Here is a 57,671-nt window from a genome sequence, read left to right as displayed (position 1 = left end):
GTCGACCTGGGCGGCCAGGGTCGGCATGTCCTGGGTGTTCGGGTAGACCGGCAGGTCCAGCGCGGTTTCGTGGGTGGTGGTGCCGGAGAAGGCCTTGAGCAGCTCGTAGCCTTCCAGGTGGACGTGGCCGATGCCGGCGTACAGGCGCGAGGCCACGGTCTGGGTCTGCGAATGGGTGTGCAGGACGCAGCCGATCTGCGGGTAGCGCTTGTACAGCTGGGTGTGCAGCAGGGTCTCGGCCGAGGGCCGATGGCTGGTCGCGACCGGCTGGCCGTCGAGGTCGACCACCATGATGTCGCCTTCGGTCAGGCGGCCCTTGTCGCGGCCGGAGACGGTGATGGCGACGTGCCCGGCGTCGATGCGGCTGGAGAAGTTGCTGCTCGTGGCCGGAGTCCAGCCGCGCAGCGCCAGTTCGCGCACGTTGACGATGATCTCGCCGGCACAGTGCGACAGGCGTTGGGGGTCGTAGGGCAGAGAGCTGTTCATGCCCGCAGTTTACAAACAAACGGCGACCGGATCGCTCCGGTCGCCGCGTCATTGACCGCCCTGGCGGCAACACAGCGTTGCCGCGGGCCGTCGGGCCGGGCTCTGGCCTAGGCCGTCAAGCCAGCCTTGGGTCCATCAGGCCATTAAGCCCGTCGGCAGGCCCGTTCAGCGCTTGCGCATCCGGCTGTGGCGGAAGCTGTAAGCGAAGTAGATGACGAAACCGACGGCGGTCCAGACCCCCATCAGCATCCAGTTGTGCGCGGTCATGGTCGACAGCAGCACCAGGCAGCTGACGATGCCGGCCAGGCAAATGCCCCAGGCGAACGGGATCCGGAACGGGCGCGGCAGGTCCGGCTGGGTGCGGCGCAGGATCAGCACGCCGGCGCAGACCGCGGCGAAGGCGATCAGGGTGCCCATCGAGGTCATGTCGCCGAGGATGTCGAGCGGGAACAGCGCGGCGAGCAGGGCGATGCCGATGCCGGTGATCACCGTGTTCACGTGCGGGGTGCGGTACTTCGGGTGGATCTTGGTGAACACCGGCGGCAGCAGGCCGTCGCGGGCCATGATCATGAAGATGCGCGGCTGGCCGATGATCATCACCAGCACCACCGAGGACAGGCCGACCAGGGCGCCGATCTCGACCACCAGGCGCAGCCAGTTCAGCTCCGGATGGCCGGCGATGGCGGTCACCACCGGCTCGTCGGTGCCGAGCAGGTTGTACGGCGCCAGGCCGGTCATGACCGCGGCCATGCCGATGTAGAGCACGGTGCAGATCGCCAGCGAGGCCAGCATGCCGATCGGCATGTCCTTCTGCGGCTGGTGCGATTCCTGCGCCGCCACCGACACCGCCTCGAAGCCGATGTAGGCGAAGAAGACCATCGAGGCGCCGCGCAGCACGCCTTCCCAGCCGTATTTGCCAGGCCCCTGCGATTCGGGAATGAAGGGGTGCCACAGGGTCGGGTCGACGTATTTCCAGCCGACCACGATCACCAGGACGATCAGGCCCGACTTCAGCAATACCATCGCCATGTTCATGGCCGAGGATTTGCGGATGCCCACATAACAAAGCCAGGTCAGCAGCAGCACGATCGCCGCGGCCGGCAGGTTGGCGATCGCGCCGGTCGGACGCAGCTTGGCGTCGAGCGGCGCCTGCACCAGCGCCGCAGGCAGGGTGATGTTGAAGTGTTCCAATAAACTGAGGAAATAGCCGGTCCAACTGACCGCCACCGCCGAGGCCGAGACGCCGTACTCCAATATCAGCATCCAGCCGATGAACCAGGCGGCGAGTTCGCCGAGGGTGGCGTAGGTGTAGGTGTAGGCGCTGCCCGAGACCGGCACCATCGCCGCGAATTCGGCATAGGCCAGGGCACAGAAGGTGCAGCAGATCGCCGCGAGCACGAACGACAGCATGATCGCCGGGCCGGCGTGCTCGGCCGCGGCCTTGCCGGTGATGACGAAGATGCCGCCGCCGATCACCGCGCCGATGCCGAGCGCGGTCAGTCCCCACGGCCCGAGCGTGCGGTGCAGGCTCAGCCCCTCGGCGTCGGTGTGGGCGGCGTGCGGGTGTTTGGTCGCCCAGAGTTGTCCCAGCATGTGTTTCTTCCTGGTGCTGCTTGCGGCTGTGCAGCGACCTTCCGCTCGTCATTCCCGCGAACGCGGGAATCCAGGGCCTTACGGGCGAGAACCTTTGAAGTCGCTGGACCCCCGCCTGCGCGGGGATGACGATCAAACGCTGTCGGGCCTGGTGACTCGAATCCGATCGCTGGTGCGATGCGCGTTGCGTGAAAAGGAAAAAGGCCGGCGGAAGTTCCGCCGGCCTTGCTGACTGCGTGCCGGTCAGGCGCCGTTGGCGGCCTTGCGCAGCTTGCTGTTGCGGTAGCCGTAGCCGAAGTAGATCAGCATGCCGATCGCGGTCCAGCCGGTCATCAGGTGCCAATGCTCGGAGAACGGCTTCCAGAACAGGTACAGGCAGGCCATCGCGCCGAGCGGGCAGATCACCACGGCCAGCGGCACGCGGAACGGGCGCGGCAGGTCCGGTCGGGTGCGGCGCAGGATCAGCACGCCGATGCAGACGGTTGCGAAGGCCAGCAGGGTACCCATCGAGACTAGCTCGCCGAGCAGGCCGATCGGCAGGAAGCCGGCCAACAGCGCGGCGAAGATACCGACGATGATGGTGCCGACGTAGGGCGTCTGGAACTTCGGATGCACTTTGGCGAAGAACTTCGGCAGCAGGCCGTCCTTCGACATCGAGTAGAAGATGCGCGGCTGGCCCATCAGCATGACCAGGATCACCGAGCTCAGGCCGGCGATGGCGCCGATCTCGACGGCTATCTTGAGCCAGCCCAGCGCCGGATAGGCTTCCAGCGCGGTCGCGACCGGCTTGGGCGTGCTCAGCATGTGGTAGGGCAGCAGGCCGGTCAGCACGCCGGAGACGATGATGTAGATGATGGTGCAGATGACCAGCGAGCCGAGGATGCCGATCGGCATGTCGCGTTGCGGGTTCTTGGCCTCGCCGGCCGCGGTCGAGACCGCGTCGAAACCGATGTAGGCGAAGAACACAACCGAGGCGCCGCGGATGATGCCGTCGAAACCGTACTTGCCGGGGCCCTGGTTTTCCGGGATGAACGGCACCCAGTTGTCCGGGTTGATGTACTTGGTGGCGAAGGCCACGAACAGGGTGATCACGATCACCTTGATCGCAACGATGATGGTGTTGATGAAGGCCGACTGGGTGATGCCGACGTAGCACAGGCCGCTCAGTGCCGCGACGATCGCCACCGCCGGCAGATTGATCAGGCCGCCGGTGTAGACGATGCTGCCGTCGACGACGTTGAGCGGGGCGGCCGCCAGCGAGGCCGGCAGGCCCATGCCGAAGGTGCTCAGGAAACTGTTGAGGTAGCCCGACCAGCCGACCGCGACGGTCGAGGCCGCGAACAGGTACTCGAGGACCAGGTTCCAGCCGATGAACCAGGCGACGAATTCGCCCAGGGTGGCGTAGGAATACGAATAGGCGCTGCCGGAGACCGGCATCATCGCCGAGAACTCGGCGTAGCACAGGCCGGCGAAGGCACAGGTAATGCCCGCGACGATGAAGCTGAGTACGATCGCCGGGCCGGCGTGTTCGGCCGCGGCGTGACCGGAGAGGACGAAGATGCCGGCGCCGATCACGGCGCCGATGCCTAGCATCACCAGTTGGGTGGCGGTCAACGATCGCTTCAGCGTCGCCTCGCCTTCAAGGCTGCCCTCTACGGGCTCGCCGGCATCCACGTGGCCGGACGGCGCCACCGGTTTGGTGATGAACAGGCCTCTCGACATCGAACTCCCCTCTCTCTCGTAAGAAGTGATCTCTACCCGTCGTTCTGGCGACGACGATGACCGCCTCCCTCAGTGGAGCGGCGGGCCACCTTAACCCAGGGTGGAAATGGGCGGCAAGCGCACACCGTCACGGGCTTTGCCCGCATAATCGCGCCCCCGGTCGCGCGCCAGTGTTCACTCCGCATGCCTGCGAAACATTCCGACGTCATCGAAGTTCTGCGTTCCAATCTCATCGAATATGGCCGACGTTGGCCGCAGGAAGCCGAACATACGCTGGCGTTTCTAGACCTGCTCGACGAGGCGCAGGGCCGCGGCACCGCCCCGGACGGCGCCCTGGCGCCTGGCGACCCCTTCCTGCGCGAGCGCCTGGCCGGCCATTTCACCGGCGGTGCGTGGCTGATCGACCAGGCCGGGCGCCGGGTCCTGCTGACCCACCACCGCAAACTGGAGCGCTGGCTGCAGCTCGGCGGCCATGCCGACGGCGACCGCGACCTGGCCCAGGTGGCCCTGCGCGAAGCCGAGGAGGAGTCCGGCCTGACCGGGCTTAGCGTCGAGCCCGAACTGTTCGACCTCGACCGCCACTGGATCCCGGAGCGCCGCGACGTTCCCGGCCATTGGCATTACGACCTGCGCTACGTCGTGCGCGCGAGCGATAACGAGGACTACGTGATCAGCGAGGAATCGCTGGACCTGGCCTGGCGCGAGATCGCCGGATTGCTCGACGACCCCGGCTCCGACGAGTCGATGCGGCGCATGGCGCGCAAGTGGTTGGAGCGTGGTTGAGACGGCTGCCGCGATGACGACGCTTGCGGTGCCGGGCGATACCGGACTGGGCGGCCGCATCCTGAAGGTCAATCACGCCGGCGAGCACGGAGCGGTCCACATCTACGCCGGGCAGATCGCCATGGCGCGTTTCTTCGCACCGCGGATGTTGAGCGAACTGGCCCATTTCAAGGCCGATGAAGAACGCCATCGGGCCTTGTTCTGGGCCGAACTGCAACGCCGCGGCCGCCCGCGTTGCCGCAGCTATTGGCTGTGCGGCATCGGCGGCTATGTCCTGGGCTTGGCGACCGGCTTGTGCGGCGAACGCGCGATCGCCGCGACCACGGTGGCCGTCGAACGCGTGGTGTTGCGTCACCTGGTGCATCAACTGCACAGCCTGGCGGCCTCCGACCCCGCGGCGAGCACGGCGATCTCGACCATCGTCGAGGAAGAACAGCAACATCACGATGCCTCGGCCGATCATTTGGCGAGCGATCGTTTCTGGTCGAGGTTGTTGTCGCCGGTGGTGTCGGCCTCGACCGAAACGGTGATCTGGCTGGGCATGCGGTTGTAGAGGGCGGTCGCGCCGCCCGGGTGGTGCCCCCCAGGGGGCGCGACGTCCCACAGGGATGTCCTGCGGTCGCAAGCCGCGACCGCTCTGCCTAACTTTCGCGTCGCCGCTGCATGTAACCCCGGGTAGGAGCGACGCGAGTCGCGACCACGTCGTGACCCGTTGCTGCGTTTATAACCGCAGAGCGGTGAAGCCACGGCAAGAGCAAAGCTTCCGTCCGCTGACGCGGCCGGGTTACTTTCTTTTGCTGGCCCAAAAGAAAGCTAACCAAAGGGAGGCCTTCCTTGACGAAGCTCCCCTGCGAGTACGCAGCTGTCGCCGGGATTTTTCGATAGGACATCCTTGTCCTATCGAAAAACGGCGCACGTCCTGTGCGCCGCCCTCCGGGTCTACGGGTGTTCTCGCGAGCTCGGGGCTGCGCCAAGCTTTCACGGCAACATCAACATCAACATCAACATCAACATCAACATCAACGCCTCGCGCCTGCTCTTGGGTAGGAGCGACGCAAGTCGCGACCACGCAACCCCGATCGCCCGCGCCGGCAGCCGCAGATTCGCGGTCGCGGCTTGCGCCGCTCCTACCCCGGCGAGAGTATGCCGCTTCGATGGATGATGTAGGCGTTGTTGCTTCCGCGCGTCTCGTGGCCGCGGCTCACGCCGCTCCCACAGGGGATGGCGTCGCCACACGCGGACGCCCTCGGTGGCTTTGGCTGTGCGTCGCCGAGCACTAGCGAAGGCAATGGAAGACCCGAAGGGCGGCGCGCAAGGATGCGCGCCGTTTTTCATCGGGACAGGGATGTCCCGTATGAAAAATACCCGCGCATGCACCGCTCGTGCGGGCTGGTGATGCAAGAAAAAGCAACTTCTTTGGTTACCTTTCTTTTGTTGCTTTAGACAAAAGAAAGTAACCCGCCGCTTTAGTGGCGGAAGCTTTGGGCGTTTGATCTTGATCTTGCTAGATAGATGCGCCGCAAGAATGTCGCAGCGCGGTCGCGACTTGCGTCGCTCCTACCCCAAAGCGGTGCCGCTCCATCGGGTAGGAGCGGCGCGAGCCGCGACCGTTATGTTCGGGGCGACGCCGCAACTGCAAGGTCTTGATCGGCCTTAACGCCGCCCTCTAGCGAGAGCGGCGTCAAAGCATGTGGCGCAGGCTCAGGCCCCGATCGCCGGATCGCTCACGCTCGCCGTGCCGTTTTCGGCATGGCCGGCGATGCGGCGCAGCCAACCGGCATCCGAATCGGAGGTGATGCTGAAGTCGTACCAGCGCTTGCTCGTGGCGAGCGGCCAGTGGTCGCGCAGGGTCGCGCCCGGCGCCAAGTCGTAGTGGCGCGCCGGCGCATCGCTGTAGCGGTTCGCGCGCAGGCTCAGACGGCAGGCGGCGCGACCGCGGTTGACGAATTCGAGCACCAGCATCTCGCCGATCGCATCGTGGCGGACCGAGACTTCCGGGTCCGCGCCCTGGGCTGCGGTCGCCTTGAGCAGGTCGCCGCGGAACACGCGCAAAAAGCCGTTCGGGCCATAGGCCGACAGGTCGTAGATGCCCTTGGTGTACTGCTTCGCACTCCAGTAATCCGACAACTGGGTGCCCGGATCGAGCGTGTAATACCACGGGCCGTCGCTGCGATTGCCGGCGTATACGTTGTAGCAAGCGCCGGCGACGCCGTCGTTGCCGAAATCCAGCCAATAGCGGCCGCTGGAGGCTTCGATGCGGCCGTCGACGCGTAGTTCGTACGGCAACGCGCGCGCCGGCCTCTGGCCGCGTTCCTGGCGAGGCATCCGCGCTTGCGCGGGCGGCTTCGGCGTGGCCAGTTTGCAACTCGCGTCGGCGCCGGACATCGCGCCGTCGGTGTCGGGCAGGGCCGGCCATTGGCTATTCGGATTGGCGAAATCGAGGGCGGTGCTGAGGTCGCCGGCGACCGTGCGCCGCCAGGCGCTGATATTCGGCTCGGCGATGCCGAAGCGCGCTTCCAGGAAGCGCAGCACCGAGGTATGGTCGAACACCTGCGAATTGACCCAGCCGCCCTTGCTCCACGGCGAGATCACGAACATCGGCACGCGCACGCCGAGGCCGACCGGCACGCCGTTGTAGTTCTCGGTCGCGGTATCGACCGTGCTCTTGCCGAGGCTGGCGGAGATCGCCGGCAGCGGCGGCGGCACGTGGTCGAAGAAACCGCCGTTCTCGTCGTAGTTGATGATGAAGACGGTCTTGGACCAGACCTCGGGATTGGCGACCAGGGCTTCGAGCAGGCGCGCGGTCAGCGACTCGCCGTAAGCCGGCGTGGCTTGCGGATGCTCGCTCATGATGTACGGCGGCACGATCCACGACACCGCCGGCAAGGTGCCTTCGCGCACGTCCTTGGCGAAGTCGGCGATCAGGTACTCGCCGCGCGAAGCCTTGGCGTTCTCCGCGGTCGAACCCGGCGCCCAGGCGCGGCCGCGCTTGTACAGTTCGGACTGACGGTCGAGCTTGCGGAAATTGGCGAAGTAGGGGAGCGAGTTGTCGCCGTAATTGTCGTGTTCCTGATACACGCGCCAGGCGATGCCGGCGTTCTGCAGGCGCTCGGCATAGGTGGTCCAGCGATGACCGACGAAGGTCGGCTTGTCCAGCGCCATGTCGGCGGTCCAGTTGCCGTCGTCGGCGTTGTTGACCGCTTGCGCGCCGAAATCGCCCACGGTCATGCCGCTGGTGCCGGCGAACAGATGCATGCGGTTCGGGTTGGTCGGGCCGTGGTGCGAGCAGTAATAGGCGTCGCACACGGTAAACGCGTCGGCCAGCGCGTAATAGAAGGGTAAGTCCTCGCGGGTGAAGTGGCCCATGCACATCGGGCCCTTGGTCGCGATCCAGGCGTTGTAGTCCTTCCAGCGCGTGTGCGAACCCTTCCAGCTGTGGTCGATGTCGGCCATGCAATGCGCGGCGGTGTTGCGGGTGTCGAGATGGAACGGCAGCACCGCTTGCGCGTTGGTCGTCGACTTCGGCTGCTGCCAGACCGTCTTGCCGCCAGGCAGTGGAATCGGGCGCGGATCGTCGAAACCGCGCACCCCGCGCAACGCGCCGAGGTAATGATCGAAGGAGCGGTTTTCCTGCATCAGGATCACCACGTGCTGCACGTCCTGGATCGTGCCGGTGACGCGCGCGGCCGGTGTGGCCAGGGCGGCGCGGATCGAGGGAGGCAGCAGGCCCAGCGCGGCAGAGGCGCCGGCGAGTTTGAGGAAGTCGCGACGGGTGGACGTAGTCAAGGCCTGGCTCCGAAACTGGCGGGGCATTGCGCGCGCGACCGAACGGCCGCGTCGAGCAGAGCATAGAGCGTGACCGAGTGAGGTTGCAGCGGCATTGCAGGCCTAAGGAGGACTGGGTGCCTCGCGGGTTGTGACCGGCTTCTAGAGTCGGAAGATCCGCACTCGATGCAGCGAACAGGTTGCATCGTGGCCGTCGTTCAAGCGAAAGCGGGTGTCGGATTTTCTTTCGTTTTTTGCGCGGAAAAGCGCAAGAACCCGTGGCGGCTTGCTTGCGCTTGACAGTGAGTTCGTTGGATCTCGAAACGCTGACTGATCGGGCTGCTCAGTCGCGTAACCATTTGGTCATCAATCGGCGCGGATGCGCGGTATAGCCCGCGCGTTCATAGATGCCGCGCGCATGCGCGTTGTCGTCGTTGACCTCGAGCCGCAATGCGTCCAGGCCCTCGGCGCGGCACAGCGCTTCGATTTCGGCCAGAGCGCGTTTGGCCAGGCCGCCGCCGCGATGCGCCGGCAGTACGAACAATTCGTCGAGCAGGCCGTAACGGCCGCCGAACTCCAGGCTGAAGCAGAAACCGAGGACGAAATAGCCGGCGAGCTCGTCATCGCGTTCGATCAAACGCAGGCGGCCGGCAGTGGGGTCGGCCACCAGCGTCGTCAGTGCGCGACGCAGGGCGGCCTCGTTCCAGGGCAGATGCTCGACTTCGTAGAACTCGCGCAACACCGGCAACAGACGCGGAAGATCCGCGTCGGTCGCCGCTGCGAAGCGATAATCGGACGCCAGGGGCACGATCAGTCGGCGCGGCCGGCGAATTCGCCGGTGGCGGTGTTGACCAGCACGCGCTCGCCGGTGCCGATGTACTCCGGCACCATGATCTCGATGCCGGTCGACAGCTTGGCCGGCTTCGGACGCTTGGTCGCGGTGCCGCCCTTGAGCTCCGGCGGGGTCTCGATGACTTCCAGGGCCACGCTGGCGGGCAACTGCAGCGCCACCGGCTGATCGTCGATGATCTGCACGTAGCAACCGCTGAGGTCGTCGACGATGTAGCCGGCGTCGTCGCCGACCACGTCGGCATCGAGCGTGTAAGGCGTGTAGTCCTCGTCGTCGAGGAACACGAAGGCATCGCCGTCCTTGTACGAATAGGTGACCTGGCGACGGGTCAGTTCGACTTCCTTGAGGTCGTCGTCGCCGCCGACGCTCAGGTCGAACTTGGTGCCGCCGGGCACCGAGTACATGGTGAAGCGGAACTTGACGTTGCCGCCGCGGCCTTGCGGCGAGCTGCGTTCGATGTCGCGCACCTGGTACACGGTGTTGTTGTGCTCGATTACGTTACCTTTCTTTACGTCGTAGGCTTTCATGGTTTGAGGCCGGGAATAGGGAGTGGGAATAGGGGATCGTTGGAGCGCAAGCCGGCGAACGGGACTGGAGAGGGAACCGCTTTACGATTCCCGAGTCTCCATTCCCGATGCCCGGCTTACTTAGGCGCCAATCGCGTCGCGCCGTCGAGGCGGATGGTCTCGCCGTTGAGGTAGCGGTTGCCGAGGATGTAGGCGACCAGGTCGGCGAATTCTTCCGGACGGCCCAGGCGCGAGGGGAACGGGATCGAAGCGCTGAGCGACTGCTGCACCGAGTCCGGCATGCCGTCGACCATCGGCGTCCAGAAGATGCCGGGGGCGATCGTCATCACGCGGATGCCGAAGCGCGAGAACTCGCGCGCCATCGGCAGGGTCATGCCGACCACACCGGCCTTCGAGGCCGAATACGCGGCCTGGCCGATCTGGCCTTCGTAGGCCGCGACCGAGGCGGTGTTGACGATCACGCCGCGCTCGCCGTCTTCGCCGGCCTCGTTGTGCTGCATCAGGTTGGCCGCGGCCTTGGCGACGTTGAAGCTGCCGACCAGGTTGACCATGACCGTGGTCTGGAACTGCGACAGCGCCATCGGCGCGTCCTTGCCGAGCACGCGGCCGGCGCCGAGGATGCCGGCGCAGTTGATCGTCGCGTTGAGGCCGCCGAGGAATTCCTTGGCGGCGCCGAGGTTGGCGGCCACGCCGGCTTCGTCGGTGACGTCGGTGCGGAAATAGCCGGCCTTGTCGGCGCCGAGTTCGGCGACGGCCTGCGCGCCCTTGTCGTCGTTGACGTCGAACAGGGCGACCTTGCCGCCGCGGGCGACCAGGTGCTGGGCCAAGGCCAGGCCAAGGCCGGAAACGCCGCCGGTGATCACGGCGCGGACGTTGTCGAGTTGCATGAGCGGTCCTGAAGGCGGAAAGGCCGCCATTCTAAAGGACGAGCCGGGTGGGCGTCGGGGCAGGGGGGCTGCAGTCTGTATGCCCTGCCTTTGGGCGGGGGCGGTTGGAAGAGCTGCTGAGCTACCCGCCTACCGTTGTTCCCGTGAAGGCGGGCTCTGTTTTACTTCGACGGGGCTGAATACCCAGGGCTTCATCCAGATACGGCTTCGGAGTCTCCGCCGATCTGACGCTGTAGCTACCAAGAAGCTCGGCCTGCAGCGCTGCCGACCTAAACCGAGCGCAGATACCAGGTATGGCTGCCGGGCAGTTCCCCGTAGCCCATCGGCGCTTCCAGCAGCTGGAAACTGTTGCCCTGCAGCAAACGCTGGGCCTCGCTCATCCGGTCCAGCATCTCGGCATAGCACTGGCCGAAGCCGTAGCCGCGCGCCGTCAGCAGGCATTTGTCGAGCAGCGCCTGGCCCAGCCCGAGCCCGCGCACCGACGGTAGCAGGTAGAACTTGCGCAGCTCGCAGACCCCGTCGTCGCCGCCGAGCAAGGGGGCGATGCCGGCGCCGCCGCCGAGCTTGCCGTCGCGCTCGACCACGAAGTAGGCGCTGCGCGGCCGGCTATAGAAGCGCTGCATGGCATCGACTTCCGGGTCGCTGACCGAGCCGGCGCCGAATTCCGCCTGCACCTGCCGGGCGATGGCCGCCAGCGCGGCATCGTCGCGGGGCAGGATCGGACGCACTACGACACCGGGCGGCAAGGTCATGCGGGCGGAACTCTTCGAAGGGATCGGGCTACATCCTCGCTCAGGTCGGGGCGCTTGCGAAGATGTCGGCGCAAAGACAGCGAAGCCGTGCGCTATGGGAGGGTCATCGTCCGTGCATCGTGCGTAGCTTCTGTCCGCATCGACGCGGGGATCGCGTTTATGCGCGTTGCCAACTGCGAAGCGGCTCGCGGAGGCGAGGCCCTGAGCATCGCTCGCGCCTCAACCCCGCATCCGGCCGAGGCAGTAATCGCGCAGGTCGTTGGGGGCCAGCCCCGGCGCAAACAGGAAGCCCTGGCCGATGAGGACCCCGAGTTCGCGCAGGAAGGCGCGCTGGCGTTCGGTTTCGATGCCTTCGGCGACCAGGCCGAGGCCGAGGCTGCGAGCGATGCCGGTGACTGCCTGGCAGACGGCCACGTCGGATTGGTTGTCGGGTACGCCCTGGACGAATAACTGGCTGAGCTTGAGGCCGTGGATCGGCAGCCGGCGCAGGTAGTTCAGTGCGCTGTAGCCCTCGCCGAAATCGTCGATCGACAGGCTGACGCCGAGTTCGCGCAGGCGGGCGAAGGTGCGCACCGTGTCGGGCGCATCCTCGATCAGCACGCGCTCGGTGAATTCCAGCTCCAGCGCGCTGCCGGACAGGCCGTACTCGGACAAGGCCTCGGCGACGCTGTTGGCGAGGTCGTCGCCGAGGAACTGGCGATACGACACGTTGACCGCGACTCGCTCGATGTGCAGGCCCTGGTCGCGCCATTCGCGCAATTGCCGGCAGGCTTCGTGCAAGACCCAGCCGCCGATGCCGACGATGTCGCCGGTGGTTTCGGCGTGGCCGATGAAACGGTCCGGGCGCATCTCGCCGAGCGAGCGGTTGCGCCAGCGGATCAGGGCTTCGACCGCGACCACGCTGCCGTCGCCGAGATCGACCTGCGGTTGGTAGACCAGATGCAGTTCGTCGTTGTGCACCGCGCGCCGCAAGTGGGTTTCCAGTTGCAGGCGGTGCAGTTGCTGCTCGGCCAGTTCGGGCGTGAACGCCTGCCAGCTGTTGCGGCCGCGGCGCTTGCTGTCGTACATGGCGACGTCGGCGCTCTGGATCAGTTGCTGGGCGGTGCGGCCGTCGAGCGGCGACTGGGCGATGCCGATGCTCGCGGTGATGCTGAATTCTTCGCCGTCGACGCGGAAGCTGTCGCCGAAGGTTTCCAGGATGGAATCGGCGATGCGTTCGGCGCGCTGCGGTTCGCCGTCGAGCGAACAGACCACCAGGAACTCATCGCCGCCGAAACGGGCGATCTGCGCGCGTTCGCCGACCGCCTGGCGGATGCGGCGCGCCGCCGAAGCGAGCAGGCGGTCGCCGGCGGCATGGCCGAGCACGTCGTTGACGACCTTGAAGCGGTCGAGGTCGATGTAGAGCACTGCGAGCGGCGACTGCGGAAAGGTATCGAGGCGCTGCTCGAGCTCGGCCTGCACGGCGTCGCGGTTGAGCAGGCCGGTCAGCGGATCGCTGCGCGCCTGGATACGCAGGTGCTCTTCTTCGAGCTTGCGTTCGGTGATGTCCTGCAGGGTGCCGGTGATGACCTGGCCGATCGGCTCGCCGGTGCCGGCGTCGCCGATCACGCGCACCCAGAAGCTGCTGCCGTCCGGGCGCAGGCCCTGCACCTCCAGGTCCAGGCCGCGGCCGTTGCCGAGGCTGCGTTCGAGGCCGTTGCGCAGGCGGTGGCGGTCGAGCGGGCGCAGGCAGTTGAGCAGTTCCTCGATCGAGATCAGCGGCGTGTCGTAACCGAGGATGTGGGTGGCTTCGTCGGTCAGGTACAGACGGTCGCGGCCCGAGTCCCATTCCCAGCCGCCGATGTGCGCCAGCGCCTGGGCGCGGTCGAACAGGGCGCGGTCGAACAGGGCGCTGTCGCGCTTGAGCGCGGTGACGTTGGAGAACAGCGCGAACACCTGGTGCGGGCGGTCGCCGCCGGCCGGGAAGCGAGGCACTGCGGTCACCGACAGCCAGATCAGTTCGCGGCGGTCGCGGTGGTACAGGCCGAGCACGGTGCTCTCGACGATTCGGCCGGTCGACAGGGCGACGGTGGACGGGTATTGCTCGCGGCTCAGTTCGTGGCCGCGCTCGTCGATCACCATCCACTGCCCGGAGCGCAGCTCGTCGGCGATGCTTTCGCCGCTGTGCAGCGACAGCAGGCGCATCGCCGCGCTGTTGGCATAGACGATGCGCAGGTTGTCGTCCTGCACGATCACGCCGCGATCGATCAGCTCGACCAGCTCGCGGAAACGCAGCTCGGCTTCCTGGCGATTGCTGAGGTCGCGGGCGATGGCGATGATGCGGCGCTGGCCGTGATGGATGAAGCCGGCCGAATGCACCTCGACCGGAAAGCGGGTGCCGTCGCCGCGCTTGTTGGTGACTTCGATAATGTAGCTCTGGCCGCGGTTGAGCGTTTCCCAGACCGGGATCAGGTGATCGCGCGGCAGTTCCGGATTGAGGATGTGAATCGGCTGGCCGAGGATCTCCTCGCGGATGCGCCGATGCTCCTGGGTGCCGTGGCGATTGATCTCGACCACGGTGCCGTCTTCGTCGAGCACGGTGACCAGGTCGGGAATCGCATCGAAGGCGGCGCGGTACAGGCACGCGTGATCGGCCCCGGTGGCTTCGTGTCCGTTGCCGTTGCCGTTGCCGCCACGGCGCAAGGCCTCGGCGGCATCGTTGAGTACGCGGCGCAAGCCCTCGTCGAGGGCAGGGTCGTCCAATGCGCGTTCGAGCGCCGCCAGCGTATCCGCCACCGAGGCTTGCGCCGATGGCAGCGGAGCGTCCGCGGGCGCGCCGGGCTTCACGCGGCGAGGGCCTTGCCGACCTTGCTGCCGGTTTCGCGGCCGAGCAGGCCGGCCAGCCAGCGCCCGGTCTCGGCCAGCGCGTCGAGATCGACGCCGGTCTCGATGCCGAGCCCATGCAGCATGTAGACCACGTCTTCGCTGGCGACGTTGCCGCTGGCGCCCTTGGCGTAGGGGCAGCCGCCGGTGCCGGAGACGGCCGAATCGACCACGGCCACGCCTTCTTCCAGGCAGGCCAGGATGTTCGACAGGGCCTGGCCGTAGGTGTCGTGGAAATGCACGGCCAGGGCCGCGGTCGGCACTTCCGAGGCCACCGCCTTGAACATCGCCCGCGCCTTGCCTGGCGTGCCGACGCCGATGGTGTCGCCCAGCGAAATCTCGTAACAGCCCATCGCATGCAGTGCGCGCGCCACGCGGACCACGTCGGCGACCGGCACCGCGCCCTGGTAGGGGCAGCCGAGGACGGTCGAGACATAGCCGCGCACCGCGACGCCGTCGGCTTTGGCGCGCGCCATCACCGGTTCGAAGCGGGCCAGCGACTCGTCGATGCTGGCGTTGATGTTGGTGCGGTTGAACGCTTCCGAGGCCGCGGTGAACACCGCGATCTCTTCCACGCCGACTGCGCGTGCGCGTTCGTAGCCTTGTTCGTTCGGCACCAGCACCGGGTAATGCACGCCGGCCTTGCGCTGGATGCCGGCGAAGACCTCGGCGGCGTCGGCGAGTTGCGGCACCCATTTCGGGCTGACGAAACTGGTCGCTTCGATGCTGCGCAGGCCGGTCGCCGACAAGCGATCGATCAGGGCGATCTTGTCGGTGGTGGCGATCTGGGTTTTCTCGTTCTGCAGTCCGTCGCGCGGACCGACTTCGACGATACGTACGGAAGCGGGCTGGGTCATCGGGTGTCCTTGGCGGTGGCGCGTTGCAGCACCATTGCTTTCTTGTCGGTGTCGTAGAGCAGGCCGGAGTGCTCTTCGAGAGTGTCGCGCAATTGTTGCGACGTACCCTCGACCAGGGCGAACCGGTCTTCGAGTTTGCGCCCGCGCAGGCTGCCGGCGGCGATCGCCGTCAGCGCGCGTTGCGAGTCGGGCAGCCAGGCCGTGGCCTGGCCGTCTTCGATGCGGTACAGGACCAGGAACACCGCGCCGGCCGGCGTGGTCTTGCTGAGTTGTTTCTGCTCGGCGCCGATCGCGCGTTCGGCATCGGCCGGGGTCAGGACGATGTAGCGGTCGCGCCCGACGACGAAGCCGGTCAAGTCGAGTGCGACCGGCTGCTCGCGAAGGCCCGGCCAGTCCTCGGTATGGCAGCGCGCGTCGATGCGGATGCGTTTGGCGATGCCGTCGGCGCGCAGGTTCCATTCGCCGGGCAGTTCCGGGTCGCAACTGCGTTCGGCCACCGGCGAGCGCTCGAAGGCGACGCAACCGCCGAGCAAGGGCAGCACCACCGCCAGGACGCAGAACAACGCTTCGCGCCGGCGCGGCATGGCCGCGGACGAGGGCTGGGCGTGCTCGGGCGGGGTCGCTTTCATCGAAGGCCGTCGGGCATGGGGCGGTAGGACCGAATGATCGGGCGTAAGAGCGCCGCTGCGAAAGCCATCATGAGCCCGGAAAGCGGCAAAGCTCAAGCGAAATAGCCTTGGGTTGCGTTATTGCAACGGAGGGTTTCAGGTTGCGGCCGCGGGCTGCGCCTCGACGTTGGTCCGCTGCTTGCTGTGCCGGTGCGGTTGCCCGTCATGCCGTGTCGTCCCGCCCCTTCGAAAAGCCGGTGCAGTTCCCCCTTTATAGAGGGGGCAGGGGGATTTGCTTTTGCTCTTTCGGCCGAAGCGCCTCGCTCACGCAAAGCAAATCCCCCGCGCGATGGGGTTCACAGCGGCATCGGACTTGCGTTGTGCGCTGCCCCCTTTGTCAAAGGAGGCGATTTCACGTGGGCACACCATTCTTCCCGCATCGGTTCCCCGCTGTGCCCGCGCAGTTCCCCCCTTTGAAAAAGGGGGGCGGGGGGGATTTGCTTTTGCTCTTCCCCATCGAAGCGCCCCACGCACGCAGAGCAAATCCCCCGCGCAATAAGGTTTACAGCGACATCGGACTTGCGTTGCGCGCAGCCCCCTTTTCCAAAGGGGGCGATTTCACGCCGATCCGCCATTCTTCGGCTGCAACGTGCTTCCCCGTGCAGTTCCCCCCTTTGCAAAAGGGGGGCAGGGGGGATTTGCTCTTGTTCGCCACTCAGCCCTGGCCAGCGCAGCACGAAAGGGCCGGAACTCCCAACCTCAAACCGTCTCCAGCGTCGCCAGCACCGCGTCGGCTTCGACGAAATCGCCGGCCACTGCGCGCACTTCGGCGAGGATGCCGGCGCGCGGGGACTTCAGGCTCAGCTCCATCTTCATCGCTTCGATCACCATCACTTCCTGGCCGGCCTCGACCGCGTCGCCGGCGGCGAGCTTGACCACCACCACGCGGCCCGGCATCGGCGCGGTGACGTTGTTGCCGGAACCGGACGCGGCGCTGTGTTCATGGCGGTACATCGGCACCGATTCCAGGCGCAGGCGGCGCTGGCCGTCGTGCATCACCACGCGGCCGCCGTTCTCGGTCAGGCCGTCGCCGAAGGCGGTCAGGCGACGGGCGCGGCCGTCGATGCGCAGGCTCAGCTCGGCGCCGTCGAGGCGCGCGCCCTGGACCTGGTGTTGGACATCGTCGAGCGCGGGAATCTCGACCCGGTAATCGCCGCCGCTGCCGTGCGCCTGCAGTTCCATGCGCTCGTCGCGCTGGACGAAGGCCAGGCTGCGGCGGCCGCCGTGGCCGAGGCGCCAGCCATCGGCGATCGCCCACGGCGAGTCCGGGTCGTTGGAGGCGGCGGCGTTATCGCGGCTGCGGCGTTCCTGCGCCAGCAACTGGACCACGGTCGCGCCGATCAGCAGGTCGCGGTCGCCGGCGGCGTCTACCTGCGCCGAGGGCATGAATTCTTCGAGATGACGATCCAGATAACCGGTGTCGATGCGGCCTTCGACCACCGCCGGATGGCGGACCAGGCGTTCGAGGAATTCGATGTTCGACTTCGGCCCGGCGATCTCGCATTGGGCGAGCGCGCCGCGCAGCCGTGCGAGCGCGCGCGGACGGTCTTGGTCGTACACGATCAGCTTGGCGATCATCGGGTCGTAGAAGATCGTCACCGTGTCGCCTTCGATCACGCCCGAATCCAGGCGCACATGGGCGTCGGCGGACGGCAGGCGCAAGCGTTCCAGCTTGCCGGAGCCGGGCAGGAAGCCGGCTTCGGGGTCTTCGGCGTACAAGCGCACTTCGATCGCGTGGCCGCGTTGGCCGATGCGGTCCTGCGCGCGCGGCAGGGCTTCACCGGCGGCGACGCGCAACTGCCATTCGACCAGGTCCAGGCCGGTGACGAGCTCGGTGACCGGGTGTTCGACCTGCAGGCGGGTGTTGATTTCCATGAAATAGAAACCGCCCGGCTGTCCATCAGCATCTTGTCCGACGATGAACTCGACGGTGCCGGCGTTGACGTAATCGATCGCCCGGCCGGCCAGCACCGCCGCCGCGCCCATCGTCGCGCGCAGCTCGGCGCTGAGGAACGGCGACGGCGATTCTTCCAGCACCTTCTGGTAACGGCGCTGGGCCGAGCACTCGCGCTCGTTGAGGTGGATCACCTGGCCGTGGCGGTCGCCGAAAATCTGGATCTCGATGTGGCGCGGGCGTTCGACATAGCGTTCGAGCAATACCCGGTCGCGGCCGAAAGCGTTGCGCGCCTCGCGCTGGCAGCTTTCCAGCAGGGCCGGGAACTCCTCGCTGGCGCGCACGATGCGCATGCCCTTGCCGCCGCCGCCGTGGGCGGCCTTGATCATCAGCGGATAACCGATGCGGTCGGCTTCGCCATGCAGCAGGGCCGGGTCCTGGTTCTCGCCGGTATAGCCCGGCACCACCGGCACGCCGGCGGCCTGCATCAGCTCCTTGGCGCCGGCCTTGCTGCCCATCTTGCGCATCGAGGCGGCCTTGGGGCCGATGAAGGCGATGCCCGCGGCTTCGACCGCATCGGCGAAGTCGGCGTTCTCGCTGAGGAAGCCGTAGCCGGGGTGGATCGCCTGGGCGCCGCAGCGCAGCGCCACCTCGATGATGGCGTCGCCGCGCAGATAGCTGTCGGCCGGGCGCGGGCCGCCGATCGGATAGGCCTCGTCGGCCTGGCGCACGTGCTGGGCGTCGGCGTCGGCCTCGGAATACACCGCGACGGTGCGGATGCCGAGGGTGCGGCAGGTGCGGATGACGCGACAGGCGATCTCGCCGCGGTTGGCGATCAGGATTTTTTCAAACATGAAGGAGCACGCCGATCGGGCGCCGCAGCGCAGGGTGGAAGGAGGCCGCGCTGCGAACGGGTCGCGCGCAGCCTGGGTATTTTCGCCTATGCATCGGCGCGATGGGGCGGGTCGGAAATCCGTGCCAACGCGCCGCTCGCGGCACGCCGTCGCAATACCGCGATGTGACGGTGCAGCGCCGCCATCAGGCGGCCGGTGCGTGGCACACGGCCTCGACATTGTTGCCGTCGGGGTCGATCACGTAGGCGCCGTAGTAGTTGGGATGGTAGTGAGCGCGCACCCCCGGTGCGCCGTTGTCGGTCGCGCCGGCGGCGAGGGCTTCAGCGTAGAAGGCGTCGACCTGAGCGCGGCTGCCGGCGCTGAAGGCCACGTGGGTATCGCCGGAGGGCTTGCTGCCCTTGCTGATCCAGAACCCGGGACGCTGCGGCGGGCCGAAACCGAAGACTTCGTCGCCGCCGGTGATTTCCTTGCCGATCGTGGTCACCAGGCCGTAGCCCAGCGGTGCCAGCACCCGCAGGTAGAAGTCGCGGCTGCGCAGATGGTCGGCGGCGGACAAACCGAGATGGTCGAGCATGGGGCGCTCCTTGGCAGGTGGGCCCTTACGGGCACCAGTGGGCTTTGCGCTTGTCGAGGAAGGCCGACAGGCCTTCCTGGCCCTCGGACGATACGCGCAGCGCCGCGATGAGCGCGGCATTGTCGGCGTCCAGGCGGGCGCCGTCGCGTTCGCCGGCGACGCGGCGCACCAGCGCCTTGGCCTGGGCGGCGGCGTGCGGACCGGCCTTGAGCAACAGTGCGACCTGCTGCGCGACTGCGGCGTCGAGGGCGTCCTCGGCGACCACCTCGTGGAGCAGGCCGATGCGCAGGGCGGTGGCGGCATCGAAGATTTCCGCGGTCGCGAACCAGCGCCGCGACTCGCGCGCGCCGATCGCCTCGATCACGTATGGCGAGATCACCGCCGGTAGCAGGCCCAGCTTGCTTTCGGTCAGGCCGAACTTGGCCGCCGGGGCGGCCAGGGCGATGTCGCAGCAGGCGACCAGGCCGACGCCGCCACCGAAGGCGGCGCCATGGACCCGGGCGATGGTCGGCTTGGGCAATTCGTTGAGGGTGCGCATCAAGCGCGCCAGGGCCAGGGCGTCCTCGCGGTTGGCCGCTTCGCTGGCCGCGGCCATGCCGCGCATCCAGTTGAGGTCGGCGCCGGCCGAGAACGAGGCGCCTTCGCCCTCGATCACCACCACCCGCACCTCGTCGTCGCCGGCGACGGCTTCCAGCGCACCGGTCAGCGCCGCGATCAGGATGGCGTCGAAGGCGTTGTGCAGCTCCGGACGATTCAGGCGCAGGCGGGCGACAGGGCCCTCGCGCAGGCTCAGCAGCGGATGCGACATGGGGATGAGGAGTTTGTAGGAGTTGGCGAATGATACCGTTCAGCTTGCCGCGTCCGCTCCTGTACGGTCGGCGGTGCTAGAATGAGAACAATTCCCATTTGGGACGCCACCGTTCGTGGAAGCCACCCTTTGAAGCTGTCCGAACTGCCGCGCCGCACCGCGGCCACGGTCGAGTCCGTCGATGACCAGATTGCCAACGACACCATCGCAAGACGCCTGCGCGAACTCGGTTTCGTCAGCGGCGAGCGGGTCGAAGTAGTGGCCGCCGGCCCGCTCTCGGCCGAGCCGCTGCTGGTCCAGGTCGGCTACACGCGCTTCGCCCTGCGCCGCAGCGAGGCCGCGCGCGTGCAGGTGAAGTTGCTGGACGCGGAGCCGCGCTCATGAACGCCGCCGCCGCCGAACCCCTGCGCGTGGCCCTGGTCGGCAACCCGAATTGCGGCAAGACCGCGCTGTTCAACCTGCTGACCGGCAGCCGCCAGAAAGTCGCCAACTACGCCGGCGTCACCGTCGAGCGCAAGGAAGGCCGTTTGCGCGCGCCTTCGGGCCGCAGCTACGCCGTGCTCGATCTGCCGGGCGCCTACAGCCTGCAGGCGGCGAGCCTGGACGAAGCGGTCACCCGCGACCTGGTGCGCGGTTTCTATCCCGGTGAACGCGCGCCCGACGTGCTGCTGTGCGTGATCGATGCGACCAACCTGCGCCTGCACCTGCGGTTCGCCCTGGAACTGCGCGAACTCGGCCGGCCGATGGTGGTGGCCATCAACATGATGGATGCGGCCAAGCGCCGCGGCATCGAGATCGACCTGGCCGCGCTGGAGCGCGAGCTCGGCGTGCCGGTGGTGCCGACGGTCGCGGTCAGGCGCGACGGCGCCCACGCGCTGGTCGCCATGCTCGATCGCATCGCGGTCGAGCCGCGCGAACCGCACGAGCCGCGGGTGCGCCTCGGCGAAGGCGCCGACCTGCACGCCGAAACCCGCCGCCTGCTCGCCTTGACCGTGACCATGCCCACCCGCACCGCCAAGGTCGACGACGTGCTCGACCGCTGGCTGCTGCACCCGGTGCTGGGCCTGCTCACCTTGGCGGTGGTGATGTTCCTGATCTTCCAGGCGGTGTATGCCTGGGCGACGCCGTTGATGGACGGCATCGAGGCGGGCACCGCATTCGTCGGCGAGTGGGTTGGCGCGACTTTGCCGGACGGGCCGCTGCGCAGCCTGTTGGTCGACGGCATCATCGCCGGGCTCGGCGGGGTGATCGTGTTCCTGCCGCAGATCCTGATCCTGTTCGCCTTCATCCTGGCGCTGGAGGAGTCGGGCTATCTGCCGCGCGCGGCGTTCCTGCTCGACCGCATGATGGCCAGCGCCGGTCTGTCCGGGCGTTCGTTCATCCCCTTGCTGTCGAGCTTCGCCTGCGCCATCCCCGGGATCATGGCGACGCGGTCGATCCAGGACCCGCGCGACCGTCTGGCGACGATCCTGGTCGCGCCGTTGATGACGTGCTCGGCGCGGTTGCCGGTGTACGCCTTGCTGATCGGTGCGTTCATCCCGCAGCGCGAGGTCTGGGGCGTGTTGAACCTGCAGGGGCTGGTGCTGTTCGGTCTGTATATGGCCGGCATCCTCAGCGCGCTGATGGTGTCGTGGGTGATGAAGAAGTGGCGCCGCGACAAGAGCGAGCACGCCCTGTTGCTGGAGCTGCCCTCGTACCGCATCCCGCATCCGCGCGATCTGCTGATCGGCCTGTGGGAGCGCGCCTGGATCTTCCTGCGCCGGGTCGGCGGCATCATCCTGTCTCTGACCATCCTGCTGTGGTTCCTGCTGTCGTTCCCGGGCGCGCCCGAAGGCGCGACCATGCCGGCCATCGACTACAGCTTCGCCGGCCGCATCGGCCACGCCATGACCGCGGTGTTCGCACCGATCGGCTTCAACTGGCAGATCTGCATCGCCCTGATCCCGGGTATGGCCGCGCGCGAAGTGGCGGTGGCCTCGCTGGCGACGGTGTACGCCTTGTCCGCCGCCAACGATGAAGCCGCGGCGCAGGCCTTGAGCCCGATCATCACCGACACCTGGTCGCTGGCGACCGCGTTGTCGCTGCTGGTCTGGTTCATCTATGCGCCGCAATGCCTGTCGACCCTGGCGACGATCCGCCGCGAGACCAATTCGTGGAAGCAGGTGGCGATCAGCGCCGGTTATCTGTTCGCGCTGGCCTACCTAGCTTCGTTGTTGACCTACCAGGTCGCCGTTGCCTTGGGAGCGGGCTGAACCATGGACGCCGGGCTGTTCGCGCAGTACCTGGTGATCGCGATCGCGGTGCTTGCCAGTGCCGTGGTGGTGGCGCGCAAACAGTTCCCCGGCGGCGTGCGCCGCTTGCGCGTGGCTTGCGCCTTGCCGCTGGTGCGCGACGGCCGGCCGCCGTGGCTGCGCCGGCTCGGCAAGGCGATCGCGCCGGCGCCGCGCGCGAGCGGGCCGAATTGCTCGGGTTGCGACAACTGCGGGCCGTCCGACCAGACGTAGGCGCCGCGCCCGATCGCGGCGCCGCGTTTGCGCTGCGGTCTTACACAACGAAGCCCCGCGATGCGGGGCTTCGTTTTTCTCGCCCGATGGAATGAGCGGGGAGTCAGAGCCTGGAGCGGGGCAGCTGCGGCATCTCCTGCCCGGGAACGGCTTGCTGCTGTTGCTGCTGCTGGCCCTGCGCCTGGGTGGCTTCCAACGCCACCGGCGGATGCTTGCCGTCGGCGCCGAACTTGTAGGAGACGTTGATCTCCGGCCGCGCGACGTCCCCCATGGACTTGGTGAAATCGATCGCGGGCGTCAGCGAGCGATCGTGCATGACGTAGTTCGGGCCGGAGACGTGCTGCAGCACGTGCTGCGACGTTATCAGGGCGACCCGGCCGCGATATTCGTGGCCGCCGCTGATGTCGGCGGGGCGCACCACGGCATCGGGCACATGTGGCCTGAGTCCCTTGTCGAGGTCGGAGCGCGAAGTGTCGCGCGCTTCCAGCGGCTGCTGCAGGCGTTCCTTGACCCAGTCAGGCGTGCGTTCGCCGAGCGGGTATTCCATCTTGCCGTTCTCGAGCTTCCTGGCGACCACGATCGGCTCTTTGCCGGTATTGTCGTAGATGGTCGCGGTATTGGATTTCTCCACCGCCGCGGGCAGCAGGTCCATGGCCCGCTCGTAGCGCTCGGCGATCTTCTCCGGAGCGACGCCATGGCCGCCGGTGGCCACGCGGTTGGCCACGCGCTGCACGTTGACCAAGGAGCTCTCGGTGGTGACGAACACCAGGTCGACGCTGTAGTTCTTGTTGTGGGCTTCGTCGAACTGCGCCAGCTTGCCCGGCGTCGACATCACCGTCTCGAACGCGAACGGCTTGCCGCTCTCAAGCGCGAGCTTGCGCAATTCATCGGCGATGTTGGCGGCGCGGACATTGCGCTCGTCATAATTCGGGTACTGCTTTTCCATGCCCTTGGCGATTTCGTCGGAGTTGATGTAGCCCTCTTTCGGGAACCCGGGCTGCTCGCTCAACGCGTTGGTCACCGTGCTCTTGCCGGAACCGTTCGGTCCGGCGAACACGATCATGCGGGGCAGATCGTTTTCACCGGGCATGTCAGCGTCCTCCTTCGACCGGCTCGACCCTTCCGTCCGGGTATTGGCGGCACCACACGCCGTCGATCTTCACCACCTGCGGCAAGCCGAGCGCATCGGCTTCGGCGATCGCTTCGGCGACGGCCTCCTTGACCAAGGTTTGGGCGCGTTCGGCGCCGATCTCGTCGATGAACGATTTGGTCATGGCTACTTCTCCAGGGTTCGGTGAGCGTGCTCGGCCGCAAAGCGGTCCGAGGTTCCATCGGCGAGAAGCCGCCGAGGCTGCAAGCCTTCAATGCTATCGCCGGGCAATATGCACAACAAACGCGCAATGGCCGCGGGGGCGGCCGTCAGGTTGTCGCGGTCGGTGCAATTGTGCGGTCTGTCGCGGAATGCGATGGCGCGCGACCGGGTCTTGAGCGGGCCCGGCCGCGGTATCGACGGTCTTCCGGTCCGGCGACGGTGCCGGGCTGCGCTCGCCGCCGCTGTCGCGGCAGCCTCGGAGGACCGGACCCAAGGCGGCGATCAGTTGCTGCGGTTGCGCAGATACGCCTGCACTTCCTGCAGATAGGTCTCGGCTTCCTCGCGGTGCGCCGGCGCCAGTTCGCTGCCGAAGCGGCTCTTGCCGTCGCGCAGTTGCAGGTAGGCGGCGACGCTGCCGTCGTCGCGCAGGAAGTCGAAGATCGCGATGAAGTCGTTGGCCGCGGGCTCGTTGAAGGCGCCGGCGGCGCGCAAGGGGCTGAGGATGCGCAGCCGCTCGGTGAGGTTTTCCGATACCCGCAGCATTGCGACGTGCAGGGTGCGGTTGATCTCGTCGTATTCGACCGGCGGGGTGCCGGTCCATTCGTCCTGGCGCCAGGCCTTGATCAAGTCGGCGACCGTGGCCGCGTCCAGGTCGGCGAGCATCTCGGCGGCGGCTTTTCCGACGCCGCGTACTGCGTGGCGGTCGAACCAGGATTGCCAATCGTCGAACGATACCGGTCGCGCCGGCGTGGAATTCATGAAAGCTTCGTACTGCTCGTGGCTCAGGGTGAATCGCGCGTACAGCGAAGCGGGTTGCGACATCGAAAGGGGTCCTTTCCTGTTACCGACGCGCAGACGCCTCAGCGTCGCAGGCGCCCTTTGTTCGCGGCCTTGTAGCCGACCGCTTCGAAGGCTTCGACCGCCAGGGTGAAGGTGCGTTCCTCGCCCGGGTGCAGGGCGCCGACGCCGACCACCTGGCGGGTGATTTCCTCGCCGCGGTCGTTGCGGATCGACAGCACCATGGAGTACTCCCAGGCGCCGTCGGTCGGCGGATGCCGGATCGTGCCCTCGACATGCAGCGGCGAGAATCTCGCCGCCGTCTGTTGCGATGCGTCCGAATCGAAGCGCAAGTGATGCCGGCACGCCGGACAGACGCTGGCGCTTTCGAGGATCGTCGCCTTGCAATGCGGACAAATGCGCGTCGCCCCGGGCAGGCCCTGGCGGACGGCGCTCATGAGTCGGCGCCGGTCTCCGTCTTGGCGCCGTTCTTGTCGCTCTTGCCGCCTTCGCCGCGCCCGCTTTCATTACGCGCGCTGTCGTTGCGGGCGACGGGCTTGGCCGCGTCCTTGTCGTCCCAGCCGAACTCGACCTGGCCGCGCATGCGCGAACCGGCCGCGACGGTCATCACCGCGGCCTTGACGTCGCCGATCATCGCGCCGCTGTCGAGCAGCTCGACGCGCTGCGCCGATTCGATGTTGCCTTCGAGTTCGCCCGCGATCACGACCTTGCGCGCGCGCACGCCGCCGTTGAGTTTGGCGCCGAGTTCGACGGTGAGGTCGCCGTCGACCTGCACGTCGCCCTTGAAGCGGCCGGCGATGCGGATGTGGCCGGAGCCCTGGATCTTGCCTTCGATCGACAGGTCGGAAGCGATCAAGGATTCCTTGACCGCTTCGCGTTCGACCGCGCGCGCGGCCGGAGCGGGCGCCGGCGTCGGTGCGGCGGCGTACGGAGCCGGCGTGGGCGAAGCTTGTCCAAACGAGAATTCGGTGGCCGCGTCGGGTTCTTTCTTGAGCGCGGTTTCCGGCTGCAACGGCGGTACCGGATTGTCGCGCTTGGGCGGAGCAGGCTGATTGAAGATGGCCATGACGCGGTGTTCCTCAGGTCGGGGGATCAGGTGATGACACGCGTGAACTTCGGAGCCTAACACGCTGATACGACGCGCCCACTGTGATGAATCTCACCAATCGGAGTTGCTGAAAGTGGCGACTCCGATTCAGTTTTCGCAAGCATTTGCGCAAATGCAAAACGCCTCGGAAGCACCCGCATTCAGCGAATGAGGCCCCGATGCCTGATGGCAAAAATAGTTCAGAAATCTTTCAGGCCGATGAACAGGCGGTTGCCTGTTGACCTCGGTCGACTGCACGGCACCACCGAAGCAATCAGGCCGACAACACACCGCGCACGATCAGCAGCAACACTGCCACCACCAGCAAGGTGCGCAACCAGGTCGCGTGCTCGCGTGCGGTCTGCAGATCGGTGCGGTGCAGTCTGGCGTAGTGCAGGTCCTGCAGGATCGGCGTCGCCACGCCGGCGGCCAAGTACAGCGGCAGCCACGCGTCGGGCGTGGCGCGCAGTTGCTCGGCCGGCGTGCCGAGCAGGATCGCGAAACAATCCGGCAGGCACACCGCGACGATGAGCCCGGCGAACATCGTCCATACCGTGCGATAGATGCGGCCGACGCCACGCGCGACCATCCAGGTCACCGCCATGCCGACGACGCTCAAGGCCGACAGGTCGGCCGAGACCGGCGCCAGGCCCAGCGCGACGACGGCGAGGGCGACGGCCAGCAACAAGGGACGGTCGCGGTACGACAGCACGCCGGGGTCGCCATGCTTGGGCAACAGGGGCTGCAGCATGCGGATGCTGGCGAGCGAGAGCCAGAGCGCAGCGCCGATGAACCAGACCCTCGGCAGATCGCCGAGCAGGGAACTGCGCGGGCCGAAAGCCGCGAAAAAACCGAGCAGCAACAGCGGATACAGCACGATGCGCGCCGCCGCGAGCAGCGCGCGCCGCACATCGATGCGATGGCGGTCGGTGGTCCGGTACCAGAAGTCGACGCTGTCCGGGTCGAGCCGGGTCGCCGCCAGTTGCGGGTCGATCTGCTGCAGGCTCGACCACAGGCTCATCAAGCGCGTCGGGAGCATCGCGACCAGCGCGATCAGCGCGCGGCGCCAGGGCACCAGGGGGCCGAGCAGCTCGCGCATCAGCAGGCGATCCACCGGCCGGACCCGCGGCGACAGCATCGCGGCGACAGTCTGCTCGAATTCGTTGGCGGCCTCGGCGCGCCGGCGCGCCCGATGCACTTGCTCCTGCAACCAGTCTTCCTGCGGGTTGACGCTGTCGAGGGCGAAGACGGCGGCGATCGTGCGCACCGATTCGGACGACAGCGGCGGATCGGCCAGGGCCAGCGCATGCGCCACCGGCGCGCGCAGGGCGTGCTTGAGGTCGAGCGAGTACAGCGGCTCCAGTTCCAGCAGCCAGCGCTCCAAGGCGGCCGGGCTGTGCGCGCTCGCGCGCTCCAGCAACTCGTCGAGGAAAGCGCGGCCGTCGAAGGCGTCGTGTCGGGCCTCGTCGTCGTCGCAGTGCGTCGACGAAGACGTGCGCTGGCGATCGTCTACCGACGCGTTCGGGCGGTCCGACTCCGGGTCGGACGGATTCGTGCGGCCTGTCGCGAGCGGCTCATCGGCGCGGCCGCTTTCGTCGCGCTCGTACTCGTACTCCGGCTCGAACCCCGCCTGGTCTTCGTCTTCGTCGAGCGAGCGCCGATGCTCGGCATGGGCCAGGCAGTGCTGATAGGCATCGTGCAAATCCTGGAACCCGACCGGGTCCTCGTCGGGGCGGGTGCGGCGCAGCTCGCGCGCATAGGCGCGCTTGATCTCGCGCTCGTCGGCGGTGGCGGCGATGCCCAGGCGCTCGAACGGATTCATGCGCGGTTCGCCGCCTCGATCACGCGCGCGATCGCTACCAGCAACATCAACAGGAAGAACAACACGCCCGGCGGCAGGGCGAGCGGATGCCGGCCGCGTTTGCCCGGACGAGGGTCGGCGTCGAACTGCAGCCCGCGGAAATCCGCACCGCGCGCCTGCGAATAGGCGCGCAGGTCGGCGACCGCCGGTTGCAGCGAGGCGGTGCGCGGATGCACGGTGTCGAGATCGAAGAACGCCAGCACGATGTCGAGCGGGGCGATGTACAGCGAGGGCTCGTCTTGCAAGCGCGCGACCAGGGCCGGGGCGAGTGCCTGCTTGCGCTGGACCGAATACAGGTCCGGGTGTTCGCGCAGCCAGCGTTGGAGCTGTTGCGACGTGCTCTCCCGCGCGATCCGCAACAACTCGTCGAGGAAGACGGCGCTGTCGAAGCTGCTGCTATGGACGGTCCTGCCATCGGCGGTTGTGCTGTCGAAGGTCGTGCCGTCGAAGGCCGTGCCGTCGGTGGGCGCCATTGCAGGCGAGGCATCGTCGGCGGGCAGCGCGGTCGCCGTCGCGGCGTCGGTATCCAACCGCAGCGAGGGCAGGGGCGCGGCATTGTCGAGCAATGCGTCCAGGTCCTCGAGCACCGCCGTCGCTGCTTCGTCCCGCGGACGGCGCGCCCATTCCAGGCACTGCGCATAGGCCTCGTGCAGCTGCTGGAACGCGACCGGGTCTTCGTCCGGCCGGGTCTTGCGCAGTTCGCGCGCATAGGCGCGCTTGACCTGGTTTTCGTCCGCGTCGTGGCTCAAGCCCAGGCGGGCGAACGGACTCATGCTCGGGACATGCTCAGGATTGAGCTTCGATCGCGTCGAGGTAGCGCGCGAACTCGCCCCGGTGGTGGGCGATGAGCTCGGGGTCCTGCAGGTCGAGCGCGCCGCGGAACTGCACCAGCGCGTCCTGCAATTGCTCGCGCGCCCACAGCAGTTCTTCGTACAGGCGTTCGGCGCGCGCGATCAGCGCGATGTTCTCCTGCTGCTCGCGCGGATGCACCTTGATCGCGGCCAAGGCGGCCAGGCGCTCGCGGATCTCGTCCTGGCTGAGCACGCCGGGGTTCTTTTCCAGCACCACTTCGCGCTTGAGCCCGGTCGACAAGGCCACCGCCTCGACTTGCAGCAGGCCGTTGATGTCGTAGGTGAAGCGCACGTCGATCGGGTTTTCGTCGCGGCGCTTGGGCGGCAGCTCGATCGAGACCATGCCGAGGCGGACGTTGTGCTCGACCCGCGGGCTCTCGCCCTGGTAGATCTCGATCTCGACCGCGCGTTGCTCGTCGTAGCTCGGGAAATAGCGCTCGACCCGGCTCACCGGCACGGTGCTGTTGCGGTGGATGATCGGCGAGAAGATGCCGGTGGTGTAGCGGCCGTGGGTTTCGCGGCTGGTGCTGACGCCGAGCGTGTGCGGGCACACGTCGGTGAGGATGATCTCTTCCAGCGATTCGTCGCGCGCCTTCATGCCGGCGGCGACGCAGGCGCCCAGGCCGATGGCTTCGTCCGGGTTGACGTGGCGCAGCGGCAGGCGGCCGAACATGCGCGAGACCAGGCGCGCGCTCAGCGGCATGCGCGAGGCGCCGCCGACCAGGACGATTTCGTCGAGCTGGCCGGGGCTGAGTTTGGCGTCGCGCATCGCCCGTTCAAGCGGCGCGCGCAGGCGCTGCACCAGCGGCTCGCAGATGCGTGCGAAGGCGGCCTCGTCGACCCGCCAGGCGCGCGGTTGGCCGGCCAGGCTCAGTTCGAACCCGACTTCGGTGCCGCGGGTCAGGTCGTGCTTGAGCGCTTCGATGCGGCGTTCCAGGATCGCCAGCTCGGTCAGCGCCAACTGGCTCGCGGCCAGGCCGTGTTCGCCGAGGAAGGCGTCGAGCAGGGCCTGGGAGAAGTCCTCGCCGCCGAGGAAGTTGTCGCCGGCGCTGGCGTGCACTTCCATGATCCCGTCGAACAGCTCCAGGATCGACACGTCGAAGGTGCCGCCGCCGAGGTCGAACACCAGATAGCGGCCGCCTCCGTCGCGCTGCTGCAGGCCGTAGGCCAGGGCCGCCGCGGTGGGTTCGTTGATCAGGCGCTCGACCTTGATCCCGGCCAGTTCGCCGGCGATGCGCGTGGCCTTGCGCTGGCTGTCGGAGAAATAGGCCGGGACGCTGATCACCGCCTCTTCGACGCGATGACCGAGGTCGGCCTCGGCGTCGGCGATCAGCGACTTCAGGATCAGCGCCGACAGCTCCTCGGGACGAAAGCGATGCTTGCCGAGCGCGGTGACGCGGTCGGTGCCCATCCAGCGCTTGAACGCGGCGACGCTGCGCTGCGGATGCGAGACCAGCCGTTCGCGCGCGGCGCGGCCGACGATGACTTCGTTGTGGTCGCCGACGCTGACCACCGAAGGCGTCAGCAGCGAGCCCAATGCGTTCGCGATCAGGCGCGGGCCGTCGGGGCCGTGGACGCCGATCAGCGAATGGGTGGTGCCGAGGTCGATGCCGACGATCATGTCTAGCAGTCCTTTGCTGCGGGATTACATGCGGAACACGCCGAAGCGGGTGCGGTCCTCGATCGGCGCGTTGAGGCTGGCCGACAGCGCGAGGCCCAGCACCCGGCGAGTATCGGCCGGATCGATGATGCCGTCGTCCCACAGCCGCGCGCTGGCGTAGTAGGGGTTGCCCTGGCTTTCGTACTGGTCGCGGATCGGCGCCTTGAAGGCTTCCTCTTCGTCCGGCGTCCACACCTTGCCGGCGGCTTCGATGCCGTCGCGGCGCACCGTCGCCAGCACCGAGGCGGCCTGTTCGCCGCCCATCACGCTGATGCGCGCGTTCGGCCACATCCACAGGAAGCGGGCGCCGTAGGCGCGGCCGCACATGGCGTAGTTGCCGGCGCCGAAGCTGCCGCCGATCACCACGGTGAACTTGGGCACGTGCGAGCAGGCCACCGCGGTGACCATCTTGGCGCCGTCCTTGGCGATGCCGGCGTTCTCGTATTTCTTGCCGACCATGAAGCCGGTGATGTTCTGCAGGAACACCAGCGGGATGCCGCGCTGGTTGCACAGCTCGATGAAGTGCGCGCCCTTGAGCGCGCTCTCTGCGAACAGGATGCCGTTGTTGGCGACGATGCCGACCGGGTAACCGTGGACGTGGGCGAAACCGGTGATCAGGGTCTTGGCGTAGCGCGCCTTGAATTCCTGCAGCTCGCTGCCGTCGACGATGCGGGCGATGACCTCGCGGATGTCGAACGGGCGGCGGGTGTCCTTCGGGACGATGCCGTACAGCTCCTGGGCGGCGTACAGCGGCTCGCGCGAGGCCTGCACGGTCACCGGCAGGGTCTTGCGGCGGTTGAGATTGCCGACGATCTCGCGGGCGATCTGCAGCGCGTGGCGGTCGTCCTCGGCGAAATGATCGGCCACGCCCGACACGGTGGTGTGCACTTCGGCGCCGCCGAGCGCTTCGGCATCGACCACTTCGCCGGTCGCCGCCTTCACCAGCGGCGGGCCGCCGAGGAAGATCGTGCCCTGTTCCTTGACGATGATGCTTTCGTCGCACATCGCCGGCACGTAGGCGCCGCCGGCGGTGCAACTGCCCATGACCACGGCGATCTGCGGGATGTTCTCGGCGCTGAGGCGGGCCTGGTTGTAGAAGATGCGGCCGAAATGCTCGCGGTCCGGGAACACCTCGTCCTGCAGCGGCAGGAAGGCGCCGCCGGAGTCGACCAGGTAGATGCAGGGCAGGCGGTTCTCGCGGGCGATCTCCTGCGCGCGCAGGTGCTTCTTGACCGTCATCGGAAAGTAGGTGCCGCCCTTGACCGTGGCGTCGTTGGCGACGATCACCACTTCCAGGCCCTGCACGCGGCCGATGCCGGCGACCATGCCCGCGGCGGGCGCGGCGTCGTCGTACATGCCTTCGGCGGCGAGCGGGGCGATCTCCAGGAACGGCGAGCCCGGATCGAGCAGGGCGGCGATACGGTCGCGTGCGAGCAGCTTGCCGCGCTCGGTGTGCTTGGCCCGGGCCTTGTCGCCGCCGCCGTGCGCGGCGCGCGCCAGGCGCGCATCGAGCTCCTCGACCAGCGCCTGGTGGTAGGCGACGTTGTCCCGGAAATCCTGCGAGCGCGGGTCGAGTTGGGAAGTGATCGCGGGCATTGCACGGCGGCCTGGTTCTGGGACGCGGCATCAAAACACAAAGCGCCGCGCGCGGCCAATCACTTTGGGCGATGCGGTGCAGTACTGCGTAGCGGCGAAACCGTGGGTCGCGGCTGTTTCGCGTGCCCTCGCGCACAAAAAGAAAGGCCCGCTTGCGCGGGCCTCTCGAAGCAGCGTCAGCGCAAGCGGATTAGTGCTTGGCAGCTTCTTCCTTGGCCTTCTCGGCAGCGGCGTCGGCCTTGTCGGAGACCTTGGCAGCGGCGTCGGCGGTAGCGTCGGCAGCCTTGGCGGTCGCGTCGGCGGCGCCAGCAGCGGCGTCGGCAGCGGCATCGGCGGTCGCGGCAGCGGCGTTGTCGACAGCGGCGCCGGCAGCGGCGGCAGCGTCGGTGGTCGCGGCAGCGGCGGCGTCGGCGCCTTCGGCGACGGCGGTGCCGGCGGCGTCAGCAGCCTGGGCGGCAGCGTCGCCGGCCTGGCCGGCGGCGGCCGAGGCTTCGGCGGCTTCGTTCTTGGCTTCTTCGGTCTTCGGGGCGCAAGCCGACAGGGCCAGGACGGAAGCGGCGAGGAGGACGTAGAGATGGGTCTTCATGAGTGTCTATCCTGAGGAGTTGTCTGAGAAAAAACGTGAAACGGTGATGTCAGGCAACGCCAGTGCGCGCAGCGGTCCGGCAAGCCGGCTCAGATCGTTCACTGACCTTACGGAAAAAGCCGCCGGAGACCGGCGGCTTTCCCGTTCGGCACGATGACTCGTGCCGGAACTAAGCAGTATCGCTTGCGCGATATTACTTCTTGACTTCTTCCTTGGCAGCTTCTGCCGGAGCAGCAGCGTCCTTGGCAGCGTCGGCAGCCTGGCCAGCGGCGTCGGCAGCGTTCTTCGCGGCGTCGGCAGCGGCGTCGGCAGCAGCCGGGGTAGCAGCGTTGGCAGCGGCGTCGGCCGAGGTAGCAGCAGCGTCGGCAGCCGAAGCGGCGGCGTCGGCGCTGGCAGCAGCGGCGTCGGCGGTGGCAGCGTCGCCAGCGGCGGCGGCGGTGTCAGCAGCGGCCTGAGCTTCGGTCGAAGCGGCAGCGGCGTCGGCGGAAGCTTCTTCGGCCTGCTTCTGGTTCGAGCAAGCGGCCAGGGCCAGGCCCAGAGCCAGGGCGATCAGCGCCTTGTTGAAATTCATGATTCGGATTCCTCGTCGATTAGTTAGGCAACGCGCAGTTGCGCGCCGATAACATGATGACAAGCCGGTGACGTGTGTCAAGCGGCCTTGCCGGTTTTTTTTGTGCAACGTGTTTTTAACTATTTAGAGCAACTCTATCGCAATTGCGGTCGCTTCGCCGCCGCCGATGCACAGCGAAGCGACGCCGCGCTTGCCGCCGCGCAGGCGCAAGGCATTGATCAGCGTGACCACCAGGCGGGCGCCGCTGGCGCCGATCGGGTGGCCCAGGGCGACCGCGCCGCCGTGGACGTTGATCTTGTCGTGGGGGATGCCGAGGTCCTTCATCGGCGCCATCGCGACGCAGGAAAAGGCCTCGTTGACCTCGAACAGGTCGACGTCGGCGACCGTCCAGCCGGCCTTTTCGAGCACGTTTGAAATCGCTTTCACCGGTGCGGTGGTGAACCATTCCGGCGCCTGCGCATGGCCGGCATGGGCGACGATGCGGGCCAGCGGCTTGAGGCCGCGCGCGGCGGCGTCGTCGGCCGACATCAGCACGGTGGCGGCGGCGCCGTCGGAGATCTTCGAGGAGGACGCCGCGGTCAGCACGCCGTCCTTGCCGAAGGCCGGGCGCAGGCCGGGAATCTTGCTGACGTCGATCTTGGCCGGCTCTTCGTCGCTGTCGACGACGACATCGCCCTTGCGGCCCTTGACGGTCACCGAAACGATCTCGTCCTTGAAGTGGCCGGCGCTCTGCGCCGCCTGCGCGCGCTTCACGCTTTCCTCGGAATACGCGTCGATCGCCGTGCGATCCAGGCCGTATTTCTCGCAAGCGGCGTCGCCGAACACGCCCATGGCCTTGCCGTCGTAGGGGTTGGTCAGACCGTCCCAGGCCATGTGGTCGAGCATCTCGGTGCTGCCGTAGCGGATACCGGTGCGCGAGTTGTTGAGCAGGTGCGGGGCGTTGGTCATCGACTCCATGCCGCCGGCGACGACGACCTTGGCCGAGCCGGCCTTGATCAGGTCGTGGGCGAGCATGATCGCCTTCATGCCCGAGCCGCAGACCTTGTTGATGGTGGTGCAGCCGGCCGAGGTCGGCAGGCCGGCGTTGAGCGCCGCCTGGCGCGCCGGGGCCTGGCCGAGGCCGGCCGGGAGCACGCAGCCCATGATGACTTCGTCGACCTGGTCGGCGGCGACGCCGGCCTGCTCGAGCGCGCCGGTGATCGCGGCGCTGCCCAGGGTCGGGGTCGGGACGCCGGTGAACTGGCCGAGGAAAGAACCGATGGCGGTGCGCTTGGCACCGACGATGACGACATCGCTCATGGCGGAACTCCAAAAACTGTGGCGTAGGCGGAGGCCGGCGCGGGGCCGGAACCGCCGGATTATGCGGCGCCATGCTGCAGCGCGGCAAATATCGGGCGCCGACTAACGAAAAACAAACAATTGCCCTTGCCCCGGCCTCTACGAACCCGGCAGGCAGCTGAACGCTGGAGGGGCTCGCGCGCCCATTGGGGTAGGGGCATGCGCGGCGGCCGGGCCGGAGCGGGCCGGATCGAAGCGGGCTGCTCGGTCGAACGGGGTTTTTGAGTCGAAGCAAACCGAAGCAAGCCGAAGCGCCTGGACAACGGTTCTCGCGGCTCACTCGCCTGGCGAAATCTGCGCGAAAAACCTGCGGTTTCGATTGTCGTGGCGTGCGGCTTGGATTAAAACGAAGGCGACGCGCGGCCGTGTCGCAGGGGTGCGAACGGCGGGCCGTCCCCGACGGGGAGCTGAGCCATGAAACGATTCGGACCGGCAGCGCGAAGCAGTTCGCGGCTGGCGCTGTGTGCGCTGAGCCTGGCCATCCTGAGCGCCTGCGGTGGCGGTGGCGGAGGCGGCGCCGAAGCAGTCCGCCCGACACCGCCGCCAGCGACTCCGCCCCCGACCACGCCGCCGGCGCCGAACCCGGCCCAGCCGGCGGTCGACGCTCATCTGGCACTGACCAACACCCGCGCCGCGCATGCGCTCGGCCTGAGCGGGCAGGGCGTGCGCATCGGCGTGGTCGACAGCGGTGTGCGCCGCACCCATCCGGCCTTGGCCGGGCGGGTCGGCCCGCATTTGATCTACACCGATCCGCGCAGCAACAACCACGCCATCGACGACGTGCTCGGCCACGGCACCTATGTCGCCCAGATCGCCGCCGGCACCGCGGTGGGCAGCTGGCCCGGCGGCATCGCCCCGGGCGCGAGCATCGTCTCGGCGCGCATCCTCTCCGACACCCGGCCGAGCGACGACGGCTCCGGACAGGGCAACGAAGCGCGCGACGCCGGCGGCCTGGACATCGTCTCGCGCGACCTCATGAACGCCGGCGTGCGCATCATGAACAACTCCTGGGGCGGCCTGTACTGGACCGGCGACAGCGTCACCGTCAGCTTCATCAACGCCTACAAGCCTTTCATCGACAACGGCGGCCTGGTCGTGTTCGCGACCGGCAACGAAGCCAAGCCGCAGCCGTCCGACAACGCCTCGCTGCCGAGCCAGGGCGCCGGCGCCCACGTGCTCGAACGCGGCTGGATCGCCGCGGCCGCGCTCGACAGCAACAACCCGACCCAGTTGGCGAGCTACTCCAATGCCTGCGGCATCGCCATGAACTACTGCCTGGTCGCGCCCGGCAACGTCATCGCGACCGGCGTCAACGATGCGGTCGGCAGCCCGACCTACTGGTTCATCCAGGGCACCTCGTTCGCCGCGCCGCAGGTGTCCGGCGCCGCGGCGCTGGTGTGGCAGGCGTTCCCGTACTTCAACAACGACCTGGTGCGGCAGACCCTGCTCGGCAACGCCAAGGACCTCGGCGCGCCCGGCGTCGACCCGGTGTTCGGCCAGGGCCTGCTCGATGTCGGCGCCTCGGTGCGCGGCCCGCATCGGCTCGACTGGGGCGACGTGCGGGTGTCGTTCGACGGCAGCTCGACCTGGTCCAACCCGCTCAGCGGCAACGGCGGCCTGATCAAGGAAGGCAGCGGCACGCTGCGCCTGGACAGCACTACGGCGCATACCTATACCGGCGCCACCGATGTCGCCGGCGGCGTGTTGCGGCTCGCCGACAACGCCTCGACCGTGTCGCCATTGACGGTGCGTGCCGGCGCCACTTTCGTCGGTGGCAACGGCGCGCGCATCGGCAACCGCGTCGACAACCAGGGCGCGGTGCGGATCGAGGGCGCCAGCCTGCGCGTCGACAGCTACCAGCAATCCCCTGCCGGGCAATTGCAGTTCTTGATCGGCTCCAAGCTCGAAGTGACCGGCAATGCGAGCCTGGCCGGCAATGCGCACGTGCTCGGACAATTGCCGGGCTATACCCGTTCCAGCCGCGAGGTGTTCGTCAACGCCGGCAGCATCAGCGGCGCGTTCACCTCGCTGACGACCGCGTCCAACGTGTTCCTGGTCGCGGTGCCGGGCTACAGCAGCACCCAGGCCTGGCTCGACATCGTCTCGCTCAACATCACCGCCGCCGCGCAAGCGATGGGCGTGCAGGGCGCCGCGGCCGCGGCCGCCGAACGCGTCGACGGCGCCTTCGACGAACTCGACCGCAACACCGTCGTCAGCGGCGACGCCGGCGCGCAGGGCGCCTTCAGCGCAGCGGCCGGCGCTCTGCAACAGTCGGCCACGCCGGAGATCGCCAAGCGCTCGCTGGCGAGCCTGTCCGGCGAATTGCACAGCGCCGATGCCGCCTTTGCGATGATGGCGATCGAAGGCAACCGCCGCGCGCTGGAATCGCGTCTGGACGCGCAGTATGCGAACCCGCGCGACGGCGCCTGGGCCGATCGCATCGACGCCCAACGCGCGACCGCCGGCCGCTTCGACCTCGACGCGAGCGGTTGGATCGTCGGCCACGATCGTCGCCAGGGCGCACTGCGCTACGGCGCCGCGCTCAGCGAAACCGACGGTTACGCACGCCATGAACTGCGTCGCGACCGCGAACGCAACCGCCACATCGAAGGCCAGTTCTATGCGGCCTGGAACAGTGGCGGGAACTATCTGCTGGGCCGCGCCGCGCTGGGGCGCATGGACCGCCATCTCGAACGCGAGGTCATGCTCGGCGCTGCCGACTTCGGCGTCGGCACGAGCTACGCCAATCGTTATCTGCAGCTCGACGCGCAACTGGGGCATCGCTTCGAGAGCGCCAACGGCATGGTCACGCCCTATGTCGGCGTGCAGTCGGTGCGTCTGGACCGCAGCGGCTTCGACGAACCCGGCGCGGCAGGTTTCGGCCTCAGCGCCGGCGATTCGACCTTGAGCGCAACGCAGGCGCTAGTGGGAGCGCGGATGCAGCGCGAATGGCGCATCGGTTCGGCCCTGCTGACCCTGGACGGCCGCGCCGAATGGCAGCGCACCCTGGCGCAGTCGGGCGACTTCATCGACGCCCGCTTCACCGCCCTGGACGTGTGGTCGCCGATCGCGAGCGAGCCCCTGGCCCGCGACGTCGGCGTGTTCGGCCTGGGCTTGAGCACCCGCTTCGGCCGAGGCAGCGTATTGCGCTTCGACTTCGACCAACGCCGCGAGCGCGGCGAGGATTATCTGCGCGCGTTTGCGAGTTGGTCGGTGCCGTTCTGACGGAAGAGCGCGGAGCAGGTCCCCCAACCCCTCTTTCTTAAAGAGGGGAGTTGATCGGCGCGACCTGGGCGAGGCGCAACTGCGCCGCTGCGCAGGACGACCCGCACAGCGCTGCGCACGATCACGTCGCAGCAAAAAGGCCCCCTCTTTGGAAAAGAGGGGTTGGGGGAGATTTGCTCTTGCTCTTCACGAACAATCGATGGCGATGTACTTTTCAACACCGCCGCCAAAACAAAAACGCCGTCGCAACTGCGACGGCGTTTTTGCTCTAACCAGACAACCGGGGAATCAGCTCTTGCCGTCGAACAGCTCGCGGCCGATCAGCATGCGGCGGATCTCGTTGGTGCCGGCGCCGATCGCGTACAGCTTGGCGTCGCGCAGGATGCGGCCGGTCGGGTACTCGTTGATGTAGCCGTTGCCGCCCAGGGTCTGGATCGCTTCCAGCGCCACCTGCACGGCGGCGTCGGAGGCGTGCAGCAGGCACGAGGCCGCATCGACGCGGCTCTTGTAGCCGGCGTCGAAGTCGCGTCCCACCTGGTAGGCGAAGGCGCGGCTCGACTGCAGCGCGGTGTACATGTCGGCGATCTTGCCCTGCATCAGGCCGAAGGTGCCGATCGCCACGTCGAACTGTTTGCGCTCGCGCACGTAGGGCAGGGCGATGTCGAGCGCAGACTGCATCAGGCCCAGCGGGCCGCCGGTCAGGACCAGGCGCTCGGTGTTGAGGCCGCTCATCAGCACCTTGACGCCGTGGTGCACTTCGCCGAGTACGTTCTCGACCGGAATCTCGCAGTCCTCGAACACCAGCTCGCAGGTGTTGGAGCCGCGCATGCCGAGCTTGTCGAGCTTCTGTGCGGTGCTGAAGCCCTTCATGCCCTTCTCGACGATGAAGGCGGTCATGCACTTGCTGCCGGCGTCCTTGCCCGCGGTGCGCATGTACACCACCAGCACATCGGCCTCGGGGCCGTTGGTGATCCACATCTTGTTGCCGTTGGCGACCCACACATCGCCCTTGCGCTCGGCGCGGCAGCTCATCGAGCCGACTACATCCGAACCCGCGCCGGGCTCGCTCATCGCCAGCGCGCCCTTCCACTCGCCGGTGCACAGCTTGGGCAGGTACTTCGAGCGCTGCGCCTCGTTGCCGTTGGCATAGAGGTTGGACACGCACAGGTTGGAGTGCGCGCCGTAGGACAGGCCGACCGAACCGGAGGCGCGGGAGATTTCCTCCATCGCCACCAGATGCGCCAGATAACCCATCTCGCTGCCGCCGTATTCGCCCGGCACGGTCATGCCCAGCAGGCCCATCTCGCCTAGTTTCGGCCACAGGTCCTGCGGGAACGCATTGTCATGATCGATCTGCTCCGCACGCGGTGCGATCTCGGCTTCGGCGAAACGGCGCACGGCATCGCGCAGCGCATCGATCTCTTCACCCAGGGGAAAACTGCGCATATCAGCCCTCGTAACGAATCAGCGGCCGCCCGTTGAGCGGTTGGATGTTGCGGTTGTTGCGGCGGTAGTGGAACAGAAACGCCTGGATCTGCGCCTTCGACATCGTCACCGGCGCGGGCAGCACGTACCACTCCACATTTTCCGACAACGGTGGGGTCGTTAGCGAGCCCAGGTAGTGATAGTAAGCATGCGATTTCGGTAACAGCGCCTCGATATCGATCTCGCGCTGCGCCGGTGCGGCTTCGTGCTTGCCCGGCTTGAGGTCGTCGATCACCTGCTGGGCGACCGGATTGGCCGCGCCTTCGGCATACATCACGCCGACCACGGCCAGGCGCCCGTCCTGGGCCTTGAACACGAAGTGGCCTTCGAGCGGGAAATGCTTGCCGTCGAGGGTGTGCTCGCTCTGGGCGTGGAAATGGAACTGGCTCAGGGTGAAATGACGGCCGCGGATGCTCGCCTCGGTCAGGTGAGTGTCCACCTGAACAGCGTGGCCGTTGTCCTCGACCGAGTCGATCGCGCTGCGCGTATGGGTGAATTCCAGACTCCGCGGCTCGTTGTCGGCGGCGGGGATCGCCGAAGCGGTGACGATGTCGATCGGCGACTGCGCCTTGTCGCGCGCGGCCTGCCATTGTTCCTGGCGCTCGTAGTCCAGGGTTTCGGTATGGGCCTGGGGCGGTGCGACGGCTTCGCCAGCCTGGGCGGCGACGGCGATGGCCATGATCACGGCGGTTGCGATGAAGTGTTTGCGCATGGCGAGTATCCCGTTCATTGCACAGACTGTGGAGGAGGCCGCGTTCGGGCCGCGACCCGGCGACGCGCCTGCGCGCATTCAGCAAAACGCAGCGGCGGGGCAAACCCCTACCTCAGATACGACGACGGGGCCGATGGGCCCCGTCGTGGTGTGGCTCAGTGGCCGCTGCGGATGCGTCCGCGGAAGCTCGGCGTCGACCGACCCATCGGCAGCTTGAGCTTGCCGATCGCGCTGATGCGCTCTTCGGCCAGGCGATCGGCGGCGGTGTAGGTCGGGATGCTGTCGCGCTCGGCGATTTCGAAGATGCGGGCGAGGTTGTGATAGATCGTGCGCATCATGCGCATGGCGCGCTCGCGGTTGTAGCCGTCGAGTTCCAGCGCCACGTTCATCACGCCGCCGGCGTTCACCGCGTAGTCCGGTGCGTACAGGATGCCGCGCTTGGACACTTCGTCGCCGATGGCGTTGTTGGCCAGCTGGTTGTTGGCCGCGCCGCAGATGATCTTGGCCTTCAGGCGCGGCAAGGTCTGCTCGTTGACGGTGCCGCCCAGCGCGCACGGCGAGTACACGTCGGCCGGTACGTCGTAGATCTCGTCCAGGCCCACCGCTTCGGCGCCGTACTCGGACACGGCCTTGTCGACCAGGCCCTTGTTGATGTCGGTGACGAAGATCTTCGCGCCACGCTCCTTGAGCAGCTTCACGAATTCCATGCCGACGTGGCCGAGGCCCTGCACGGCGTAGCTGTACTTGCCGACTTCCTCGTCGCCGAAGCGCTTGTTCAGCGCCGCCATCAGGCCCTGCAGGGTGCCGTAGGCGGTGAACGGCGAGGGATCGCCCGAACCGCCGTGAACCTGGTGCACGCCGGTGACGTATTCGGTCTCGCGGTACACGTATTCCATGTCGTTGACGTCGATGCCGACGTCTTCGGCGGTGATGTAGCGGCCGCCCAGCGAATCGACGAACTTGCCGAACGCACGGAACAGCGCTTCGGACTTGTCGGCGGCCGGGTCGCCGATGATCACGGCCTTGCCGCCGCCGATGTTGAGGCCGGCGACCGCGTTCTTGTAGGTCATGCCGCGGCTCAGACGCAACACGTCGTTGAGCGCGTCCTGCTCGGTCTTGTACGGCCACATCCGCAGGCCACCCAGCGCCGGGCCGAGCACGGTGTTGTGGATCGCGATGATGGCCTTCAGGCCGGCGTCCTTGTTATGGCAGAACACGACCTGCTCATGGCCGAAGGTGTCGAGGGTTTCGAAAATCATCGGGTGCTCCGGACCGGCGCGGCATTGCGCGAAGCGCTAAGGACGCCTGGTGGTGGTAAGTCGTTGAATGGAAATGGATTCGCCTGTACGCCGCAACCGCAGGGGCCCGCCGTAGGGGCCGTAGTCTAAAGCAATCGGGCAATACGGCTAGGTATTGCAGGGGCGGGGCAATCGTGGCTGGAACGGCCTCGGTGAAGGCCTGTGAAGCCCCGTGCGGAAGGGGTTTCGGCCGCCGTCGCGGCGTTCGCCGATCGCACCGCCAAGGCGCCGATCGCCAGGGCCGGCGTGGCCGCGGCTGTCATCGGCGCGACCGACGAGCGCGCTCACACTCGCCCCTGCGTCGCCCGGCCCGGGGCGCGGTCTAGTGCGTGGTGCGCGCTTTGCCGCAGTTGTCGTTTCGCCGTGCGTCCGCTGCGGGCGCCACCGGACTCGCCGCGTTCAGTGCGGACCGGTGTCCGCAGCGGCGCGGCCAGGCCGTTTTCTGCATTGCGAACCGATATTCATCAGGACCCGCCATGGCCATCGCCCGCAAAACCGCGCGCCGCGCACGCACCGGCACCACGCTTCGACACGAGGCCTTCGAGGAGTCCGAACTCGAAGTCACGCCGAAGGCCGGCGCCGGGCGGGTCGCGCGCAGCGCGGCGCGGCGCCGGTTGCTCGATGCGCGTCCGGACACGGCCGATTTTCGCGACCGCATGTTCGAGCCGACCCTGATCGACGTGCCGGTGCGCATTCCGCTGGCGGAGCATCTGAAGCTGCGTCTGCCGGTGCTCGACCAGGGCGACGAAGGCGCCTGCACCGCGTTCGGCTTGGCCGCCGTCGCCCACGCCCTGCTGCGCAAGCGCGCACCGCGCGCCAAGCTGGCCGCGGTCAGTACCCGCATGTTCTACGACATGGCGCGCCGCTACGACGAATGGCGCGGCGAAAGCTATTCCGGCTCCAGCTGCCGCGGCGCCATGAAGGGCTGGCACCACCACGGCGTGTGCACGGACAAGGTCTGGCCGTACCAGTCCGGCACGGCGATGGAGACCTACACCGAAGCGCGGGCCCGCGACGCCGCGCAGCGCCCGCTCGGCGCCTATTTTCGGGTCAATCACAAAGACCTGGTGGCGATGCACGCGGCCTTCGCCGAAGTCGGCGTGCTGTACGCATCGAGCGCGGTGCACGACGGCTGGGACGACCCCGCGCGCGGCCGCATTGTCTGGGCGCAGCAGGAGCTCGCCGGTTATCACGCCTTCGCCATCGTCGGTTACGACGAAGGCGGTTTCTGGATTCAGAACTCCTGGGGCAAGGACTGGGGGCGCGGCGGTTACGGCTATATCGGTTACGACGAATGGCTGGAGCGCGGCACCGACGTCTGGGTCGCGCGCCTGGCGGTGCCGGTGCGCCTGCACAAGGCGCAGTCCAGCGCGATCAATCATTCCAGTGTCGCCCGCCAGTCCACCGGCTATTCGCAGGCCGATCTGCGCCCGCATATCGTCAGCCTCGGCAACGACGGGGCCCTGCGCGACGGCGGACGCTTCGGTACCACCCTCGACAACGTCCGCAACCTGGTACGCGACGACCTGCCGCGCATCACCGCGGGCTGGAACAAAAAGCGGGTCATGCTCTATGCCCACGGCGGCCTGGTGCCGGAGCAGAGCGCGATCCAGCGCGTCGCCGACTACCGCGAAACCCTGCTCGACCGGCAGGTCTATCCGCTCGCCTTCGTCTGGAAAAGCGACGTCTGGAGCACCCTCGGCAACATCCTGCGCGACGTCGCTCGGCCGCGCAGCGAAGGCATCGTCGACAAGGCCAAGGACCTGTTGCTCGATCGTCTCGACGACACCCTCGAACCGCTGGCCCGCGTCGCCGGCGGCAAGTTGCTGTGGGACGAGATGAAGGAAAACGCCTTGCTCGCGACCACCGCACGCGTGGCGCTGGCCAACGGTGGCGCCCAGGAGGCCGGAGGCGCGGCCTTGGTCGCGCGTCTGCTCGGTGAATGGATCGACCACGATCCCAGTGTGGAGTTGCACCTCACCGCGCACAGCGCCGGCTCGGTGTTGTTCGCGCCCTTGGTGCAGTTGCTGACCTGCGACGGCATCGTGCCGGACGGCCCCGCGGTCGGCATGCGCAGCCTCGGCCTGCAGATCGAAAGCGTGGCCTTGTGGGCGCCGGCGATCAGCGTCGAATTGTTCCTGCAGACCTATGCGCCGGCCTTGCGCAGCGGCGCGATCAAGCGCCTGTCCTTGTTCACCCTGACCGACAAGGCCGAGAACGACGACGACTGCGCCGACATCTATCACAAGTCCTTGCTGTACCTGGTCGCGCATGCGCTCGAAACCCAGGCGCGCAGTTGGATCAACCGCGCTTATCGTCACGGCACGCCCTTGCTCGGCATGGCGCGGTTCCTGGAAAAAGGCGGCGAACAGGGCAACGCCGAACTGCGCGAACTGATCGACAGCGGCCGTATCGATTGGGTGCAGGCGCCGACCGCGGGCCAGCCGCAGGGTTCGCCCGATGCCTCGACCACGACCACCCACGGCGGGTTCGAAGACGACCGCGCGACCCTGGCCGCGACCCTCGCACGTGCGCTCGGCCAGGCCGGCACCAGCGCGAGTTTCGACCTGCATCGCTCCGATGCCGGCAATGCCGACCGCCGCAACGCCATCGCGCGCGCGGTCAAATCCTGAAACATCGAAGGCGCTGCGAAGGAATGCGGCGACAGCGGAAGGTGTGACGCGTCCAATATCGCGACGCGTCACACCCAGTGAGGGTCAGCGATGGGCCCAGTAGCCGTCGCGGAAACGCCAGGCCGGCCCGTAGGGATGCCAGCGCGGCCCCACATAGACATAACCGCGGCGCGCGGCGACGTAGTGGCCGCCGACCCAGCGATAGCCGCGGCCGTCCCAACGCCAATGTCCCGGCGCCCACACATAGCCCGGGCGCACCCGTACCCGCTCGTAGCGCGGCGGGGGCGGCGCCACCCGCACGTCGACATCCACATAGGTGCGCGCCTGATAAGTTCGCGCCTGCGCTTGCGGTGCATGCACACCCGCCAACGACGCCACCCCGAGCACCGCCGCCATCATCAAAGGACGCATAGCCATACCGTTCTCCTCGCACCCGGCGGCCACCCGCCGGTACCGAGGACAACGCCGTTGCCGCGGCGCCTGTTGACCGCGCGGCGCGCGGCGTTCAGACACGCTTCGGCTTAAGCGTAGGAGCGGCGCGAGCCGCGACCGCGCACGAACACGCTCGCGCCGTCACGGCCTGCAACGCGATGGCGTTCCGCATCGGCCGCAACGACTGTGCCAGCCTTCATCTTCGCGCCGCTATCGGGCACCTACGCGGTCGCGGCTTGCGCCGCTCCTACCCCAAAGCCCCTGGTCCGACCCCGCTTACGCCCCACCGTTCGCCCCCGCACGGCCGGCCGCCAGACCGAAACTGCCGCCCGGAGCTACAATACGCACAGCCCGTACTGCGTACCGAGATGCCCATGAGCACGACCGCCGCCAACATTCCTGCCGCACAGCCCGACGCCACGCCGCTGCGTTTCGTCACCGCTGCCAGCCTGTTCGACGGCCACGACGCCGCGATCAACATCATGCGGCGCCTGATCCAGGGGCAGGGCGCCGAAGTCGTCCACCTCGGCCACAACCGCTCGGTCGAGGACGTGGTCCGCGCCGCGCTGCAGGAAGATGCCGACGGCATCGCCCTGTCCAGCTACCAGGGCGGCCACGTCGAGTACTTCAAGTACATGGTCGACATGCTCAAGGAGCGTGGCGCCGGTCACATCCGCGTGTTCGGCGGCGGTGGCGGCACCATCACCCCGGAAGAAATCCGCGAACTCCAGGCCTACGGCGTCGAGCGCATCTACCACCCCAACGACGGCATGCACATGGGCCTGGTGGCGATGATCGAAGACGTCGTCCGCCGCGCCAACGAGGGCCGCATTGCCGACATCACGCCGGACAAGCCGGCCGCCATCGACGACGAGATCACCATCGGCAAGATGCTCTCGGCGATCGAAGAGGGCCTGCTCGACGAAGCCCAACTCGCCCACCTGCGCAAGCAGTGGCAACTGGCCGGCGGCAAGACCCCGGTGGTCGGCATCACCGGCACCGGCGGCGCCGGCAAGTCCTCGGTGACCGACGAACTGCTCAACCGCTTCCTCGCCAATTTCCCCGACATGCGCATGGCGGTGATCTCGGTCGACCCGACCCGCCGCCGCACCGGCGGCGCGCTGCTCGGCGACCGCATCCGCATGAACTCGCTGCGCAGCCCGCGCGTGTACATGCGTTCGATGGCCACCCGCCGCCAGCATTCGGCCACCAACACCGTGCTCAAGGACTGCATCGGCTTCCTGCGCGGCCTGGGCTACGACCTGGTCATCGTCGAGACCGCCGGCATCGGCCAGTCCGACTCGGAAATCGTCGACCTGGTCGACTTCCCGATGTACGTCATGACCAGCGACTTCGGCGCGCCGAGCCAGCTCGAGAAGATCGACATGCTCGACTTCGCCGAACTGGTCGTGCTGAACAAGTTCGACAAGCGCGGCGCCGAAGACGCCCTGCGCGACGTGCGCAAGCAGTGGAAGCGCAACCGCGTCGCTTTCCAGACCAAGGACGAAGACGTCCCGGTCTATCCGACCATCGCCAGCCAGTTCAACGACCCCGGCATCAGCTGGATGTTCGTCAACCTGTGCCGCCTGCTGCGCGAAAAGCTGTCGCTGCCGGCCGAGAAGTGGACCCCCGAGGTCGACACCTCGCTCAAGGAACCGCGCGCCACCGTGCTGATCCCCGGCAGCCGCGTGCGTTACCTCGCCGAGATCGCCGAGCAGGGCCGCGGCATCAACCGCCAGATCGAAACCCAGGCCGACGTGGCCGACCGCGCGCAGTCGTACTGGCAGTCCTTGCACGACCTCGACGACCCCGAGTTGCCGAAGCAGCTCGACCTGTATGCGGCTGAAGCGTTGTTGGCTTCGAGCCCTCACCCCGGCCCTCTCCCGCAGGCGGGAGAGGGGGCCGAGCAGAACACCTCTCCCGCCGGCGGGAGAGGTCGCGCCGAAGGCGCGGGTGAGGGCGGCCCGGTCGCCGTCGACCGCACCCTCGTCACCCTGCGCCAGCGCTACAACGACGCCGTCCAATCCCTCACCTCCGAAGCCCTCAAGCTGCTGCGCGACTGGCCCGCGCGACTGAAGTCGATCACCGACGACGTCAACGAATACAAGGTCCGCGACAAGGTCATCCGGGTCGAGAACTACCGCGACTCGCTGAGCCACCAGAAGATCCCGAAGATCGCCGCCCCGACCTACAAGAGCTGGGGCGAGCTGCTGACCTTCCTGCAGAAAGAAAACCTGCCGGGCTATTACCCCTACACCGGCGGCGTGTACCCGTACCGCCGCACCGGCGAAGACCCGATCCGCATGTTCGCCGGCGAAGGCACGCCCGAGCGCACCAATCGCCGCTTCCATTACCTCAGCGTCGGCCAGCCGGCTGCGCGCCTGTCGACCGCGTTCGACAGCGTCACCCTGTACGGCGAAGACCCGGCGGTGCGTCCGGACATCTTCGGCAAGATCGGCAACTCCGGCGTCAACATCGCGTCCTTGGACGACATGAAGAAGCTGTACTCCGGCTTCGACCTGTGCGCGCCGACCACCTCGGTGTCGATGACCATCAACGGCCCCGCGCCGATGCTGCTGGCGATGTTCATGAACACCGCCATCGACCAGCAGGTCGAGAAATACCTGCGCGAGGACGGCGCCCGCTGGGACGCCGCCCACGACAAGATCGAAGCGATGTTCGCCGGACGCAAGCGACCGCAATACAGCGGCCTGCTGCCCGAGACCAACGACGGCCTCGGCCTGGGCCTGCTTGGCGTCACCGGCGACCAGGTCGTAGACGCCGAAACCTACGAAGCCATCAAGACCCGCACCCTCGCCACCGTGCGCGGCACCGTGCAGGCCGACATCATCAAGGAAGACCAGGCCCAGAACACCTGCATCTTCAGCACCGAGTTCGCCCTGCGCATGATGGGCGACATCCAGCAGTACTTCGTCGACAACAACGTCCGCAACTTCTATTCGGTGTCGATCAGCGGCTACCACATCGCCGAAGCCGGCGCGAACCCGATCAGCCAGCTCGCCTTCACCCTGAGCAACGGCTTCACCATCGTCGAGTACTACCTCGCGCGCGGGATGAAGATCGACGACTTCGCGCCGAACCTGTCGTTCTTCTTCAGCAACGGCATGGACCCGGAATACACCGTCATCGGCCGCGTCGCCCGCCGCATCTGGGCCCGCGCCATGCGCGAGCGCTACGGCGCCGACCCGCGCAGCCAGATGATGAAGTACCACATCCAGACCAGCGGCCGCTCCCTGCACGCGCAGGAGATCCAGTTCAACGACATCCGCACCACCTTGCAGGCCCTGTACGCGCTGTTCGACAACTGCAACAGCCTGCACACCAATGCCTACGACGAAGCCATCACCACTCCGACCGAAGAAAGCGTGCGCCGCGCGGTCGCGATCCAGATGATCATCAACAAGGAACTGGGCCTCAACTTCAACGAGAACCCCTGGCAGGGCAGCTTCGCCGTCGACTACCTCACCGACATCGTCGAAGAGGCCGTCTACAAGGAGTTCGAGGCGATCAGCGAGCGCGGCGGCGTGCTCGGCGCCATGGACACCATGTACCAGCGCGGCAAGATCCAGGAAGAGAGCCTGTACTACGAGCACAAGAAGCACGACGGCAGCCTGCCGTTGGTCGGCGTCAACACCTTCCTGCCGAAGGATCATGGCGGCGACATCGTCACCGAGATCGAACTGATCCGTTCGACCGAAGGCGAAAAGGGCCAGCAGATCGACAACGTGTTGTCGTACCAGCAGGGCCGCAACGCCTACGCCAGCGAAGGCCTGCGCAGCCTGCAGGCGTCCGCGCGCGACCGCAAGAACGTGTTCGCCAGCCTGATGGAAGCGGTGAAGACCCACAGCCTGGGCCAGATCAGCCACGCCTTGTACGACGTGGGCGGCGAATACCGCCGCAACATGTAATCGCTGATCGCCGTATCCGAACCGAACAGGCCCGCAATGCGGGCCTGTTTTTTTTGGCGGGTTCTGTTTGCATCAGCCGAGGATGGCGAGCGAGTCTTGCGGGCAGGCCCTTCGGCTGGGTTCCAGATGCACGTTGCGGTCCTTTCATTCACGTCGTTGTTTTCTTGGAATCGCCGATGCGAAACGGTCGTTGCGACCGAGCCAGAGCAAATCCCCCCGGCGCAGCCACACCCACCTCAAACATGCCACGCAGGCGCCAGCCCCCTTTTTCAAAGGGGGCGATTTTCAAAGGGAGCCGTAGTTCCTACCCGCGGCTTCTGGTCTTGCCGTTGCCGTTCCCACTTTGCCAAGGCGATAACGCTCTAGCCGTTGCCATTCCCCCCTTTGAAAAAGGGGGGGAGGGGGGATTTGCTTTTATCAGATGAGGCAGTACCTCCCCGTCTGCTTCAGAAGCCGACCGCAGCTTCACTCCCCCTTTGAAAAAAGAAGGGAGGGAGATTTGCTTTTACCAACCCAGGCAATAGTTACCCTCAGCAGAAAACAAAACACCAACGCCGCGGTAATCCACCCAGCTAAACACCACACATCGTTTCCCGGCACGCCCCAACCCGATCCGCGACGCCGATCACGCCAACACCGCAACGCACGCTCGCAAAAAACCAACTGCGCGAAAACCAAACAAAACGCAGTCAGCTATCCCTCGCCAAGACCGTGCAACAAGCGCGACCGCGCATCCGAAACCATGCCGGCTTTCTCATTAGGCCGCTAGGCGTTCTGCCAAGATCGCCGCGCGTCGAAGCATCGCCGCGCATTACCGCACCGGCCGGCACCAGGGGCTCGGTCACCTTCATCCTCATTCTTCAGGAGTGGCCTCATGGCTATCCCCCTGCAGCGGCTGCGCGTGTTCGCTCAGCATGTCTGCGCTTTTGCTCTGCTGGCGTTGGCAACGACGACCGGCGCTCATGCACAAACCCAAGCGTCACCCACCGCAATCAACACCGGCGATTTCAGCCTCGGCATCGACCCCGGCAACGTCGCCACCAGCCGCGAAAGCTCGGTGTTCGCCTACGTCGTCGTGACCAGCATCGACCGCTTCAGCCGGCCCGCCGTACTCACCGCATCGGGCTTGCCCGCAGGCGTCACCGCCAGTTTCTCGCCGGCCTCGATCAGCCCACCACCCAGCGGCAATGCGCGCTCCCGGCTCACCCTGGCGATCGCCGCCGGCGTGCCGGCCGGCACCTATCCGATCACCGTCAGCGGCAAGTACGACAAGCTCGTGCGCAGCGCCACGGCGAACCTCACCGTCACCGCCGATTCGGGCTTCAAGGTGACGGTGTCCGGCACCCAGCACATCACCTACATCGGCGGCAGCAGCCAAGTGCCCATTACGGTCACCGGCAACGACTTCAGCGACCCGGTCATGCTGAGCGTGGCCGGCTTGCCCGCAGGCGTGACTGCGACCTTCGGCCTCAACCCGGTCAGCCCGCGCGCCAAGGCCGCGGTGAATTCGACCCTCACCCTCAAGGCCTCCGCGCAAGCGCAGCAGGGCAAATACCCGATCACGATTAGCGGCGCATCGGGTCCCATCACCCGCGGCGTGCCGATGGACCTTTACGTCAACCCGGACCCCGATTTCACCCTGTGGACGATCGGCCGCAGCCGGGCCCTGGTCGCGGTGACCCAGCAGGCCGGCATCAGCGGCTGGCTGGAGATCAACGCACGGCCGTTGCACGCCTGGAACCAGCCCATCGCGTTCTCGATGGAAGGCCTGCCGCCCGGCGTCACCGCCAGCTTCAGCCCGGCGGTCGTCAACCCCTACGGCCCCACCAGCATCGCCTTCACCGCATCTACCGATGCATCGATCGGCAGCTATGAAGCGACCCTGGTCGCGACCGCCGCCTCGAAGACCCACCGTCTGCCGGTGCAATTGACGGTGTTGCCGTACCTCGACGCCAACCGCCTGGCCAACGACCTCACCCGTGTCGGCATCACCCTGAAAGCCGGCGAGTCGTTGTTGTTCAACGTCATGAAGCCGGAAGGCGCCGCACCGGGCTTCTATCTCAACACCCAATTCGGCCCCGGCACCGGCGCCGGCACGCTGTACGTGCGCGAAGGCGCGCCGCCGACCGATACCGAATACCACTGCCGGACCAGCGGCGTCTGGAGCACCTTCTGCCGAGTCGACCGCGACCCGCACGCCGACTTTCCGCTCACTTACTTCCTGCGCCTGAAAGCGCGCACCGACATGACCGGCGCCAGCGTCATGGCCACCTATGGCGACGGCTACGACGCTCGCCCGCGCGCAGTGTTCGCCAACCCGGCCGACCACCTCATCAACGACAACACCGTGGTCGAAAGCCCGCTCACCGTCGCCGGCTTGAACGGCAACGGCGGCATCGCGTGCATCAGCTACCGCCTCAGTCACCCGCACCGCACCGACCTCAAGCTCGAACTGATCGCACCCGACGGCAAGGCCTATCTGCTGCGCGAGCACAGCAACGGCCCGATCAACCCCAGCCCGGAACAGACCCTGGACCTCACCGACAAAGTGGCCAACGGCGTGTGGAAGCTGCGCGTCACCGACGATGTCTCCGGCGGCTCGGGCACCTTGCTGCATTGGACCTTGGATTTCTTCCGCAAGGATTGATGCACCCAGCTCGCGGTTTGGACCCTCTCCCGCGAATCCACTGAACCCCTCTCCCGCGTGCGGGAGAGGGGCAGGGGTGAGGGGCTTTAAGCCGCCGTGACCCCGCACACCAGCACCACGCGGCCCACCGTCGCCATGCCCCGAAGCCCCGGCTGCTCGATAATGCAGCCATGACCATCATCCTCACCGACTTCGCCCGCGCCCGCCTGTTTCCGCGCGAGCCGCGCCGCAACACCATCCAGGACATCACCCCCGAACAGTTCGAGCGCCACCTCAACCAGGCGCCGCCGCTGCAGGTGCTCGACGGCTACGCCCCGTTCTGCAAACTGCACGTGCACCGCAACTGGACCAGCACCCGTTGCCTCGCGGTGCCGATCACCGACGCCAACCGCCACCTGCTGCGCTCGGACTACGACGCCCGCACCAAGGAAGAACTGCCCGTGCTGGTGCGCTGGTTCGAAGACCTCGACCCGCCGGTGGCCGAATACCTCATCGTCATCCTCTACAGCCGCGAACAACTGGCCAAGGAAGGTACCGTCACCGACGCCGACTGGGGCGTGGTCGGCTGCATGTACACCGCCGAACCCGTCGAAACCCCGATGGCCCCCATCACCATGATGCGCAACGCCTTGGGCGTGGAAGAGGGCGGCTCCGGCGTATCGCTGGACCGCGAGGCCTACCGCCGCAGCGTCGCGTTCTGGAGCACGCACGCCAACTGGCGCGGCTGAGGCGCTTTCCGCGGCCAGCGGTTGCAGCGCCGCAGCGTTCGTCGTAAACAAGGCTTCGGTCGAATTCGAACGAGGTGCCCCATGGATCGATACACCGGCGGCTGTTGGTGCGGCAACGTCCGCATCGTGGCCACGGGCCGCCCCTACCGGGTCGGCCTGTGCCACTGCCTCGATTGCCGCAAACACCACGGCGCCCTGTTCCATGCCTCGGCGATCTTTCCCGAAGAGGCGGTGATCGTCGAAGGCGAAACCCGCGCCTACCAAGGCCGGCACTTCTGCCCGCATTGCGGCTCGCCCGTGTTCGGCCGCAGCGCCGACGAAATCGAAGTGAACCTGGGCGCCCTCGACGCCCCCGACCAGTTCCAGCCGACCTACGAGCTGTGGACCGTGCGCCGCGAAGCCTGGCTGCCGCCGTTCCCGCTGCTGCGGCATTACGAACGCAATCGCGAAGGCCTGACCCGCTTCGAGGAATAGGCGGGGGAGGTCGGTTGGCACATTAGTCGCGCACGACGAACGTCGCACACAGACTCGAATCGACATAACCGCAACCCGTGGTTGCGCATAACCTGCATTCGACAAAAATAATCGAGAAATCTGCGGCGATAACCGCACACGGGGCTTGCAACCCAACCCCGGAATAGGGGACTTTTATCCGGCCCCAATGCCCACTCAGGAAAAGGACGCCGCATGTGGATATTCAAGGCCAAGCTGACGCCCCCGGAAGTCCCGCTCAGGTTGCGCGAATTGCTCAAGGACTACCCGGGGCATGTCGAAAGCTTACAAACAGTCCTGAATGAATTCGCACAGCCGACGCCCCGAGTGCAGCCGTTGGACGAGGCCATCTGGGCACTTCAGAACCGGCTCGACTGTTTCCTTCAAGAGGCCGTTCGACAGCTTGAAGCCGCGCGGGCCGACGGAAACCCCGTGTTGTTCGACGCGGCCGAACGCGCAAGATCGACGATGGGCCGCGCGCTCTTGAGCTTCGACAGCGATCCTGACGGGCTTGGGCGTTACTTCAAGCTGCACAAGAAGGCATTCGAATGACCTCCCAAGAGCGCGTGTTGGACATAAGGGTCGGCGAGATGATTTTCTGGGATCGGATCGTTCCCGATAGCGGCATGGAGCAGGCCGCATCCCACTCCCAACCCAAAGCGATCTTCTTGGTGGGCCAGCCGGGCGCAGGGAAAAGCGCCCTGATAGGCATGGCGAAAGCAGACCTGGGCCATGATCTGATCATGATCGACCCGGACAGGCTCCGCAGCTATTGGCCGGATGTGCGTGAACTGCGCAACGCAAGCCCCTACACCTGGCCTCTCGATACCGAGCATGATGTCGGTCTATGGGCCGCCGCCTTGCAAGAGGTGGCGGTTCGAGGCCGTAAAAACATCATCATCGATACCACGTTGAGCGACGCGGAAAGCCTGCTCGACCAGATACGGTTACTGCAGGTCGAGCGCTATGAAGTTCAAGTCCGAGTCGTGGCCGTGCATAGATTGGAGAGCGAACTCGCCGTCGATGCGCGCTTCCTGAGTGGCTTCCTCAGGGACGGTCACGGTCTTTATCACCAAGAAACCTTTCGTAAGCAGTGCTACGAGAACATGCCAAGCAACTTGGACCGTGTGCGCGGTCAAGCAGAAATTCCGTTCCGCATCTTTAATTGCGATGGCCTGGAGATCCATGACGGCCGCATCAGCCCAGCGTCGCCCGGAGCGGTGCTTGAGCAAGCCCGCGAGGCCCGGCTTGCCGATCCAAAAGTCACCAAGGCAGTGCATAGGGGGTTCAAAAAGCAATCGGCCCTGCATCGCGACCTTCCCGAGTTACTCGCTCGCATGACCGAGCCGCCGATGCCATGAGGCGGGAGTTTTGTTTATATGATATTTATGAATAAGGAATTTTCATGGAAAACAGGTTGATGCCACCAGCTGTTCCGGCCAAGTTGCAGGAGTTGCTTCAAGACTATCCCGAGTATATCGATCGTCTGCAGAACGCCCTGGCGCCATTTGCAGTGCCGAAGTTGCGCTTGCAACCATTCGACGACGCTATCTGGGCGCTTGAGAGCGTACTGGATGGCTTCGTTGATGAGGCTAACTATGAGTTGGACGCTGCTCAGTCGACTGGTGGTGTAGAAGAAATTGAGAGGGCGAAGGAAAAGAGACGATTGATGCTATTGGCCCAGTCTAGGGGCGCAGGTTTGAGTGGTAGGTCTCTTCAAGGTCTCTGGGAGTACTTCCAGCAGAACAAGGAGGCCTACGAATGAATGCCTTTAACGGGTTGCTGGATCGAGAAACACATCGGCGTGTGTTTCTCGAAGAAGTCATTCCGGGTAGCGGATTCAATGAGGCAACTGCAAAGATCAAGCCCAAGGCTATCTTTCTCGCCGGTCAGCCTGGAGCTGGTAAAGGAGGTTTGGCCCAAGCTGCTGAGATAGGGTTCGCCTATGACGCCGTTACCATCGATCCCGATGGTCTTAGAGGCTATCACCCAGGTGTGAGTGGATTTCGTGCGGCACGCCCTTATACATGGGCCGACGACACGCATGGGGACGCGAGCCAATGGGCTAAAGAGTTGCGCGGCGCTGCAGTCGAAGCTCGAAAGAACATTATTGTTGATACAACGCTAGGCAATGCTAAGTCCGCGACTGAGATTATCAAAGATCTGCAAGCCAAGGGCTACGAGGTCGAGATTCGGGCGATGGCAACTCATCGGCTTGAGAGCGAGCTCGGTGTCGATGCGCGTTTTACTTCGGGTGTAGGTGATAAAGGCTACGGTCGATATGTGCCCGAAGAGGTCCGCGCGCAGGTCTATGCGCAGTTGCCTGAAAACTTGGACCATGTCCGCGCCGAAACGGGTGTTCCGATCCGCATCTTCAACCGCGAAGGTGCCCAGCTATACGACAGCCGCACTAGTCCGCTGATGCCCGGGGCGGCGATGGAACAAGCGCGCGAAGCGCGACTGGCCGATCCGAAGGTGACGAAGGCCATCAGCCAAGAGCTGAAAGCCCAACAAGCGCTACACCAAGACCTCCCCGACACTCTCGCCCGCAACCCCAAAGTCTCGCCCACCACCGCGCAGGCCCTGTTAGCCGAGCGCAGCGAACTCAAAGTGGTTGAAGGCATCAACCGCCTCGCCGGAGAAGCGGCCAAGGTTGACTTCGCCACGCGCGTGCGTCCGCCCCTCATCAAAGCCGGCGGCGTCCTCGGCGTAGCCGCATCCGCCTACGATGCCGCCACCACCTATCGCGACGCCTCGCGCCTGTCCGAACAGGGCAACCAGTTCGGTGCTGAATCGAAGATCGTGGGCGCGGTGTCGCGCAACGTCGGTGGTCTGGGCGGTGTCGCGCTGGGCGCGGCCGCGGGTGCCGCGATCCTGTCGGAAACCGGCCCCGGTGCAATCGTGGGCGGCGCTATCGGCGGCGTAGTCGGCGCGGTGGCCGGCGACAAAGTGGCCGAGTGGATCGACCAGCACCGCATCAATCATCAGGAGTTTCAGGGCCAGACCTGGAGCTTCAACCCCAAACAACCGCAGGCCGGCTGGACCCGGCGAGAGCTCGACCTGGACGCGATGCGCTTCAGCGAAGGCATTCCGGTGCACAAGCCGGCCGGGCCGAAGGCCGAGCCGGCGCTTGCCGACCGGCTGAACTACCAAGCCTCCGGCCGCGCCATCGAGCTGGCCTTGTCGGCGCCGCCCAGGCCGCAGAACCCGTACGAGCTGCCCGCGAACGATCGCGACGCGCGCAGCTTCCGCGAAAGCTCGTGGGAGCGGAACCCGCAGACCCAGGCATGGTCGCGGCAAGTCGCCGTCGGCTACATCGACCGCAACGTCATGGACATCTGTACCCAAGTCGCGACGCCGCAACGCGCGGCCGAACTCGAAAAACAGTCGCAGGCCATCATTGCCGACAACGCCAGCAAGACCCCGGCCGCCCTGGCCGCGAACTACCAAAGCGCCCACGACCAATACGGCTGGTCCCGCCACGGCGAAGTGCCGGCGGCGGTGAAGGATGCCGCCCGCCACCCGGGCCGCCTGGTGGCCTCCGACGGCGACACCTACGAGCGCGATGCGCAGGGGCAGTGGACCAGCCGCGGCATGGTCTGGGACAGCAAGGCCGAAGGCAACATCAAACACGAACTGGACGCGACCTATCAGCGCCAGCAACAAGCGCTAAAAGTCACCGACCTGGCCCCGGTCGAAGTGCATGCCGACCGGCAGCAAACCGCGGCCCTCGCACCCGCGTCCGCATCGCCGCGACGCAGCACGCCCCAGGACGCCGACCACCCCGACCACGCCCTGTATGAAAAAGTCCGCGGCGCCGTCGAGCAACTCGACCGCCAGGTCGGCAAGCCCTGGGACCAACAAAGCGAATGCATGACCGCCAGCGCCCTGGCCCTGGCCGTCGAGAAAAAGTTCGACCCCAAGGACGACATCCGCCTGGCCTTCAACCAACCCACCGCGAACCTGGCTCCTGGCGAGATGGTGCACGTCTACCGCGTCGGCCACGCCAACCCCGACCCCGCCGCGCACCTCGCCAGCATGAAGACCGCCGACGCGCTGTCGACCCCGGTGGAAGACCGCTACCGCCAAGTGGAGACGACGCGGATGGCGCAGAGCGAGCAGAGCCAGCGAGAGCAACAGGAGCAGGTGCGGAGCCAGGGGGGTACAGGGCAGGGTGGGCCTAGGATGATGGCGTGATGGGGCATCGCTCGCTTAGATATCCCCTGATAGAGGCTGCCTGCGGCGTTCAGATTAAGACGTAAGTTCCGACGACCAATCCTTCATACTCGCAGGCTGGTCGAGAGCATCGACCCTGTGTTGGACTAGTCATCGCCGTTCCCAGCAGTCGCGAACAAATGACGGCCCATCGCACCGCGACGACGATCAAGTAAGACTTGGTCGGCTGCATAGAGACACCGCCGAGTCGATCTAAATGCAGACTGCCGGATCATGATGATTTGAAATAGCCGAAGCGTCGCAGATGACGGTTTGATGTGCGCTGAATCCTGGTTTCTGCGGGCACAGGTGAATCTAGTCGAGCATGCTAGTCAGCGAGGGTTGGGCGAATGCAGCGATAGCAGGCAGTGACACAAAAATCGCAGGTGCGGCCGGTGAAGATGGCGTTGTTCGTTTAATCAGATATTCGCTATGAGCGCCCCGCACGATTAGCCTCGTCCTTGCGTGCATTGATTGCGAAAGTATTCGGTTTCATGGCGCTGCCGGTAAACTTTGTGCTGTTAAGAGTAAATAAAACAATTGCATCGAATTATGAATTGAGTGGGTATTTCCTGGCGCTTATCTCATCTGTTGGGGGTGATATGGTCAAGCTCTTAGTTCCTAGGGGAAGCTTTCTTCGAGATACAGAGCCCACTCATATTTCGCGCTTGAAGGAAGTTGCGAAGTGGCGTCTGCCTGAGGAAGGAAGTCGGGAGTGGGTAGATTTTCGACTTCGTTCGGCTGCTGCGGAGCAAGATCCTAGATATCGGAAACTATTAAGAGAATCCAGTAAAATAGCCTGGGCTACTATGCACGCCGTAGAGCGTAATGGTGCTGGCTTGCCCGCTGATTCTGGAGTGCGCGAATTCTTATCGGAGTATAATAGGCGTACTGGTAATTTTGGGCTGCACTATTTGCCAGCCTCATTTAATGTTTTTGAGGCTTTTAGCAACTACTTGCCCAAGTATGGTGTTTTTGTGCCGCTTCGCGAAAGCGATTTTGTTTGTAGCATTCGAGGATTCTTAGACTATCAGGCCAGTCTGGTTGATCGCGATTTGCGAGTTGCAATTGGCTGTATACCCGAGGGGGAGATATTCAATTTCTCCTTTGCCGAAAACACTGGGGATTGGATTCTTGAGGAGGGCGGCGAGCGATTTGTTATTTCATCATTCTCGATGGTCCGACATGCTGGGGAGCTGACAGCGATATGTCTGGGAGGGTTTGAAAGAGATTTGCTTGCTGAGACTTCGTTTATAAAGTCAATGTTCTCTGAGGGGGAGATGAATGCATCTAAGCCGTTATTGGAGGTTGATGCTTCTCTGAAAGCAGAAGCAGTGGCTTTGGATCGTGAGGCAAGGTTTCATCGTATGTATTTTGGATTTCGCTTTGATGTAGATAAGTGCGCAATGCAGACGCGATATATGCTTTTTGACGGAGGTAATTCGTGGAGTCTAAAAACGGATGATCCTATTACGCTAGATCGAACCGATGATTTCTCCGGTGTTAAGGAGCCGGATCGATGGGTCGAGTTTATAGAAAAGCGAGGGGGTGTGTTTTCTTTCTTGGCACGTTTCTTTGGTCTTTTGGCATACTTTAAGTCTAAGCAAGATTTAGTTGTCGCCTCCCCGTAAACTCACTCCAACCCTAACCAGAGGTCTCCAGGCAAACTAGCCCCAAGGAGACCCAGATGCGCAAGAGCAAGTTCACCGAGAGCCAAATCGTCACGACGCTGAAGCAAGTCGAAGGCGGTCGGCAAGTCAAAGACGTCTGCCGCGAGTTAGGCATTTCCGAGGCGACGTACTACGTGTGGAAATCCAAGTACGGCGGCA

47 protein-coding genes (1 of these 47 running past the window's edge) are annotated in these 57,671 nt (G+C 66.3%); 17 read left to right on the top strand and 30 right to left on the bottom strand.

Annotation, left to right across the window (positions count from 1 at the left end):
* The 3 genes from ACTOWK_RS15480 to ACTOWK_RS15470 form a co-directional block, all read right to left on the bottom strand.
* On the bottom strand, window positions 1-486 hold the 5' portion of the coding sequence (locus ACTOWK_RS15480; protein ID WP_441331017.1) for a methylthioribulose 1-phosphate dehydratase. Its footprint begins 153 nt before the window's first position; only the first 486 of its 639 coding nucleotides appear in the window; the start codon lies at window positions 484-486; its stop codon lies beyond the left edge, outside the window.
* Window positions 487-651: 165 nt separating this feature from the next.
* Window positions 652-2,079, bottom strand: coding sequence for an amino acid permease (locus ACTOWK_RS15475; RefSeq protein WP_441331016.1), 1,428 nt, complete (start codon window positions 2,077-2,079; stop codon window positions 652-654).
* 243 nt (window positions 2,080-2,322) lie between these two features.
* Window positions 2,323-3,801 carry an amino acid permease gene (locus ACTOWK_RS15470; protein WP_441331015.1) on the bottom strand — a complete coding sequence of 493 codons (1,479 nt, stop codon included), beginning with the start codon at window positions 3,799-3,801 and terminating at the stop codon, window positions 2,323-2,325.
* A gap of 183 nt (window positions 3,802-3,984) precedes the next feature.
* Here ACTOWK_RS15470 and ACTOWK_RS15465 point away from each other — a divergent pair, with 183 nt between their 5' ends.
* A complete protein-coding gene (locus ACTOWK_RS15465) occupies window positions 3,985-4,584 on the top strand; it encodes an NUDIX hydrolase (RefSeq protein WP_441331014.1) in 600 nt (199 codons plus the stop codon).
* A 13-nt stretch (window positions 4,585-4,597) separates the two neighbouring features.
* Window positions 4,598-5,137, top strand: coding sequence for a demethoxyubiquinone hydroxylase family protein (locus ACTOWK_RS15460; RefSeq protein ID WP_441331013.1), 540 nt, complete (start codon window positions 4,598-4,600; stop codon window positions 5,135-5,137).
* Between the two features lie 1,148 nt (window positions 5,138-6,285).
* Here the strand turns inward: ACTOWK_RS15460 and ACTOWK_RS15455 are convergent.
* The 11 genes from ACTOWK_RS15455 to ACTOWK_RS15405 all read right to left on the bottom strand — a co-directional run bounded on the left by ACTOWK_RS15455 (window position 6,286) and on the right by ACTOWK_RS15405 (window position 19,882).
* Window positions 6,286-8,370 (bottom strand): phosphocholine-specific phospholipase C, encoded by a 2,085-nt coding sequence (locus tag ACTOWK_RS15455; RefSeq protein ID WP_441331012.1) that lies wholly within the window; start codon window positions 8,368-8,370, stop codon window positions 6,286-6,288.
* 322 nt (window positions 8,371-8,692) lie between these two features.
* On the bottom strand, window positions 8,693-9,157 hold the full coding sequence (locus ACTOWK_RS15450; protein WP_441331011.1) for a GNAT family N-acetyltransferase: 465 nt from the start codon (window positions 9,155-9,157) through the stop codon (window positions 8,693-8,695).
* Between the two features lie 2 nt (window positions 9,158-9,159).
* Window positions 9,160-9,726, bottom strand: a complete 567-nt coding sequence (gene yeiP / locus ACTOWK_RS15445) for an elongation factor P-like protein YeiP (protein ID WP_441331010.1) — start codon at window positions 9,724-9,726, stop codon at window positions 9,160-9,162.
* 116 nt (window positions 9,727-9,842) lie between these two features.
* Window positions 9,843-10,613, bottom strand: coding sequence for an SDR family NAD(P)-dependent oxidoreductase (locus ACTOWK_RS15440; protein ID WP_441331009.1), 771 nt, complete (start codon window positions 10,611-10,613; stop codon window positions 9,843-9,845).
* 269 nt (window positions 10,614-10,882) lie between these two features.
* The gene (locus tag ACTOWK_RS15435) at window positions 10,883-11,365 is read right to left on the bottom strand and encodes a GNAT family N-acetyltransferase (RefSeq protein WP_441331008.1); all 483 of its coding nucleotides are present in this window, start codon (window positions 11,363-11,365) and stop codon (window positions 10,883-10,885) included.
* A 219-nt stretch (window positions 11,366-11,584) separates the two neighbouring features.
* Complete coding sequence (locus ACTOWK_RS15430; protein WP_441331007.1) at window positions 11,585-14,140, bottom strand: sensor domain-containing protein; 2,556 nt, start codon at window positions 14,138-14,140, stop codon at window positions 11,585-11,587.
* A 47-nt stretch (window positions 14,141-14,187) separates the two neighbouring features.
* Window positions 14,188-15,084 carry a hydroxymethylglutaryl-CoA lyase gene (locus ACTOWK_RS15425; protein WP_441331006.1) on the bottom strand — a complete coding sequence of 299 codons (897 nt, stop codon included), beginning with the start codon at window positions 15,082-15,084 and terminating at the stop codon, window positions 14,188-14,190.
* Window positions 15,081-15,713 carry a hypothetical protein gene (locus tag ACTOWK_RS15420; RefSeq protein ID WP_441331005.1) on the bottom strand — a complete coding sequence of 211 codons (633 nt, stop codon included), beginning with the start codon at window positions 15,711-15,713 and terminating at the stop codon, window positions 15,081-15,083. Before ACTOWK_RS15420 ends, ACTOWK_RS15425 begins: the two co-directional genes overlap by 4 nt.
* 738 nt (window positions 15,714-16,451) lie before the next feature.
* Window positions 16,452-18,500 carry an acetyl/propionyl/methylcrotonyl-CoA carboxylase subunit alpha gene (locus ACTOWK_RS15415; RefSeq protein WP_441331004.1) on the bottom strand — a complete coding sequence of 683 codons (2,049 nt, stop codon included), beginning with the start codon at window positions 18,498-18,500 and terminating at the stop codon, window positions 16,452-16,454.
* A gap of 184 nt (window positions 18,501-18,684) precedes the next feature.
* The gene (locus tag ACTOWK_RS15410; RefSeq protein ID WP_441331003.1) at window positions 18,685-19,074 is read right to left on the bottom strand and encodes a VOC family protein; all 390 of its coding nucleotides are present in this window, start codon (window positions 19,072-19,074) and stop codon (window positions 18,685-18,687) included.
* Window positions 19,075-19,099: 25 nt separating this feature from the next.
* Window positions 19,100-19,882 carry an enoyl-CoA hydratase-related protein gene (locus ACTOWK_RS15405; RefSeq protein WP_441331002.1) on the bottom strand — a complete coding sequence of 261 codons (783 nt, stop codon included), beginning with the start codon at window positions 19,880-19,882 and terminating at the stop codon, window positions 19,100-19,102.
* Between the two features lie 129 nt (window positions 19,883-20,011).
* On the opposite strand from ACTOWK_RS15405, the gene ACTOWK_RS15400 reads away from it, so the two are divergent.
* Genes ACTOWK_RS15400 through ACTOWK_RS15390 form a run of 3 tightly spaced genes read left to right on the top strand, consistent with a single transcriptional unit; the run spans window position 20,012 to window position 22,386 of the window.
* The gene (locus tag ACTOWK_RS15400) at window positions 20,012-20,266 is read left to right on the top strand and encodes a FeoA family protein (RefSeq protein ID WP_031373349.1); all 255 of its coding nucleotides are present in this window, start codon (window positions 20,012-20,014) and stop codon (window positions 20,264-20,266) included.
* Window positions 20,263-22,134: a ferrous iron transporter B gene (gene feoB, locus ACTOWK_RS15395; protein WP_441331001.1), complete on the top strand. Its 1,872-nt coding sequence runs from the start codon at window positions 20,263-20,265 to the stop codon at window positions 22,132-22,134. Before ACTOWK_RS15400 ends, feoB begins: the two co-directional genes overlap by 4 nt.
* Before the next feature lie 3 nt (window positions 22,135-22,137).
* The gene (locus ACTOWK_RS15390; RefSeq protein ID WP_441331000.1) at window positions 22,138-22,386 is read left to right on the top strand and encodes a DUF6587 family protein; all 249 of its coding nucleotides are present in this window, start codon (window positions 22,138-22,140) and stop codon (window positions 22,384-22,386) included.
* Window positions 22,387-22,489: 103 nt separating this feature from the next.
* On the opposite strand, the gene ACTOWK_RS15385 is transcribed toward ACTOWK_RS15390, so the two are convergent.
* The 12 genes from ACTOWK_RS15385 to ACTOWK_RS15330 form a co-directional block, all read right to left on the bottom strand.
* On the bottom strand, window positions 22,490-23,476 hold the full coding sequence (locus ACTOWK_RS15385; protein ID WP_441330999.1) for a zeta toxin family protein: 987 nt from the start codon (window positions 23,474-23,476) through the stop codon (window positions 22,490-22,492).
* 1 nt (window position 23,477) lies between these two features.
* Window positions 23,478-23,660 (bottom strand): hypothetical protein, encoded by a 183-nt coding sequence (locus ACTOWK_RS15380; RefSeq protein ID WP_441330998.1) that lies wholly within the window; start codon window positions 23,658-23,660, stop codon window positions 23,478-23,480.
* Window positions 23,661-23,980: 320 nt separating this feature from the next.
* Window positions 23,981-24,520, bottom strand: coding sequence for a hypothetical protein (locus ACTOWK_RS15375; RefSeq protein ID WP_441330997.1), 540 nt, complete (start codon window positions 24,518-24,520; stop codon window positions 23,981-23,983).
* A gap of 38 nt (window positions 24,521-24,558) precedes the next feature.
* Window positions 24,559-24,933, bottom strand: a complete 375-nt coding sequence (locus ACTOWK_RS15370) for a hypothetical protein (protein WP_057918402.1) — start codon at window positions 24,931-24,933, stop codon at window positions 24,559-24,561.
* Window positions 24,930-25,562 carry a bactofilin family protein gene (locus tag ACTOWK_RS15365; RefSeq protein ID WP_441330996.1) on the bottom strand — a complete coding sequence of 211 codons (633 nt, stop codon included), beginning with the start codon at window positions 25,560-25,562 and terminating at the stop codon, window positions 24,930-24,932. The genes ACTOWK_RS15370 and ACTOWK_RS15365 overlap by 4 nt, the downstream gene beginning before the upstream one ends.
* Before the next feature lie 295 nt (window positions 25,563-25,857).
* A complete protein-coding gene (locus ACTOWK_RS15360; protein WP_441330995.1) occupies window positions 25,858-27,405 on the bottom strand; it encodes a hypothetical protein in 1,548 nt (515 codons plus the stop codon).
* On the bottom strand, window positions 27,402-28,217 hold the full coding sequence (locus tag ACTOWK_RS15355) for a hypothetical protein (RefSeq protein ID WP_441330994.1): 816 nt from the start codon (window positions 28,215-28,217) through the stop codon (window positions 27,402-27,404). Before ACTOWK_RS15355 ends, ACTOWK_RS15360 begins: the two co-directional genes overlap by 4 nt.
* A gap of 13 nt (window positions 28,218-28,230) precedes the next feature.
* Window positions 28,231-29,916, bottom strand: coding sequence for an Hsp70 family protein (locus ACTOWK_RS15350; RefSeq protein ID WP_441330993.1), 1,686 nt, complete (start codon window positions 29,914-29,916; stop codon window positions 28,231-28,233).
* Window positions 29,917-29,940: 24 nt separating this feature from the next.
* On the bottom strand, window positions 29,941-31,551 hold the full coding sequence (locus tag ACTOWK_RS15345) for a carboxyl transferase domain-containing protein (RefSeq protein WP_031373359.1): 1,611 nt from the start codon (window positions 31,549-31,551) through the stop codon (window positions 29,941-29,943).
* A 190-nt stretch (window positions 31,552-31,741) separates the two neighbouring features.
* On the bottom strand, window positions 31,742-32,137 hold the full coding sequence (locus ACTOWK_RS15340) for a hypothetical protein (RefSeq protein WP_441330992.1): 396 nt from the start codon (window positions 32,135-32,137) through the stop codon (window positions 31,742-31,744).
* A 193-nt stretch (window positions 32,138-32,330) separates the two neighbouring features.
* A complete protein-coding gene (locus ACTOWK_RS15335) occupies window positions 32,331-32,708 on the bottom strand; it encodes a hypothetical protein (RefSeq protein ID WP_441330991.1) in 378 nt (125 codons plus the stop codon).
* A 123-nt stretch (window positions 32,709-32,831) separates the two neighbouring features.
* Window positions 32,832-34,007: a thiolase family protein gene (locus ACTOWK_RS15330; RefSeq protein WP_441330990.1), complete on the bottom strand. Its 1,176-nt coding sequence runs from the start codon at window positions 34,005-34,007 to the stop codon at window positions 32,832-32,834.
* Window positions 34,008-34,460: 453 nt separating this feature from the next.
* On the opposite strand from ACTOWK_RS15330, the gene ACTOWK_RS15325 reads away from it, so the two are divergent.
* Window positions 34,461-37,271, top strand: coding sequence for a S8 family serine peptidase (locus tag ACTOWK_RS15325; protein ID WP_441330989.1), 2,811 nt, complete (start codon window positions 34,461-34,463; stop codon window positions 37,269-37,271).
* 288 nt (window positions 37,272-37,559) lie between these two features.
* Here ACTOWK_RS15325 and ACTOWK_RS15320 read toward each other — a convergent pair whose 3' ends face one another.
* The 3 genes from ACTOWK_RS15320 to ACTOWK_RS15310 form a co-directional block, all read right to left on the bottom strand.
* Complete coding sequence (locus tag ACTOWK_RS15320; RefSeq protein WP_441330988.1) at window positions 37,560-38,717, bottom strand: isovaleryl-CoA dehydrogenase; 1,158 nt, start codon at window positions 38,715-38,717, stop codon at window positions 37,560-37,562.
* A 1-nt stretch (window position 38,718) separates the two neighbouring features.
* Window positions 38,719-39,468 carry a carbonic anhydrase gene (locus ACTOWK_RS15315; RefSeq protein WP_441330987.1) on the bottom strand — a complete coding sequence of 250 codons (750 nt, stop codon included), beginning with the start codon at window positions 39,466-39,468 and terminating at the stop codon, window positions 38,719-38,721.
* Between the two features lie 155 nt (window positions 39,469-39,623).
* A complete protein-coding gene (locus ACTOWK_RS15310) occupies window positions 39,624-40,727 on the bottom strand; it encodes a Glu/Leu/Phe/Val dehydrogenase dimerization domain-containing protein (protein WP_441330986.1) in 1,104 nt (367 codons plus the stop codon).
* Window positions 40,728-41,242: 515 nt separating this feature from the next.
* Here ACTOWK_RS15310 and ACTOWK_RS15305 point away from each other — a divergent pair.
* Window positions 41,243-43,399, top strand: coding sequence for a C1 family peptidase (locus tag ACTOWK_RS15305; protein WP_441330985.1), 2,157 nt, complete (start codon window positions 41,243-41,245; stop codon window positions 43,397-43,399).
* Between the two features lie 84 nt (window positions 43,400-43,483).
* Here ACTOWK_RS15305 and ACTOWK_RS15300 read toward each other — a convergent pair whose 3' ends face one another.
* Window positions 43,484-43,816 carry a YXWGXW repeat-containing protein gene (locus ACTOWK_RS15300; RefSeq protein ID WP_441330984.1) on the bottom strand — a complete coding sequence of 111 codons (333 nt, stop codon included), beginning with the start codon at window positions 43,814-43,816 and terminating at the stop codon, window positions 43,484-43,486.
* A gap of 389 nt (window positions 43,817-44,205) precedes the next feature.
* On the opposite strand from ACTOWK_RS15300, the gene ACTOWK_RS15295 reads away from it, so the two are divergent.
* From ACTOWK_RS15295 to ACTOWK_RS15250, 10 genes are all read left to right on the top strand, one after another.
* On the top strand, window positions 44,206-47,760 hold the full coding sequence (locus ACTOWK_RS15295; RefSeq protein ID WP_441330983.1) for a methylmalonyl-CoA mutase family protein: 3,555 nt from the start codon (window positions 44,206-44,208) through the stop codon (window positions 47,758-47,760).
* Between the two features lie 874 nt (window positions 47,761-48,634).
* The gene (locus ACTOWK_RS15290; protein ID WP_441330982.1) at window positions 48,635-50,407 is read left to right on the top strand and encodes a proprotein convertase P-domain-containing protein; all 1,773 of its coding nucleotides are present in this window, start codon (window positions 48,635-48,637) and stop codon (window positions 50,405-50,407) included.
* 170 nt (window positions 50,408-50,577) lie between these two features.
* Window positions 50,578-51,135, top strand: a complete 558-nt coding sequence (locus ACTOWK_RS15285; RefSeq protein WP_441330981.1) for a DUF3228 family protein — start codon at window positions 50,578-50,580, stop codon at window positions 51,133-51,135.
* A gap of 81 nt (window positions 51,136-51,216) precedes the next feature.
* Complete coding sequence (locus tag ACTOWK_RS15280; protein WP_441330980.1) at window positions 51,217-51,609, top strand: GFA family protein; 393 nt, start codon at window positions 51,217-51,219, stop codon at window positions 51,607-51,609.
* Between the two features lie 213 nt (window positions 51,610-51,822).
* A complete protein-coding gene (locus ACTOWK_RS15275) occupies window positions 51,823-52,179 on the top strand; it encodes a hypothetical protein (RefSeq protein ID WP_441330979.1) in 357 nt (118 codons plus the stop codon).
* Window positions 52,176-52,988 carry a zeta toxin family protein gene (locus ACTOWK_RS15270; RefSeq protein WP_441330978.1) on the top strand — a complete coding sequence of 271 codons (813 nt, stop codon included), beginning with the start codon at window positions 52,176-52,178 and terminating at the stop codon, window positions 52,986-52,988. The genes ACTOWK_RS15275 and ACTOWK_RS15270 overlap by 4 nt, the downstream gene beginning before the upstream one ends.
* 44 nt (window positions 52,989-53,032) lie before the next feature.
* Window positions 53,033-53,392, top strand: a complete 360-nt coding sequence (locus ACTOWK_RS15265) for a hypothetical protein (RefSeq protein ID WP_441330977.1) — start codon at window positions 53,033-53,035, stop codon at window positions 53,390-53,392.
* Window positions 53,389-55,824 (top strand): zeta toxin family protein, encoded by a 2,436-nt coding sequence (locus ACTOWK_RS15260; RefSeq protein WP_441330976.1) that lies wholly within the window; start codon window positions 53,389-53,391, stop codon window positions 55,822-55,824. Before ACTOWK_RS15265 ends, ACTOWK_RS15260 begins: the two co-directional genes overlap by 4 nt.
* A gap of 479 nt (window positions 55,825-56,303) precedes the next feature.
* Complete coding sequence (locus ACTOWK_RS15255; protein WP_441330975.1) at window positions 56,304-57,473, top strand: hypothetical protein; 1,170 nt, start codon at window positions 56,304-56,306, stop codon at window positions 57,471-57,473.
* Between the two features lie 56 nt (window positions 57,474-57,529).
* Window positions 57,530-57,671 (top strand): transposase (locus ACTOWK_RS15250; protein ID WP_441331050.1); only part of this gene is annotated, 142 nt, incomplete at its 3' end.

It is taken from the genome of Lysobacter sp. CA196 (assembly GCF_052078695.1).
GTDB lineage: Bacteria > Pseudomonadota > Gammaproteobacteria > Xanthomonadales > Xanthomonadaceae > Lysobacter.
Note: the sequence above shows the minus strand (reverse complement) of the source record. Positions and strands in the feature narration are given on the sequence as shown.

Bases quoted from the DNA above. Each gene is read 5' to 3' on its own strand.
- ACTOWK_RS15475 (WP_441331016.1), bottom strand. From the start codon at position 2,079: ATGCTGGGACAACTCTGGGCGACCAAACACCCGCACGCCGCCCACACC.
- ACTOWK_RS15470 (WP_441331015.1), bottom strand. From the start codon at position 3,801: ATGTCGAGAGGCCTGTTCATCACCAAACCGGTGGCGCCGTCCGGCCAC.
- ACTOWK_RS15465 (WP_441331014.1), top strand. From the start codon at position 3,985: ATGCCTGCGAAACATTCCGACGTCATCGAAGTTCTGCGTTCCAATCTC.
- ACTOWK_RS15460 (WP_441331013.1), top strand. From the start codon at position 4,598: ATGACGACGCTTGCGGTGCCGGGCGATACCGGACTGGGCGGCCGCATC.
- yeiP (WP_441331010.1), bottom strand. From the start codon at position 9,726: ATGAAAGCCTACGACGTAAAGAAAGGTAACGTAATCGAGCACAACAAC.
- ACTOWK_RS15440 (WP_441331009.1), bottom strand. From the start codon at position 10,613: ATGCAACTCGACAACGTCCGCGCCGTGATCACCGGCGGCGTTTCCGGC.
- ACTOWK_RS15435 (WP_441331008.1), bottom strand. From the start codon at position 11,365: ATGACCTTGCCGCCCGGTGTCGTAGTGCGTCCGATCCTGCCCCGCGAC.
- ACTOWK_RS15425 (WP_441331006.1), bottom strand. From the start codon at position 15,084: ATGACCCAGCCCGCTTCCGTACGTATCGTCGAAGTCGGTCCGCGCGAC.
- ACTOWK_RS15420 (WP_441331005.1), bottom strand. From the start codon at position 15,713: ATGAAAGCGACCCCGCCCGAGCACGCCCAGCCCTCGTCCGCGGCCATG.
- ACTOWK_RS15415 (WP_441331004.1), bottom strand. From the start codon at position 18,500: ATGTTTGAAAAAATCCTGATCGCCAACCGCGGCGAGATCGCCTGTCGC.
- ACTOWK_RS15410 (WP_441331003.1), bottom strand. From the start codon at position 19,074: ATGCTCGACCATCTCGGTTTGTCCGCCGCCGACCATCTGCGCAGCCGC.
- ACTOWK_RS15405 (WP_441331002.1), bottom strand. From the start codon at position 19,882: ATGTCGCATCCGCTGCTGAGCCTGCGCGAGGGCCCTGTCGCCCGCCTG.
- feoB (WP_441331001.1), top strand. From the start codon at position 20,263: ATGAACGCCGCCGCCGCCGAACCCCTGCGCGTGGCCCTGGTCGGCAAC.
- ACTOWK_RS15390 (WP_441331000.1), top strand. From the start codon at position 22,138: ATGGACGCCGGGCTGTTCGCGCAGTACCTGGTGATCGCGATCGCGGTG.
- ACTOWK_RS15385 (WP_441330999.1), bottom strand. From the start codon at position 23,476: ATGCCCGGTGAAAACGATCTGCCCCGCATGATCGTGTTCGCCGGACCG.
- ACTOWK_RS15380 (WP_441330998.1), bottom strand. From the start codon at position 23,660: ATGACCAAATCGTTCATCGACGAGATCGGCGCCGAACGCGCCCAAACC.
- ACTOWK_RS15375 (WP_441330997.1), bottom strand. From the start codon at position 24,520: ATGTCGCAACCCGCTTCGCTGTACGCGCGATTCACCCTGAGCCACGAG.
- ACTOWK_RS15370 (WP_057918402.1), bottom strand. From the start codon at position 24,933: ATGAGCGCCGTCCGCCAGGGCCTGCCCGGGGCGACGCGCATTTGTCCG.
- ACTOWK_RS15365 (WP_441330996.1), bottom strand. From the start codon at position 25,562: ATGGCCATCTTCAATCAGCCTGCTCCGCCCAAGCGCGACAATCCGGTA.
- ACTOWK_RS15360 (WP_441330995.1), bottom strand. From the start codon at position 27,405: ATGAATCCGTTCGAGCGCCTGGGCATCGCCGCCACCGCCGACGAGCGC.
- ACTOWK_RS15355 (WP_441330994.1), bottom strand. From the start codon at position 28,217: ATGAGTCCGTTCGCCCGCCTGGGCTTGAGCCACGACGCGGACGAAAAC.
- ACTOWK_RS15350 (WP_441330993.1), bottom strand. From the start codon at position 29,916: ATGATCGTCGGCATCGACCTCGGCACCACCCATTCGCTGATCGGCGTC.
- ACTOWK_RS15345 (WP_031373359.1), bottom strand. From the start codon at position 31,551: ATGCCCGCGATCACTTCCCAACTCGACCCGCGCTCGCAGGATTTCCGG.
- ACTOWK_RS15340 (WP_441330992.1), bottom strand. From the start codon at position 32,137: ATGAAGACCCATCTCTACGTCCTCCTCGCCGCTTCCGTCCTGGCCCTG.
- ACTOWK_RS15335 (WP_441330991.1), bottom strand. From the start codon at position 32,708: ATGAATTTCAACAAGGCGCTGATCGCCCTGGCTCTGGGCCTGGCCCTG.
- ACTOWK_RS15330 (WP_441330990.1), bottom strand. From the start codon at position 34,007: ATGAGCGATGTCGTCATCGTCGGTGCCAAGCGCACCGCCATCGGTTCT.
- ACTOWK_RS15325 (WP_441330989.1), top strand. From the start codon at position 34,461: ATGAAACGATTCGGACCGGCAGCGCGAAGCAGTTCGCGGCTGGCGCTG.
- ACTOWK_RS15320 (WP_441330988.1), bottom strand. From the start codon at position 38,717: ATGCGCAGTTTTCCCCTGGGTGAAGAGATCGATGCGCTGCGCGATGCC.
- ACTOWK_RS15315 (WP_441330987.1), bottom strand. From the start codon at position 39,468: ATGCGCAAACACTTCATCGCAACCGCCGTGATCATGGCCATCGCCGTC.
- ACTOWK_RS15310 (WP_441330986.1), bottom strand. From the start codon at position 40,727: ATGATTTTCGAAACCCTCGACACCTTCGGCCATGAGCAGGTCGTGTTC.
- ACTOWK_RS15305 (WP_441330985.1), top strand. From the start codon at position 41,243: ATGGCCATCGCCCGCAAAACCGCGCGCCGCGCACGCACCGGCACCACG.
- ACTOWK_RS15300 (WP_441330984.1), bottom strand. From the start codon at position 43,816: ATGGCTATGCGTCCTTTGATGATGGCGGCGGTGCTCGGGGTGGCGTCG.
- ACTOWK_RS15295 (WP_441330983.1), top strand. From the start codon at position 44,206: ATGAGCACGACCGCCGCCAACATTCCTGCCGCACAGCCCGACGCCACG.
- ACTOWK_RS15290 (WP_441330982.1), top strand. From the start codon at position 48,635: ATGGCTATCCCCCTGCAGCGGCTGCGCGTGTTCGCTCAGCATGTCTGC.
- ACTOWK_RS15285 (WP_441330981.1), top strand. From the start codon at position 50,578: ATGACCATCATCCTCACCGACTTCGCCCGCGCCCGCCTGTTTCCGCGC.
- ACTOWK_RS15280 (WP_441330980.1), top strand. From the start codon at position 51,217: ATGGATCGATACACCGGCGGCTGTTGGTGCGGCAACGTCCGCATCGTG.
- ACTOWK_RS15275 (WP_441330979.1), top strand. From the start codon at position 51,823: ATGTGGATATTCAAGGCCAAGCTGACGCCCCCGGAAGTCCCGCTCAGG.
- ACTOWK_RS15270 (WP_441330978.1), top strand. From the start codon at position 52,176: ATGACCTCCCAAGAGCGCGTGTTGGACATAAGGGTCGGCGAGATGATT.
- ACTOWK_RS15265 (WP_441330977.1), top strand. From the start codon at position 53,033: ATGGAAAACAGGTTGATGCCACCAGCTGTTCCGGCCAAGTTGCAGGAG.
- ACTOWK_RS15260 (WP_441330976.1), top strand. From the start codon at position 53,389: ATGAATGCCTTTAACGGGTTGCTGGATCGAGAAACACATCGGCGTGTG.